This is a genomic window from Streptomyces sp. NPDC043867 (assembly GCF_056435845.1).
The window spans coordinates 124,749-169,510 of the sequence record NZ_JBWKDS010000016.1; the positions used below are offsets into that span (position 1 = coordinate 124,749).

Sequence of the window (44,762 nt, forward strand, 5' to 3'; positions counted from 1 at the left end):
GCACCGGGGCCGTCGCCAACTGCGCGGCATGCTCGAGGACTACGCGCGTGACCGCGGACTGGTCCCGGCCGGCGCCGGAGAGTCGAACGAAGCGAAAGGCTCGGGCTCATGAGCTGCGGAGAGCCGCACGAGACGGATTGCAGTGAGGTCCTCGACCATCTCTACGAGTTCCTCGACCACGAGATGCCGGACGCGGACTGCACCAAGTTCGAGGTGCACTTCGAGGAGTGCTCCCCGTGCCTCGAGAAGTACGGCCTCGAGAAGGCCGTGAAGAAGCTGGTCAAGCGGTGCTGCGGTCAGGACGACGTGCCGACCGACCTGCGGGCCAAGGTCATGGGCCGCATCGACCTGATCCGCTCCGGACAGACGGTGCCCGAGCACGACGTGACCGCGACACCCCAGGAGTCCTGACCCCGCTCGCGCCAAGTCCCCGCCGGGACGCGCCAGTCGGCCGGTTCATCACCCGAACGTGCTAATCCGCGGGTCCTCGACCCGCGGATTCGGCCATTGGTGCCCCCCTGCCGACCCCTCCGCTCTAGGCTCCGGAAGCCTGAACAGGGGAGGGGGCGTGAGGATGGGTTCGGTTCCGGCGCGGGCCCGGGTCTACGTGGCCTGCGTCGTCGTCGGCGCCCTGCTCTGCCTCGCTCCGCTGCCCGGCCCGCGCACCCCCTGGTGGGCGGTCGCCCTGCTCGCCACGCTGTACGCCGGATGCGAGCAGCTCACCCGCTGCCGCCTCGTCGGCCACCGTGCCCCACGCGGCATGGGCACCTTCTTCCCGGTCCTGCTGGCCGGGGCCTTCCTGCTGCCGCCCCCGGCCGCCGCACTCGTCGCGCTCCCGGGCGTGCTGCTCTCCCGCGTCGACCAGCGCCCGCGCGGGCTGCGCCGGATCTGGCGGGCCGCCGAGCTCGTCATCGGGATCTGGGCGGCGGCCCGGGTGCACCGGACACTCGGCGGACGGGACGCGGTCCTCACGTCCGACTTCCCGTACGCGCTCGTGCCCGCCGGCGCCGCGGTCCTCACGTTCTGCCTGGTCCTGGCCGTCCTGGACGGCGGGATCCTGGCCACCGCCGAGCGGATGCCGGCGCGCACCGCGTGGCGCGGCCTGTTCCTGCGCTCCCTCGCCCCGGTCGGCGTGCACGGACTCGCCGGACTGATGATGGCGGTGCTCTGGCGCAGCCCCTACGGTCCGCTCGCCGCGCTGCTCGTCCTGCTGCCCATGTACATCTCCTGCTGGGTGTTCGCCCAGTACCACCGCGAGCAGGCGGCCCACCAGGCCACCATCCGGGCACTCGTGCAGGCCGTCGACATCAAGGACGGCTACACGCGCGGGCACAGCGAACGGGTCGGACAGGCGTCCATGATGATCGCCCGCGAACTGGGCATGGACGACGAACGCGTCGAGGGCCTGCGCTTCGCGGGGATCCTGCACGACGTCGGCAAGCTCGGCGTGCCCACCCGGCTGCTGCGCAAGGACGGGCCGCTGACCCCGCAGGAGCGGCGGATCATCGAGCTGCACCCCGAGTACGGGCACGAGATGGTGCGCGGGATCGGCTTCCTCGGCGAGGCACGGTCGGCCATCCTGCACCACCACGAGCGGCTGGACGGGAGCGGATACCCGTACGGGCTGGCGGGCCGGCAGATCCCGGAGTTCGCGCGGGTGGTGGCCGTGGCCGACGCCTTCGACGCGATGACCTCGACGCGGTCCTACCGGCGGGCCAGGCCGGTGCCGGCCGCGCTGGAGGAGCTGGAGAACTGCGCCGGGGCGCAGTTCGACCCGCGGATGGTGACCGCGCTGGTGCGGGCGCTGCGCCGGCACGGCTGGCACCCGGTGGTCACGGCGGACGCCCCGGGCACGGACGTGCCGCCGCCCCGCGGCGGGCCCCGCCCGGCGGCGGCCGTGCCCACCGAGCCGGAGGGACGCCGGGACACGGCCGGCGGGAGGACCTCGTGAACGCCGCGGGGCAGGCCTCCCCGCGGGCGCTGCGGACCCCGCTCACCCTCACGTTCGTGCACGCCTGTGCCGCGCTGCTCGCCGTCGTCTGTCTCGGCGCGGCCCTCTGGCAGGGTCTCGAGGAGCGCGGGGCCGCGCTGGCCTTCGGACTGCTCGTCGCCGTCGGCGAGCTGGCCCGGTGGAGCGGCGCGGAGGAACGGGAGTCCGCACCCCTGGGAGCCGCCGGAGCCCTCGCCTACGCCCTGCTGGGTGAGAACGGCGCAGGCCCCACCCATCACGGCCCCGCGCAGATCGTCGCCGTCGTGGCGGCGGCCGCCCTCGTCGGCTGCGTACCGCACGTCGCGCGCGGCCGGGGCCCGACGCTCGACCACCTCACCCGGCGCGTACTGACCGTGGGGTTCGCCGCCGTCTGCTTCCAGCCCCTCTACGACGAGGGCAGGCCCGGGGAGTGGGACGGCCCCGCGTACGCCCTGCTGCTGGTCGCGCTGCTGGTGCTCACCGCCCTGTGCGACGCCGTACTGGCGGCGGCCATGGCGCACGCGCGCACCCGCTGGCCCTTCGGGCCCCTGCTGCGCGACGAGCTGCGGGCCATGTCCGGCATCGGGTCGGCCGTCTGCGCGACCGGAGCCGTGATGTCCCTCGCCGTCGCGGTCGCCGGTCTGTGGGCGCTGCCCGTCTTCTCGCTGCCGCTGCTGCTCACCCAGTTGTCCTTCCGCCGGTACGCGGCGGTGCGGACCACCTACCGGCAGACCATCGCCTCCCTCGCGCGTGCCACCGAGATCGCCGGGTACACGCCCGCCGGGCACGCGCACCGCGTGGCCGCGCTCAGCCGCGCCGTGGGCCGGGAGCTGGGCCTTTCGGAGCCGGACCTGACCGTGCTGGAGTACGCGGCCCTGATGCACGACATCGGACAGCTCAGCCTCGTCGACCCGGTGCCCGCCGGGGCGACGGCCGTGCTTCCCCGCGAGGAGCAGCGGCGGATCGCCCTCCTCGGCGGCGCCGTCGTCCGCCAGACCGGGGTGGACGCCGAGGTCGCGGTGGTCGTGGAACGGCAGGCCGACCCCTACCGGGAGCAGCCGGTCACCGCGCGGATCGTCCGGACCGTGAACGCGTACGAGGAGATGGCGCGGGAAGCGGGGCCGGGTGGACCCCTCTCCGCGCTGGAGAAGCTGCGTCTGGGCACCGCCCGGGACTACCAGCCGAAGGTCGTGGAGTCACTGGCCCGGGTACTGTCCCGGCCCGGTCTGACCTTGCCCCGGGCTGGGTAACCCATGGGTAATGAGCGGCCGTCGGACGGTACGTGGTTGGATGCGAGGAAGAGGGTGTTCGGGGGCACCGGCCCGCCTGTGGCCGCGCTGTCCCCGGGGGACTCTTCAAGGGACCGGCGGGCGGGAAACGCAAGGAACTGGCAGGCGGGAATCGTGAGGATCTTCGGCAAGGGACGACACCGGCCCTCCGCCTCATGGCGGCAGGCCACCGACCGCGCGTTCACGCTGATCGGCGACGGCCGGTACGAGGACGCGGGAGCGCTGCTGACGCGCGCCGCGGACCTGGAGCCCTGGCTGTCGGAGTCCTGGTTCAACCTGGCGCTGCTGCACAAGTTCCGCCACGACTGGGAGCAGGCGCGGGCGGCCGGACTGCGGGCCGTCGCGCTGCTCGACCGCGAGGCGGGCGCCCCGGACTGGTGGAACGTGGGCATCGCGGCGACCGCGCTGCAGGACTGGCCGCTGGCCCGGCGCGCCTGGCAGGCGTACGGCCTGCGGGTGCCCGGCGGTGCGGCCGTCGCCGGTGAACCCGTCGGCATGGACCTGGGCAGCGCCGCCGTGCGGCTGTCGCCCGAGGGCGAGGCCGAGGTGGTGTGGGGGCGCAGGCTGGACCCCGCGCGGATCGAGGTGCTGTCCATCCCGCTGCCGTCCTCCGGGCGGCGCTGGGGCGAGGTCGTGCTGCACGACGGGGTGCCCCACGGCGAGCGGACGACCGCCGCCGGGCACTCCTACCCCGTGTTCGACGAGATCGAGTTGTGGGCACCCTCGCCCGTGCCGACCTGGGTGGTCCTGCTGGAGGCCGCCACCGAGGACGACCGGGACGCGCTGGAGCGACTCGCCGCCGACGCCGGCTTCGCGGCCGAGGACTGGTCGTCGTCCGTGCGGCTGCTGTGCCGGATGTGCTCCGAGTCACGGATGCCCTCCGACGAGGGCGACGGGGAGCACCTGGACCCGCACGACCACAGCGAGCCGGGGCACCCGGGCCCCCTGGGGCACCGGACCGACGGACAGCTGTGGGTTCCCGAACGGGAGTGCGGGCTCGCGGCGCCCGCCTCCCTGGTCCGGGGGCTGCTCGACGGCTGGGTCGCGGACAGCCCGGACTCCCGGGACTGGCGGGACCTCGAAGAAGTCTGTTAGCGCGGAGGTCTGCGACGCGCCCCTTTAGGCTGTACCTCGCAGAATTTCTCTCCGGTTGCAGGAAAGGCATACGTCGGTCATGGCGCAGCAGGACACCGATCAGCAGCACGCGGGCGTGCTCCCCGTGGACGACGAGGGCTTCGTCATCGACACCGAGGACTGCGAGGAGCGCGAGGCGGCCTACCGCGAGCGCGGCACCTCGCGGCCGATCACGGTCGTCGGCAACCCGGTGCTGCACAAGGAGTGCAAGGACGTCACCGCGTTCGGGGACGAGCTGGACCGGCTGGTCGCCGACATGTTCGCCAGCCAGCGGACCGCCGAGGGCGTGGGTCTTGCCGCCAACCAGATCGGCGTGGACCTGAAGGTCTTCGTCTACGACTGCATGGACGACGAGGGCCGGCGGCACGTGGGAGTGGTCTGCAACCCCGTGCTCGTGGAGCTGCCCGCCGAGCTGCGCCGGCTGGACGACAGCAACGAGGGCTGCCTCTCGGTGCCCACCGCGTACGCGCCGCTGGCCCGGCCCGACTACGCCGAGGTGACCGGGCAGGACGAGAAGGGGAACCCGGTCCGGGTGCGCGGAACGGGCTACTTCGCCCGCTGCCTCCAGCACGAGACGGACCACCTCTACGGCTACCTGTACATCGACCGGCTGTCCAAGCGCGAGCGCAAGGACGCGCTGCGGCAGATGGCCGAGAACGAGCCCCGCTATCCCGTCGTCGCGAACGACTGAGACACCCCTGCGGTGGTCAGGGCCTCGCGGCCGGTGGCCGGGACGCCCCGGTGAACGACTGGGACTGAAAATGACAGACGGGGCTCACGGCTTCGCGTGAGCTCCGCCGGACGGCGCCTGGCCGGGTACCCCACCCGACCAGGCGCCGTTCATGTGTACGTCGCACGTTCGATCTCATGTACTCCGCCACCGATCCGAAACCAGTCACACAAGAGGAGATTCTCGGCACCTCGGGGTAGTGAGTGGGGCAAATCCGTTCCCAGAACGGTCAGTTGTGGTGCTGAATGGGAAGTGCGGGGATACGCAACGGCGCACGCCCGGCACAACGGGAGTGGTGGAGCGCCGACAGGCGGCTGAGAGGGGTTTGTTCGTGCATGCTTTCTCACACGGCACTTCATCGACACCGACAGCGGTCGCGGTTCCACCGGCGCTCTCTCTTCCGGTGATCGAGACCGCGTTTCCCCGTCAACTGCACCCCTATTGGCCTCGGTTGCAGGAGCGGACACGGGTCTGGCTCCTCGAAAAACGCCTCATGCCGGCGGACAAGGTCGCGGAATATGCCGACGGCCTGTGCTACACGGACCTCATGGCGGGGTTCTACATAGGAGCCTCCGACGAGGTGCTCCAGGCGATAGCGGACTACAGCGCGTGGTTCTTCGTCTGGGACGACCGTCACGACCGCGACATCGTCCACGGCCGCCCGGCCGCCTGGCGCACGCTCCGGTTCCAGCTGCACGCGGCGCTCGACTCCCCGAGGGACCACCTGCACCACCAGGACCCCCTGGTAGCGGCGTTCGCGGACAGCGTGGTCCGGCTGTACTCGTTCCTGGGCGGTGAGTGGAACGCCCGGTTCGCCGGGCACTTCCACGCGGTGATCGAGGCGTACGACCAGGAATTCCACAACCGTACGTCGGGCACGGTGCCGACCGTCGCGGAGTATCTCGAACTCCGGCGGCTCACGTTCGCTCACTGGATCTGGACGGATCTGCTGGAACCGAGCGCGGGACGCGAAATGCCCGTCGCCGTACGAGAACACCCGTCATATCGGCGGGCGGCACTGCTCACTCAGGAATTCGCGGCCTGGTACAACGACCTCTGTTCGCTTCCGAAAGAGATAGCGGGTGATGAAGTCCACAATCTCGGAATCAGTCTCATCCAGCACGAGGGACTGTCCCTCGAAGACGCTGTCGCAGAAGTGCGCCGAAGGGTGGAGGAATGCATCTCCGATTTCCTCGCCGTCGAAAAGGATGTGGAGCGGCTCGCCGACTCCCTCGCGGACGGGACCGTACAGGGCAAGGAACTGTGCGTCGCCGTGAAGACCTGTCTCGCCAATATGCGGAACTGGTTCAGTTCCGTGTACTGGTTCCACCACGAGTCGGGCCGGTACATGGTCGACAGCTGGGACGACCGCGCCACGCCCCCGTACGTCAACAACGAAGCGGCAGGTGAGAAATGACCGTCGAGTCCGTACCGCCCGCGGCACCCCCGGCGCCGGAGCTGTCCACCCCCCCGCCGGCCGGAGGTGGTGTTCCGGGTCTCGGCCACGGCTGGAAACTCGTCCGCGACCCACTGGGCTTCCTGGCCCAGCTGCGCGACCACGGTGACGTCGTCCGGCTCAGGCTGGGCCCCAAGACGGTGTACGCGGTCACCACGCCCGCCCTCACCGGGGCGCTGGCGCTGAGCCCCGACTACGAGATCGGCGGCCCGCTGTGGGAGTCCCTGGAGGGACTGCTCGGCAAGAACGGCGTCGCGACCGCCAACGGCCCGCTGCACCGGCGCCAGCGCCGGACGATCCAGCCCGCGTTCCGGGCCGACATCATCCACGAGTACGCGTCCGTGATGGAGGAGGAGGCGCGCGCGTTCGCGGACCGCTTCGCCTCCGGCGGGCCGGTGGACTGCACCTCGGAGTCGTTCCGGGTGGCCGTGCGCATGGCCGCCCGCTGTCTGCTGCGCGGCCGGTTCATGGACGAGCGCGCCGAGCGGCTGAGCATCGCGCTCACGACCGTGTTCCGCGGTATGTACCAACGCATGGTCATCCCGGCGGGACCGCTCTATCGGCTACCCCTTCCGGCCAATCGAAAATTCGACCGAGCGTTGGCCGATTTGCACCTTCTCGTCGACGAGATCATCGACGAGCGCCGCGCATCTGGTCAAAAGCCGGACGATTTGCTGACGGCATTGCTGGAGGCGAAGGACGACAACGGGGATCCCATCGACGAGCAGGAGGTGCACGACCAAGTCGTCGCGATACTCACCCCCGGAAGTGAAACCATCGCTTCCACGATCATGTGGCTGCTTCAGGTACTCACGGCGCACCCGGAACAGGCGGCCAAAGTGAGTGAAGAGGTCGAATCCGTCGCGGGGGACCGGCCCGTCGGATTCGGTGACGTCCGAAAGCTGACGCACACCAACAATGTCGTCGTCGAGACGATGCGACTGCACCCCGCCGTATGGATATTGACGCGGCGCGCCGTGACCGAAACCGAGCTCGGCGGCTACCGCATTCCGGCCGGTGCCGACATCGTGTACAGCCCGTACGCGATCCAGCGCGACCCGCGCTCGTACGCGCAGCACCTGGATTTCGACCCAGGCCGCTGGCTCCCGGAACGCTCCAGGGACCTGCCGAAGTACGCCATGCGCCCGTTCAGCGTGGGCAACCGGAAGTGCCCGAGCGACCACTTCTCGATGGCGCAGCTCACGCTCATCACGGCGACCGTGGCGTCCCGGTGGCGCTTTCGGCAGGACGCCGAGTCCAAGGACGCGACCCGCGTCGGCATCACGCTGCGCCCGCACGGCCTGGTGCTGAGGGCCGACCCGCGCTGAGCCGAGGCTTCGGGTGCGCCCTCGGGGGAGGGCGCACCCCTCGCGCTCAGGCGGCCCGCGGCCCCCGGAACGCACGGCGGTAGGCGCCGGGTGTCGTCCCGAGGCTCCGCAGGAACTGGTGGCGCAGCGCGGCCGCGTTGCCGAAGCCGGTCCGGCCGGCGATCGCGTCCATCGTCTCGTCGGTGACTTCGAGCAACTCCTGCGCCAGCAGCACGCGTTGGCGCAGCAACCAGCGGTACGGCGTGGTGCCGGTCTCCTGCTGGAAGCGGCGCGCGAAGGTGCGCGGGGACATGTGGGCGCGGGCCGCGAGCTGTTCCACCGTCACCTCCTCCTCGAGGTGGCGCTCCATCCACACGAGGACCTCGCCGACGGTGTCGCACTGCGAGCGGGGCAGCGGCCGCTCGATGTACTGGGCCTGCCCGCCGTCCCGGTGCGGGGGCACGACCATGCGGCGGGCGATGGCGTTGGCGACCTCGGGGCCGTGTTCCTGGCGCACCAGGTGCAGGCAGGCGTCGATGCCGGCGGCGGTGCCCGCCGAGGTGATCACCGCCCCCGCGTCGACGTACAGCACGTCCGGCTCCACGATCGCCCGCGGGTACTGGCGGGCGAGAGCGTCCGCGTGGTGCCAGTGCACGGTGCAGCGCCGGCCGTCCAGCAGTCCGGCCGCGCCGAGCACGAAGACGCCGGAGCACACGCTGAGCACCCGGGCACCCCGGGCGACGGCCCGGCGCAGCGCGTCGAGCAGCTCCTCGGGATACCCGCGGTCGGCATACGAGTCGCCGGCCGGCACCACGACGAGATCGGCCGCCTCCAGCCGCTCCAGGCCGTGCTCGGTCCGCAGGGAGAACCCCGCGTGCGTGCCCAGTGTGGACCCCTCCGCCGAGGCGACCGCGAAGTCGTACACCGGCAGTCCGTCGTCGCTGCGGTCGAGTCCGAACACCTCGCAGACCACGCCGAGTTCGAAGGGATGCACACCGTCCAGCAGGACCACCGCCACGTTTTTCAGCATGCCGCCCAGTGTGCACCCGATGTGGCAGGAATTCGAGGGTTCACGGCAGTCCTGCCACTGACCCGGGCCGGCGATGGGCGCGACAGTAGTGTTCATGGAGACATTCGTGAACACCACCGTCGCCCTGCTGACCGTCCTCGGGATCTTCCTCGTCGTGGCCCTGCCCTCACTGATCGGGCTGCGCCGGGAGTGGCGCGTCGACCGGGAACTGAGGGCCGCCGAAAACGCCGCCGCCGGGACTCAGAAGTCCTCGTCGAAGCCGACCGAGCCCTCCACCGCCACCTGGTACGCCGAGGGACGGCGCTCGAAGAAGTTGGTCAGCTCCTGAACACCCTGGAGCTCCATGAAGGAGAACGGGTTCTCCGAGCCGTACACCGGGGCGAAGCCGAGACGCGCCAGGCGCTGGTCGGCGACGCACTCCAGGTACTGCCGCATCGAGTCCGTGTTCATCCCCGGGAGGCCGTCACCGCACAGGTCGCGCGCGAACTGCAGCTCGGCCTCGACGGCCTCCCGCAGCATGTCGGTGACCTGCTCCTCGAGCCGGTCGTCGAAGAGCTCCGGCTCCTCCTTGCGGACCGTGTCGACCACCTCGAAGGCGAAGGACATGTGCATCGTCTCGTCGCGGAACACCCAGTTGGTGCCGGTCGCAAGACCGTGCAGGAGACCCCGGCTGCGGAACCAGTAGACGTACGCGAAGGCGCCGTAGAAGAAGAGCCCCTCGATGCACGCGGCGAAGCAGATCAGGTTCAGCAGGAAGCGCCGCCGGTCGGCCTTCGACTCCAGCCGGTCCAGCTTCTCGACCGAGTCCATCCACTTGAAGCAGAACCCGGCCTTCTCGCGGATGGACGGGATGCTCTCGACGGCGTCGAAGGCCGCCGCGCGGTCCTCCGGGTCCGGCAGATACGTGTCGAGCAGCGTCAGGTAGAACTGCACGTGCACGGCCTCCTCGAACAGCTGGCGCGAGAGATACAGCCGCGCCTCCGGGGAGTTGATGTGCTTGTACAGCGTCAGCACCAGGTTGTTCGCGACGATCGAGTCACCCGTCGCGAAGAACGCGACGAGGCGGCCGATCATGTGCTGCTCGCCCTGGGACAGCTTCGCCAGGTCGGCGACGTCCGAGTGGAGGTCGACCTCCTCGACGGTCCAGGTGTTCTTGATCGCGTCCCGGTAGCGCTCGTAGAAGTCCGGGTAGCGCATCGGGCGGAGCGTCAGCTCGAAGCCCGGGTCGAGCAGGTTCTTGGTCTCGCTGGACATCACTGGCAGGCCTCGCAGGACTCGGGGTTCTCAAGGGAGCAGGCGACGGCGTCCTCGTCGGGTACCGCCTGTACGGCGACGGCGTCCTCGTCGGGGACCGCCTGCACGGGGACGGGGGTCTGCGCCCGGGCGGCGCGGGCGATGCGGGTCGCCGGACGTGAGCGCAGGTAGTACGTCGTCTTCAGGCCCGACTTCCAGGCGTACGCGTACATCGAGGAGAGCTTGCCGATGGTCGGCGTCTCCAGGAACAGGTTCAGCGACTGGGCCTGGTCCAGGTACGGGGTCCGGGCGGCGGCCATGTCGATCAGCGCGCGCTGCGGGATCTCCCAGGCCGTGCGGTACAGGTCGCGCACCTCCTGCGGCACCCGGGTGAAGCCCCGCACGGAGCCGTTCGCCTCGCGCAGCGCCTCCCGGGTCTGCGCGTCCCACACGCCGAGCCGCTTCAGCTCCTCCACCAGGTAGGAGTTGACCTGGAGGAACTCGCCGGACAGCGTCTCGCGCTTGAACAGGTTGGAGACCTGCGGCTCGATGCACTCGTAGACACCCGCGATGGAAGCGATCGTCGCGGTCGGCGCGATGGCGAGCAGCAGCGAGTTGCGCAAGCCGACGGCCGCGATCCGCTCCCGCAGGGCCGCCCAGCGCTCCGGCCAGACCGGCTCCACGGCGTAGTGGTCGGGGTGCAGGACACCGCGGGCGGTGCGGGTCTTCTCCCAGGCGGGGAGCGGGCCGTTGCGCTCGGCGAGGTCCGCGGACGCCTCGTAGGCGGCCAGCATGACGCGTTCGGCGATCCGGGTGGAGAGCTGCTTGGCCGCGGCGGAGTCGAAGGGCAGCCGCAGTTTGAAGAAGACGTCCTGAAGGCCCATCGCGCCGAGGCCCACCGGGCGCCACCGGGCGTTGGAGCGGCCTGCCTGCTCGGTCGGGTAGAAGTTGATGTCGACGACCCGGTCGAGGAAGGTCACCGCCGTGCGGACGGTCTCGTCCAGCCGCTCCCAGTCGATGTCCCCGTCGACGACGAAGGCGCCGAGGTTGACCGAGCCGAGGTTGCAGACCGCGGTCTCCCCGTCGTTCGTGACCTCCAGGATCTCGGTGCACAGGTTCGAGGAGTGGACGGTGTGGCCCGGCTCCGCCGTCTGGTTGGCGGTGCGGTTGGCGGCGTCCTTGAACGTCATCCAGCCGTTGCCGGTCTGCGCCAGGGTGCGCATCATCCGGCCGTACAGGTCGCGGGCGGGGATCGTCTTCCTGGCCAGCCCCGCCTCCTCGGCCCTGCGGTACGCGGCGTCGAACTCCTCGCCCCACAGGTCGACCAGCTCGGGCACGTCGGACGGCGAGAACAGCGACCAGACGCCGTTCGCGTCGACCCGGCGCATGAACTCGTCGGGGATCCAGTGCGCGAGGTTGAGATTGTGCGTACGGCGGGCGTCCTCACCGGTGTTGTCGCGCAGCTCCAGGAACTCCTCGATGTCGGAGTGCCAGGTCTCCAGGTAGACCGCGGCCGCGCCCTTGCGCCGGCCGCCCTGGTTCACCGCGGCGACCGAGGCGTCCAGCGTCTTGAGGAACGGCACGATGCCGTTGGAGTGCCCGTTGGTGCCGCGGATCAGCGAACCGCGGGAGCGGATGCGGGAGTAGGACAGGCCGATGCCGCCGGCGTGCTTCGAGAGGCGGGCCACCTGGTGGTAGCGGTCGTAGAGGGAGTCCAGCTCGTCCAGCGGGGAGTCGAGGAGGTAGCAGGACGACATCTGCGGGTGCCGGGTGCCGGAGTTGAACAGCGTGGGGGAGGAGGGCAGGTAGTCGAGCCGGCTCATCAGACCGTAGAGCGCGGCCACTTCGTCGACGGCGCGGGAGGTGTCGTCCTCGGCGAGACCGGAGGCGACGCGCAGCATGAAGAACTGCGGGGTCTCGATCACGCGCCGGGTGATCGGGTGCCGGAGCAGGTAGCGGCTGTGCAGGGTGCGCAGGCCGAAGTAGCCGAAGCGGTCGTCGCCCGCGACGTCGACGAGCGTGTCGAGGCGTGCCGCGTGCAGGCGGACGAACTCGGCGGTGCGGTCCGCGATCAGTCCCTCCCGGTGCCCGACGGCGACCGAACCGGAGAAGGACGTGACGCCCTGCGACGCGGCCTCGGCGGCGATGCTGAACGTCAGCAGCCGCGCGGCCAGGCGTGAGTAGACCGGGTCCTCGGAGATGAGTCCCGCCGCGGCCTCGGTGGCCAGTTCGCGCAGCTCCGCCTCGTCCGCCCGCGCGGACCGGCCGCGCAGTGCGGCGGCGGCGACCCGGCCGGGGTCGGCGTCGGGGAGGTCGGCGGTGAGGTCGGTCAGGGTCCGCAGCAGCGCGGCACCGGGACCGTCCGGCTGGGCCGATGTCGCGGGCGGTGTCGCCGGATCGGCTGGCGCGATGGTCACGTGGGGCTCTCCCTCGCTCGGCACGGGGCCTTCGGGAGGGCAGCGGGGCACACGTCGTCCCGCACGGGTACGCGTGCGTCCACCGGCCCATTCCACGAGGCCCGGACGTCTGGGCACCCGGACCGGACGGACCGGGCGCACTGCCGGCAGGTCCTCGGACTGACCGTGTGCGCGAACGCGCACAAGTACACCGTTGCGGGACAGTTCCGGATTCGCACCGGATTCCCCTGCGGCGACAGCGAGCATGAGCATACATCTTGTGCCGGGCCGCCGAGGCGCCCCCACATGTTGTGTCGTGTCGGCTCCGGAGGGTGGCAGTCGGCGGGGAGGCCGCCGTCGGCACCGCCGCTGTCAGAGCGTCAGCTCGTACGTCAGCAGCAGGATGTCGTCGAGGTCCGGGACCGGGTTCCAGTCGCGTGCGGGGGCCCGGGTGAAACCGAGCCGCTCGTAGACGCGATGGGCGGCGCGCATGGTGCGCTGGGTGGAGAGCACGACGCGGAAACACCCCTCCGTGGTCCGTGCGCGGTCGATGCACGCCCGCACCAGGGCCTCGCCGGCGCCTCTTCCACGCGCCTCACGGGCGACCGCGAGCATGCGGATCTCGGCCTCGCCGGGGCCCGCGAGCTCGGCCAGGGCGCTGCCCGCCGACGGCACATGGGTCACGCCGCCGAGCACCGTGCCCTGCCGGTCGACGGCGACGAGGACCTCGGCCGCGGCGGCGCGCCGCGCGACGTCCCGCAGGTGCACCAGGTAGCCGTCGCTCTCCCCGAAGTCGAGCAGGCCGTCCCCGAGATACGCCTGCGCGGTGATCTCCCCGAGCGTCTCGTACTCCTCGGGCCTGGCCCGTCTGATGAGGATGTCCATGCGGCCGAGTCTGCCGGAAACGGACGACGACGGGCCGCCGGTTCTCCCCGGCGGCCCGTCGTCCGACGCGCGGGACTCAGTGGGCGGCGCCCGCCGTGGCCGTCGGGAGTTCCGTCCGGACACCCGGGTCCCCGGCGTCCGCCGTGTAGTCCGCGGGCGAGGTCTCGTCCACACCGTCGGGGGCCTTCGCCGCGCGCAGGACGAAGGTCAGCACCACCGTCACCACGACGTTCAGCACGAAGGCCGTCAGACCGATGTAGCCGATCTCCCCGATGCCGGGGATCTCCTTGGAGCTGCCGCCGAAGTGCTTCTGCGTCGGGGAGGCGACCCCGTACGCGGCGAGGGTGCCGTAGGTCATGCCGACCGCCCAGCCCGCGAGGAGCGCCCAGCGGTGGAACCAGCGGGTGAACAGGCCGCCGACGAGCGCCGGGAAGGTCTGCAGGATCCAGATGCCGCCCAGCAGCTGGAAGTTGATCGCGACGGTCTTGTCCATGGTGAGGACGAAGGCCAGCGCACCCACCTTCACCAGCAGCGAGACCAGCTTGGAGACCTGGGTCTCCTGCTTCGGTGTGGCGTCCGGCTTGATGAAGTCCTTGTAGATGTTGCGGGTGAAGAGGTTCGCCGCGGCGATCGACATGATCGCCGCCGGCACCAGCGCACCGATGCCGATGGCCGCGAAGGCCACACCCGCGAACCAGTCGGGGAACATCGTCTCGAAGAGCTGCGGGATCGCCAGCTGCCCGTTCTCCACCTTCACCCCGGCCGCGATCGCCATGAACCCGAGCAGGGCGAGCAGGCCGAGCATCAGCGAGTACAGCGGCAGGATCGTGGTGTTGCGCCGGATCACCTCACGGCTGCGGCTGGACAGCGTCGCGGTGATCGAGTGCGGGTACATGAACAGCGCCAGCGCCGAACCGAGGGCGAGCGTGGCGTACGTCCACTGCCCGGCCTCGGCGGGCACGATGCCGCCCGCGCCCGCGGCCGTGTACTTGTCGCCCGCCGCCTTGAAGATCTCGTCGAACCCGCCGAGCTTGATGGGGATGTAGATGATGGCCACCGCGATCACGATGTAGATCAGGGTGTCCTTCACGAACGCGATCAGGGCAGGCGCCCGCAGGCCCGACGAGTACGTGTACGCGGCCAGCACGCCGAACGCGATGAGCAGCGGCAGGTCCTTCACGAACCAGTTGGTGTTCTCACCGCCGCCGACGCCCATCACGTCCAGCACCGCCTGGATGCCCACGAGTTGCAGCGCGATGTAGGGCATCGTGGCGAGGATGCCGGTCACGGCCACCGCCAGCGACAGCCCCTTGCAGCCGAAGCGCCCGCGCACGAAGTCCGATGTCGTCACATAGCCGTGCTTGTGCGAGACCGACCACAGCCGCGGCAGGAACGTGAAGATCAGCGGGTAGACGAGGATGGTGTACGGCACGGCGAAGAAGCCGGCCGCGCCCGCGGCGTAGATCGCCGCGGGTACGGCGACGAAGGTGTACGCCGTGTAGAGGTCGCCGCCGAGCAGGAACCAGGTGACCCAGGTGCCGAACGACCGTCCGCCCAGGCCCCATTCGTCGAGGCTGTGCTCGACCTCGGCCTTGCGCCAGCGTGCGGCGAGGAAGCCCATGACCGTGACGGCCACGAAGAAGAAGATGAAGACGCCGAGGGCGACTCCGTTCACGCCGTCCTTCACTTCGACGCACCCCCGCCCCTGGGCGTACGGCCGCGCTGGTCACGCTGCCAGAGCTGGTACGCGGTCATCGTGAGCAGCGTGGAGATGAGCACCCACAGCATCTGGTACCAGTAGAAGAAGGGGATCCCGATGAACGTCGGGTCGGTCTTCGCGTACGAGCCGACCCAGAGCATCGCCACGAAGGGTGCGACGAGACAGAGGGCGATCACCACACGGACCGGTGTCACCACCGGTGGCTTCACTTCGGGCACATCTGACATTCGGCGGCTCCGTCCCCTCGCTGATCACCTGTGCAACGCGCAGGCAATCTAGGCGACGGTGTCACGCACACGGAACCCCCCGTCCGCATATCGGTCCCCACCGGCGGGTTCCCGGTGGGCAAACGCCCGGAGGGGGCCTTTTTGCGCACCTGTGAAGGCGCCCGCGTCGAGCCCGCGGTCAGTCCACCGGGCGCTTGAGGCGGGCCACGAACTTGTACCGGTCGCCCCGGTACACCGAGCGGACCCACTCCACCGGTTGGCCGGTCCTGTCCAGCGAGTGGCGGGAGAGCATCAGCATGGGCAGCCCGACGTCGGTGCCGAGCAGCCCGGCCTCGCGCGGGGTGGCCAGCGAGGTCTCGATGGTCTCCTCGGCCTCGGCCAGGTGGACGTCGTACACCTCGGCGAGCGCGGTGTAGAGAGAGGTGTACTTGGCGAGCGAACGCCGCAGGGCGGGGAAGCGCTTGGCGGACAGGTGGGTCGTCTCGATCGCCATCGGCTCGCCGCTCGCCAGCCGCAGCCGCTCGATGCGCAGCACGCGCCCGCCCGCGTTGATGTCGAGCAGCCCCGCGAGCGTCTCGTCCGCCGTGATGTAGCCGATGTCCAGGAGCTGCGAGGTGGGTTCGAGGCCCTGGGCCCGCATGTCCTCGGTGTACGAGGTGAGTTGGAGCGCCTGCGAGACCTTCGGCTTCGCGACGAAGGTGCCCTTGCCCTGGATGCGTTCCAGCCGGCCCTCGACGACGAGTTCCTGCAGCGCCTGGCGCACGGTCGTGCGGGAGGTGTCGAACTCGGCGGCGAGGGTGCGCTCCGGCGGCACCGGCGTGCCGGGCGGCAGTGTCTCCGTCATATCGAGCAGGTGCTTCTTCAGACGGTAGTACTTGGGCACGCGCGCGGTACGGATGGGCGCCCCACCCTCGTTCTCCGCACTGCTGACGTCGGTGCTCATGCTCTGCCTTCCCGGCTCCGGATGCCGAAGCGACCGACCCTGTCCGGTCGGTCACGGCTCACATCGTGGCACGGCTCGGTGTGCGAGAGGCCCCCGCACGCTGCGTGATCCCCTCTATATACCGTCGGGGTTCGTGTTGGTCTAGTCCATCGCGCCGGGGCGGTGCTCGTGGCGCCACGCGGGACGCCCGGTTCGTGTGGCCGCAACCCCCCTGTCCGATCTGCCACTTGAGCAATGAAAGGTCCCTGCATATGTCGGTCCCGTAACGGAGGCCGAGCGGGACTTCCTCACCCTTGACACCCCTCTAGGTCTAGGCCAAGCTCCCGGTACTGGTCTACACCATTGGTCCAGGTCCCGGCCCCACGGGCAGTACTCGTCACAGGTCACCGCGGTGGGCAGGGGGGTTATGACATCCCTGAGGAGGGTGGCGTGAAGCGCAAGCTGATAGCCGCGATCGGTATCGCGGGCATGATGGTCTCCATCGCGGCGTGCGGGGACAGTGACAAGGACTCCGGGGGCGGCAAGGGCGGCGCGGAGGCCAAGGAGCTCACCGTCTGGCTGACGGTGGACGCGCAGAACAACTGGCCCGAGCTGGTCAAGGCCGCCGACGCCGCGGTCAAGAAGAAGCACCCCGGCGTCAAGATCAACCACGAGTACTACGGCTGGCCCGACAAGAACGCCAAGCTCGACGCCGTCCTCGCCACGGACAAGGCCCCCGACGTGGTCGAGATGGGCAACACCGAGATGCTCGGCTACATGGTCAAGGGCGCCTTCGCTCCCGTCGACGCGTCGAAGTTCGACAACTCGGACGCCTGGCTGGACGGCCTCAAGGCCTCCGTCACCTACGACGGCAAGACCTACGGCGTGCCGTACTACGCCGGTGGCCGCGTCGGCAACTGGCGCAAGGACATCGCCGCCGCGTCCGGCGTCAAGTCCACGCCGAAGACGTACAAGGAACTCACCGCCGACCTGGACAAGATCCAGAAGAAGCAGGGCGACAAGTTCAGCGCCTGGTACCAGCCCACCCGCGACTGGTACGCCGCCATGTCCTTCGTCTACGACGCCGGCGGCTCCATCGCCGTCGAGTCCGGCGGCGAGTGGAAGGCCAACCTCTCCTCTCCCGAGTCGGTCAAGGGCCTCAAGGCCTTCAAGTCGGTCGTCGACAGGTACATGCACGGCGACAAGACCAAGGACGAGTCGGACCGCTACATCGTCTACGGCCAGGGCAAGTCCGGCATGATCTTCGGTGCCGCCTGGGAGGGCGCGACCTCCGAGGACCCGAAGAACGACAAGTCCGGCAAGCTCAAGGGCAACCTCGAGAACTTCGTGGTCCCCGGCCCGTCCGGCAAGAACCTCCCCGTCTTCCTCGGCGGTTCCGACCTCGCCGTCCCGGTGAAGTCCGGCGCCCAGGAACTCGCCGCCGAGTGGATCAACGCCCTCACCGGCGCCGAGGGCCAGAAGGGTCTGATCGGCAAGGGCAACCTGCCGAACAACAAGACCGACCTCGCGACGCTGAAGAGCGACCCGAAGACCGCGGTCCCGGCCACCGCGGCCGAGAGCAACTGGTTCGTCCCGATGGCACCCGGCTGGGGCCAGGTCGAGAAGGCCCAGGTCCTGCAGACCATGCTGCAGAACATCGGCACCGGCAAGAAGTCGGTCGAGGCCGCCGCGAAGGAAGCGGACGCCAAGATCGACAAGGTCATCAACACCAAGTGACCCGAGGCGGGGCCCCGTTGCCGACGGGGCCCCGCCTGCCGTACGACCCTGCCGGGAGGCGGGGCCCGCTCCCCGTACGAACCGTGGGCCGGTGAGGGACGGGGCGCGCCTCCCGTACGACCTGTACCGGCCCGGCCGGCGGCGGGGACACCTCCCGCGGACCGGGCCGGGAGCCGGGGGGTCCGCCCCCCGTACGACCTGTACGACCCGGTCGGGGACGGGGCCCGCCGCCCGTACGACCCGAGGGACCGCTGAGGAGCGCGCGGATGAGTGCCGCTGATACGACCACTGCCAAAGTGCCGCCGACGCGGCAGTCGCCACCACCACCCGCCCCGCCGGTGGAGAGACCACGCCGGAAGCGGACCTCCGACGGGGCGGCCGTCCCCTGGGCCCTGCTCGCCCCCTGCCTGCTGGTCCTCGTCCTGGTGCTCGGCTACCCCCTCGTCCGCCTGGTCACCCTGTCCTTCCAGGAGTTCGGGCAGTCCCAGCTGTGGGGCTTCAAGCCGGCCGAGTCGGTCGGCTTCGACAACTTCGCCAAGGTGCTCGGGGACGAGGAGTTCTGGGCGGTCGTCGTCCGCACGATCGTCTTCGCCGGCGGGGCCGTCGTCTTCACGATGGTCATCGGCATGCTGATCGCGCTGCTCCTGCAGCGGGTCTCCGGCTGGGTGAAGACGCTCATCAACATCGCGCTGGTGGCCAGCTGGGGCATGCCCATCATCGTGGCCACCACCGTCTTCAAGTGGCTCTTCGACTCCGACTACGGCGTCTTCAACGCGGTGCTCAGCAAGCTCCCCGGCGTCGACATGATCGGCCACAACTGGTTCGCCAGCGGCCCCCAGGGCCTGGCCGTGATCATGCTGCTGGTGGTGTGGGGGGCGGTGCCGTTCGTCGTCATCACGCTCAGCGCGGGCCTCACCCAGGTGCCCAAGGAACTGGAGGAGGCGGCGCGGCTCGACGGAGCGGGCGCGTGGGGCGTCTTCCGGTACGTCACGCTGCCGATCCTCAAGCCGATCATCGTGATGCTCACGACGCTTTCCGTCATCTGGGACATGGGCGTCTTCCCGCAGGTCTTCGTGATGCGCGGCGGTCACCCCGAGGCCGAGTTCCAACTGCTCACCACGTACTCGTACGACCGCGCCTTCGTGGTCAACGACTACGCGCAGGGGTCGGCGATCGCCCTGCTCACCGTGCTCCTGCTGCTCGGTGTCGTCGCCGTCTACATGCGCCAGATGCTCAAGATCGGAGAGGTCGAGTGACCACGACCACGGCTCCCGGCACCTCCCGGCCGCGCAAGCCGGCCACGGCCCCCGCCGCCGCCCGGCCGCGCAGGTCGAAGCTCGGCTGGAACCTGCTCGGCCTGTTCGTCTTCGTCACCGCGGGCTTCCCCGTCTACTGGATGCTCAACACGGCGTTCAAGCCCGCGAAGGACGCCATCGACCCGGACCCGAGCCTGCTGCCCACGGCACTCACGCTCGACAACTTCAGCCGGGCACTCGACATCGCCGACTTCTGGGGGCCGGTGGCCCGCAGCCTGATCGTCTCGCTGGCGGTGGTGCTGATCGGCATCGTGGTCGGCATGCTGGCCGCGCTCGCCATCTCCCGGTTCGCCTTCCGCGGCCGCAAGATCGTGATCGTCGGCATCCTGGCGGTCCAGATGGTCCCGCTGGTCGCCATGATCATCCCGGTCTTCCTGCTGCTGAACGACCTCGGACAGTACGACAAGCTCACCGGTCTGATCATCACCTACCTGACGTTCATCCTCCCCTTCACGGTGTGGACGCTGCGCGGCTTCATCGTCAACATCCCGAGGGAGCTGGAGGAGGCCGCGATGGTCGACGGCTGCTCCCGCACCGGCGCCTTCGTCCGCGTCGTCTTCCCGTTGCTGGCCCCCGGCATGGTCGCCACCTCGGTCTACGGCTTCATCCAGGCGTGGAACGAATACCTCTACGCCCTGATGCTCATGAGTCAGAAGAACCAGACCGCCACGGTCTGGCTCGGCAACTTCACCACCAAGCACGGCACCGAGTACGCCCCGATGATGGCCGGTTCCACGATGATGGCCGTGCCGATCGTCGTCCTCTTCCTCATCGTCCAGCGCAAAATGGCCGCGGGGCTGACCGCGGGCGCCGTGAAGGGATAACGCCACCCGATGACGACACTCGCCAGTGGTACCGACACGCTCACGCGCGACGCACTCGCCGTGCTGCAGCCCGGGTTCACCGGGACCAGCGCGCCCGACTGGCTGCTGCGCAGACTCGGCGAAGGCCTCACGTCGGTCGGCCTGTTCGGCCGCAACATCACCTCGCCCCGCCAACTCACCTCCCTCACCGCCCAGTTGCGCGCCGAGTGCGACGACGTGCTGGTCGCGATCGACGAGGAAGGCGGTGACGTCACCCGGCTCGAGGTGCGCACCGGATCCTCCTACCCCGGCAACCACGCCCTCGGCGCGGTGGACGACGTCGAGCTGACGAGGAAGGTGGCCCTCGCGCTCGGCCGCCGCCTGGCCGCCTGCGGGGTCAACCTCAACTGGGCCCCGTCCGCCGACGTGAACTCAAATCCCGACAACCCGGTCATCGGCGTACGGTCCTTCGGCGCCGACACCGACCTGGTCGCCCGGCACACCGCCGCGTACGTCACCGGTCTGCAGGCCGCGGGCGTCGCGGCCTGCACCAAGCACTTCCCGGGGCACGGCGACACCGCCGTCGACTCGCACCACGCGCTGCCGCGCATCGACGCCGAACTGCCGGTGCTCCAGGCCCGCGAACTCGTCCCGTTCCGCGCCGCGATCGCCGCGGGCAGCCGGGCCGTCATGAGCGCCCACATCCTGGTCCCGGCGCTGGATCCCCACCGCCCCGCCACGCTCTCCCGCCGCATCCTCACCGGGCTGCTCCGTGAGGAACTCGGTTACGAGGGGCTGATCGTCACCGACGGCATGGAGATGCAGGCCATCGCCGCGACCTACGGCATCGAACGGGGCAGCGTCCTCGCGATCGCCGCCGGCGCCGACGCGATCTGCGTGGGCGGCGGCCTCGCGGACGACGAGACGGTACGCCGCCTGCGCGACGCCCTGGTCACCGCGGTCCGCGCGGGCGAACTCCCCGAGGAACGCCTCGCGGACGCGGCGGCCCGGGTCCGTGCACTCGCGCGGTGGACGGCCACGGCAGCGAGCACGGACTCCGCGACGGGCGTGGACTTCACGCCGGGCGGGAACTCCGTGTCGGGCGTGGACTTCGTGTCGCGCGTGGACTCCGGGTCGGTCGGAGAGGCCGGCGGGTCCGGCACCGGACGCCCGGGGGGTCCGTCCGGCGCCGAGGTCGTCGCCGAGGTCGGGCTCGTCGCCGCCCGGCGCGCGCTCACGGTGACGCACTCCGGCACGTACGCCCCGCTCACCGAGGCGCCCTACGTCGCCGCACTGGCCCCGGTCGCGAACATCGCCGTCGGCGACGAGACCCCGTGGGGCGTCGCGGCCGAACTCGCACAGCTGCTGCCCGGCACGGAGACGGGCAGCTTCTCCGGCGAGGACGCGGGTGCCGCCGCCCTCACCGCGGCGGGCGCGCGCCGCGTCGTCGCCGTCGTGCGCGACGAGCACCGCCACCCCTGGATGACCACGGCGCTCGACGCCCTCCTGGCCGCCCGCCCCGACACGATCGTCGTCGAGATGGGCGTCCCCCAGGCGGCTCCCCGGGGCGCGCTGCACATCGCGACGCACGGAGCGGCGAGAGTGTGCGGCCGTGCCGCGGCGGAGGTCATCGCCGGGGCGTGAGCCCGATGCGCACACGCTCATACGAAACCGGGACGGAAGGCGTCGGGATCCCTTGGGAAGGGGGGACCGGCGCCTTTGCCGCGGTGGGGGAGGGGAGCGGGCGGAGTGGGGCCGTCGGGACCGGATGCATGCGGGTGAACCCCTGGGCCCGGGCGGCCATCGTCGCCCGCGACAGCCTGGCGACGCCCGGCAGGTCGAGGCCGGTGAGCCGGTGAGCCGGTGAGCCGGTGAGCCGGTGGGTGTGCCGCCCGGGCGGGGCGACCGCAGGCCCGCGGGGGAGCGCGCGGGACCGGCCGACCGCTCAGACTTGCGGGACGGTCCGGAGACTCGCGTGGGCCGTGCGAGGCAACGGCGCTCGGGTCGGCCGTACCCCGCCGGAGGTGCTCGGGTGGGCCCTACCCAGCCGAAGGCTCGGGTCGGCCGTATCCGCCGGAGGGCGCGCCGGTGGGCCGTACCCGCCGGGGGAGCTGGGGTCGGCCGTACCCATTGCGGGTGCTCGGGTCGGCTGGACGTGGTCAGGTCGGCTCAGGCCGCGTCGCACGGCGGTCCCGGCCCGCTCGGGTTCCCGTGACCTGCCGAGGATGTTCGGGGCGGCCCGGCCGGCGGCCCGGCTCGGGTCGGTCTGCATGGTCGGGGTCGCTGGGACGCACGTACGGGAAGGGTGGCGGGGCGGCTCACGTCAGCCCGCCCGCCCCGCCTGCTGGGCCGACGTACGGCCAGGACGGCCCGGGGGCTGGGCGCCGTCGTCCTGGTCGACTGCCTGCGTCGGGTGGGCCGCTGGGCCGGGTGGGCCGGAGGGTCAGATCCCCTGCCAGGACGGCTTGTTCGCGAAGGTGTGGCGGAAGTAGTCCGCGAGCTTCAGCTTGGAGGCCGCCGCGTCGTCCACGACAACCGTGGCGTGCGGGTGCAGCTGGAGCGCCGACGCCGGACACACCGCGGCGACCGGTCCCTCCACCGTCGCCGCGACCGCGTCGGCCTTGCCCTCGCCCGTCGCGAGCAGCACCAGGTGCCGCGCCTCCAGGATCGTGCCGATGCCCTGGGTGATGACGTGGTGCGGGACCTGCTCGATGTCGCCCTCGAAGAAGCGGGCGTTGTCGACCCGGGTCTGCTCGGTCAGCGTCTTGATCCGGGTCCGCGAGGCAAGCGAGGAGCACGGCTCGTTGAACCCGATGTGCCCGTCCGTCCCGATCCCGAGCAGCTGGAGATCGACGCCGCCGGCCGCGGCCAGCGCCCTGTCGTACGCACCGCACGCGGCCTGGACGTCCTCGGCGGTGCCGTCCGGCCCCATGAACGCGTCCATGCCCAGACCGAGGGGCTCCAGGACCTCGCGCCGCAGCACCGACCGGTAGGACTCGGGGTGCTCGGCCGGCAGCCCCACGTACTCGTCGAGCTGGGCGATCCGCGCCCGCGAAGCGTCAACGGCACCTGAACCCGCCTTGGCCGCGAGCGCTTCGTAGATGGGCAGCGGAGTGGAACCGGTGGCCACGCCGAGCAGGGCGTCGGGCTTGCGCCGGAGCAGCTCCGCCATGGCCTCGGCGATGAGCTCGCCGCCCGCCTTGGCGTCCGGGACGATGACAACTTCCACGCTGGGCCTGCCGATCTGGAGAGGGGACTCAACTGGAACCCGAAGGGGGACACATGTGGTATAGACCAATCTAGCAGAGCCCCCGTGCCGGAGTCGCGCCGAACGCGCCACCGTTCGCCGCCGACCGCACCCACGGCGCCGCGGGGAACACCGCCCGCACACCGGAGCTGCAACCACCCTCCGGCGTCACCCCCTGCGCCCCGAAACGAAGCCCCTTCCGGCGCCCCGCTACGCCCCGAGCCGAGGTCCCTGCCGGCGCCGTCCTGCTCCCCGCGCCGAGGGACTCTTCCGAGTGCCGTGCTTGCTGTGCGCCCGGAGCCGGGGTCCCCACCCCGGCCCCACGCCCCGTGCCCGCGGTCGCAATCGGCCCCACGCCCCCGCCTCACACCCCGACCCCTCACCCCTTCCCCGACCCCGAATTCCACTCGTCGCCGCCGACCCCGCCCCGGCCGCGGTCAGCCACCCCTAAGTCAGCGAACCCCCCGTCGCGTCCATCCAGTGCCCCGTCACCCATCGCCCCTCGTCCGAGGCGAGGAACGCCACCACGTCGGCCACGTCCCCCGGCGAGCCCACCCGGCCCAGCGCGGATATCGACGCGGCCTGCGCCCACGCCTCGTCGCTCGACCGGAGCCAGTCGGAGGTGTGGTCCGTGTCGATGATTCCCGGGGCGACGGTGTTCACCGTGATGCCGCGGGGGCCGAGCAGCTTGGACAGGTCGCGCGTGAAGACGTCCAGGGCGGCCTTCGTCATCGCGTACGCCATCTTGTCCGGCATCATCGCGGTGCGCGCGAGGCCCGAGGAGATGTTGACGACCCGCCCGCCGTCCCGCAGCCGGGACGCCCCCAGCCGGGTGACGAAGTGGGGCGCCTTCACGTTGACCGCGAAGACCCGGTCGAACTCCGCCTCCTCGATCAGGTCGAACGGACTCGACGTGCCGATCCCGGCGTTGTTCACCAGGATGTCCAGTCCTTCCGCCTGCCGGTCGAAGGCCGCCCAGAGCGCCTCCGCGTCCCCCGGCACGCCCAGCTCCGCCCGCAGGGCGAACGCCGATCCGCCCGCCGCCTGAATCGCGGCCACCGTCTCCTTCGCCGCCGCCGCGTTGCTGCCGTAGTGCACGGCCACCCGCGCGCCGTCCCGGCCGAGCCGCTCGGCGATGCCCCGCCCGATGCCCCTGCTGCCACCCGTGACGAGAGCAGTCCTGCCCGTGAGCACGCCCATGCCGACACCCCTTCCCCATTTGTATAGCGGTCGCTACACAAAAAACCGTACACCAGCCCGGCGTCATTTCTCTAGCACCCGCTATAAAATCCACTCCATGGTGAGCAGGCAGCAGACCGGACCGCTGGTCGGGCCCGAGGGCGGGACGGCGGCCGACGCCCAGGTCGAGGACAAGACCCCGGCCCAGGGGGCGACCCCGGCCCAAAAGGCCACCCCGCCCGAAAAGGCGACCCCGGCCGAGCGGAAGGCCCCCGTCCCGCCCCCGGGCAAGCAGCGGGGCCGTCCCCGTTCCTTCGACCGCGAGACCGCGCTGGAAAAGGCGATCCTCGCCTTCTGGGAGCACGGCTACGAGGGCACCTCCGTCTCCGACCTCACCCGCGTGATGGGCATCGGAGCCCCGAGCCTCTACGCGGCGTTCGGCGACAAGAGGTCACTGTTCGAGGAGGTCGTGCGCGCGTACGGGACCAGGTACGGATCGTTCGCCGAGCGCGCCCTCGCCGAGGAGGCCACCGCCCGCGGCGCCGTCGGGCGGACGCTGCGCGAGGCCGCCGTGGAGTACACCGATCCGGACCACCCGCACGGCTGCCTGGTGATCCACGCGGCGGCCAACTGCACGTCGCCCGAGGTGGAGAGGTCGCTGCGGGACCGGCGCAACGCCAACCTCGCTGCCATCGAGAGCCGGATCAGGGCCGGGATTGCGGCCGGCGAACTCCCCGCGGACACCGACGCCGCCGCCCTGGCCCGGTACGCCGGAGCGATGATCCAGGGCATGTCCCAGCAGGCCCGGGACGGCGCGACCCGGGAGGAACTCGAAGCGCTCGCCGATCTCGCCATGGCAATCTGGCCGAGCTCATGAGATCCGCTCCCCCGACTGAACCCCGGCGGGCTACTCTGCGTGTAGGTCATCGGAGGATGTCGGAAAAAGAGACAGCGACGAACATCCGCCGACGCGTGGACAGTGACACATGGACGCAGGAGCATGGTCTAGTCCACAATGCGTGGTAAAGCGTCCGTCATCGACGTGACAGCATGTGAATGCGAAGCCTCCGTCTTCCCCGCACAGGAAGGCGGACCGAGGAACCGGTGCTCTCTGCCCTGACTGCTCCGGCTCCTCTCCTTCGGCCGATCGGGACCGCACACCCCGTGGCCGTTGTTGCTCCGGGCTGCGGTGCCGGGAGGGTTGAGGGTCCCTCCCAGGCGCCGCGGCCCGCGGGTGTTTCCGGGGCCGGGACGCCCGAGGATCCGCACCTCCGCCCGGCGTGACCGGTCCTCTGAGCCCTGGGTGTCCGACCCCGTGAGGCCTGCGTGACCCATCCGCACGGCAGGCGTGACCGGGCCCGTACGGAGATCCGTTTTCGAGGCCTGTCGTATACGCCGGGTACGCTCGCACACGTGCCCTCCATGAACGACCTCGTACGCCAGCACACGGCCCTCGGCGACTCCGACCTCGAGTGGCTGCATCTGCTGGTCTCGGAGTGGCAGTTGCTCTCCGACCTCTCCTTCGCCGACCTCGTCCTGTGGGTCCCCACCCGGGACGGCACGCGGTACGTCTCCGTCGCCCAGATGCGGCCCAACACCGGCCCGACGTCGTACCAGGACGACATGGTCGGCCATCTCGTGCCGCGTGGCCGCCGCCCGATGCTGGACGCCGCGCTCGACGAGGGGCGGATCGTGCGCGAGGGCGACCCCGAGTGGCGCGAGGAGGTCCCGGTACGGGTGGAGTCCATCCCCGTCCGCAGGGAGGGCCGGGTACTGGGAGTGATCGCCCGCAACACCAACCTCCTCACGGTGCGCACGCCGAGCCGGCTCGAGCTCACGTATCTCCAGAGCGCCTCCGACCTCGCCCAGATGATCGCCGCCGGCTCGTTCCCGTTCCCGAACCAGCAGGTCGACATGGATGCCTCGCCCCGGGTGGGCGACGGGCTGATCCGGCTGGACGCCGAAGGCATCGTCCAGTACGCGTCCCCGAACGCCCTGTCCGCCTACCACCGGCTCGGTCTGGCCTCCGACCTGGTGGGTCACAACCTCGGGGTGACCACCGCCGAACTCGCCCCCTCCCGCGGCCCGGTGGACGAGGCGCTGGCGAAGGTCGCGAGCGGCTGGGCGCCGCGCGAGTTCGAGATCGAGAGCAGCGACGGTGTGATCCAGCTGCGCGCGATCCCGCTTAAACCGAAGGGCACCCGCGTCGGTTCACTGGTCCTGTTGCGTGACGTCACCGAACTGCGCCGCCGCGAGCGCGAGTTGATCACCAAGGACGCCACCATCCGGGAGATCCACCACCGGGTGAAGAACAACCTCCAGACGGTGGCGGCACTTCTGCGGCTCCAGGCCCGCCGCATCGGTTCCGAGGAGGGCCGCGAGGCGCTCGAAGAAGCCGTCCGCCGGGTCGGTTCCATTGCGATCGTGCACGAGACGCTCTCGCAGAACCTGGACGAGCGGGTCGAGTTCGACGAGATCGCCGACCGGGTGCTGGCGATGGTCGCGGAGATCTCGCCCGGCAAGGTCGTCGGCCGGCGCACCGGCCGCTTCGGGATCCTGGACGCCGAGGTCGCGACGCCGCTGTCCATGGTGCTCACCGAGATCCTCCAGAACGCCCTGGAGCACGGCTTCCGCGAGGGCGACCGGGGCACGGTCGAGGTCTCGGCGATCCGTGGCGGCACCAGCAAGGAACCCCGCCTCCTGGTCACCGTCCAGGACGACGGGGTCGGCCTGCCGGACGGCTTCGACCCGCACAGCTCGGGCAACCTGGGACTGCAGATCGTACGGACGCTGGTGGAGGGCGAGTTGGGCGGCACGTTCGACATGGTCCCGGCCCCGGAGCGCGGGACCCAGGTGATCCTGGACGTGCCGGTGCAGGCCACCAAATAACCCGGCACAGTCTCTTCACTCGTCGCTTACGCGAAGAGCACACGCGTACGGGGTGATCCGGCGCGGCCGGGGGAGAAGTTGCCCCGGCCGCCGGGGGCCGAACAGCAGTGAGCCCCGGACCGGGAAACCGGTCCGGGGCTAAAGCTCGTTGCTATGCGCATCGGGGGTACTGCGCGCTGCGGCTCGGGGGCGGGAGATGCGTACTTGCTGTACGCGCCGCCAAGCTCAGGCTGTCGCGGGGTGGGGAATCAGGCGGAGGCCTGACGAGCCCGGTTGCGGGCGGCGCGGCGCTTCATTGCGCGACGCTCGTCCTCGCTGAGACCACCCCAGACGCCGGAGTCCTGGCCGGACTCGAGCGCCCACTGCAGACACTGCTCCATTACCGGGCAGCGACGGCAGACGGCCTTGGCTTCCTCGATCTGCAGCAGCGCAGGACCGGTGTTGCCGATGGGGAAGAAGAGCTCGGGGTCTTCCTCGCGGCAAACGGCGTTGTGACGCCAGTCCATGGCTGCTACCTCTCCTTGGTATTACATGCAGGTTGCTTGTGAATGTGAACGCTTTCACGAATCCCTCAACAAGTGAAGGGCCGAGCGTCAGACGGACTGACGTGGTCCTGTGGATTGAGGAGGGGTTCGGACTCTCTGTGGGGGCCGGTGTTGCGGGCCGCCCCGAGCGCCACGTAGAGACTCGCAAACCTCAGCGGCGGATACAACCCCTTCCGGAAAGTTTTTTTTGATTCCTCGGTGTCGACTAGGTCACAGCCGTACTTCCATGGGGTGGACCCTGGTCTAAACGTTCGAGTGAAAGGACTTTGGGCCCTTCCACTCACACAATCACACGCAGTGCACGGCGTACGCCTGTGAACGTCACGCTCGTGCGCAGCCCTAGGTGGTCGCCGTCCATCTGCAGGGGGAGCGGCACCTTCGAATGCAAGGTGAAGTCAGTCAGGTCATGCAGGGAGACGGCGTGCTTGCCCTGGGGGCCCCGCTCGGGGGACGAACGGAGCAACTGGGTGGCATACCGGGCAACCGAGGCCGTGGACATGCGGCTGAGCCCGAGTACGTCGAGCCCGGTATCGAACGAGGCCTTAGGTGATGCGTACACCGGACGATTGCCGAGAAACGTCCAGGGTGCGGTATTGCAGATGATGGACAGGACGAGATCGGTGATCGGGTCCTGCCCGGGGCGCTCCAGTGTGATGGTCCCGTGTCTGCGGTGCGGTTCGTCCAGAAACTGCCGTGCCACCTGGCGCAGATACAGCGCGTGAGTGGAGCGCCGACCGCGCTCGCGCTGTTGTTCGACCCGCCCGACCACGCCCGCGTCGAAGCCGAGCCCCGCGCAGAACGTGAACCAGCGGGACGGTGCCGCCTCGTCCTCGGTGCCCGGCGTGCCGGCGGCCAGGCCCAGTCCGACCGTGCGCTCCCGGCGCTCGCGCAGGGCGTCCAGCAGGGCGCCGGTCGCCTCGACCGCGTGGTTCGGCAGGCCGAGGGCGCGGGCGAAGACGTTGGTGGAGCCGCCCGGCACCACCGCGAGACGGGGGAGGCGGTCCGGGTCGGGGCCGTGGTGGAGCAGGCCGTTCACGACCTCGTTGACTGTGCCGTCGCCGCCGAGGGCCACGACCAGATCGATGTCCTTGCTCTCCGCGGCCTGCCGGCCGAGGTCCCGGGCGTGCCCGCGGTACTCGGTGGTGACCGCCTCCAGCTTCACCTCGCTGGCCAGCGCGTGGATCAGTACGTCACGCGTGCGCGCGCTGGTGGTGGTTGCCGCCGGATTGACCACGAGAAGTGCACGCATGCGATGCAGCGTACCTACTGGGTGGTACTCGCCCCAGACCGAGGTGGGGATCCGGTGAGAGTTCGGGGTGCCGGCGCGCACATGGGGCGGGCCCGGGCGGGCGTGCGCCGGGGGGTCGGAGCCGGTACCCGGACTCCTCGGCGGCGGATGCCGCCGGGCTACCCTTTCGAGGTGACTCCTGAGCAGAAACCCGCCTCCGACGTCGCCACCGCCGAACCTCGTCCCGGGCGGGTGACCGCCGCCGCGGCACTGGCCGCGCTGGAAGGTCTCGCGCTGGTCGCGGGGGGCGTCTACATCCTCGTCCTCGGTTTCACGGGTGACGCGGACGACCGCCGACAGGCCGTCACCGGAGGCGTCACGCTGATCGTCCTGGCGCTGCTGCCGCTGCTGGCAGCGCGCGGGCTGCTGCTGTGCCGTAGCTGGAGCCGGGGTCCGGCGGTGATCACGCAGGTCCTGGCGCTGCCGGTGGCCTACAACCTGCTCCAGGCCGACAGTGTCGCCATCCCCGCCGGGATCGCCCTTGCGGTCGTCGCGGTCACGGCGCTGGTGCTGCTCGTGAACTCCTCGACCACGCGAGCCCTCGGGATCCGTGGACCGGGCCACGGGCCGGACGGGAAGTGAGCGGCTCGGCCGCCCACCACACCTGACGCTCCTCGGAACGCTTCTTCCCGGACTGCTCCCCGGCGGGCTACTCCTCGACGAGGAGCTTCTCCCGGAGCTGGGCCAGGGTGCGGGCCAGCAGGCGCGAGACGTGCATCTGGGAGATGCCCACCTCCTGCGCGATCTGCGACTGGGTCATGTTCCCGAAGAAGCGGAGGAGCAGGATCCGCTTTTCCCGGGGCGGGAGGTCCTCGAGCAGCGGCTTCAGGGACTCGCGGTACTCGACCCCTTCGAGGGCCTCGTCCTCGGCGCCGAGGGTGTCCGCCACGGCCGGGGACTCGTCGTCCGTGTCCGGGACGTCCAGGGACAGCGTGGAGTACGCGTTGGCGGACTCCAGGCCCTCCAGGACCTCCTCCTCCGAGATGGCCAGCCTCTCGGCGAGCTCGTGGACCGTGGGGGAGCGGCCGTGCTGCTGCGACAGCTCGGCGGTCGCCGTGGTCAGCGCGAGGCGCAGCTCCTGCAGACGCCGCGGCACCCGCACCGCCCAGCCCTTGTCGCGGAAGTGCCGCTTGATCTCCCCGACGACGGTCGGCGTCGCGTACGTGGAGAACTCGACGCCGCGCTCCGGGTCGAAGCGGTCGACCGACTTGATGAGACCGATGGTGGCGACCTGGGTCAGGTCGTCCAGCGGCTCGCCGCGGTTGCGGAAGCGGCGCGCGAGGTGCTCGACGAGCGGCAGGTGCATGCGGACCAGCTGGTTGCGCAGCTCCGCGTACTCGGCACTGCTGTCGCTCAGCTTGCGCAGCTCGATGAACATCAGCCGCGCCCCGCTGCGGTCCTGGGGATCGTGCTGCGTGTGCTGGGCGCTCGGCCCGTGCTGCGCGCCCTGCACGCTCTGCTCCGCGTTTCGCTCGTGCTCGCTCATAGTCCCGCCCGTCACCATTCCCCGAGCTCTCGGCTCTTCCCCCACGGCCTCGGACGCGTCCGGGACGGACGGACCCCCGTGCCGGGAAGCCGGGACCGCCGCCGGGGCGGTCTCGTCCTCCGGATGCGGCCGGGCCTGCTCGGGGATGCCGTCGACGCCGTCCGCCAGGGGCCTCGGCCCGCCGGGGCCGCGGGTGCCCTCGGGGGGAAGTTCCCGTGTGCCGCGCTTCTCGTCCCGCACCGGCCCGTCCCCGTTCCTCACGCCGGCCCGGGTCCCGCGCCGCGCTTCTTGTAGAGACTGATCGAAACGGTCTTGTCCTCGGCGACGGAGGAGTCCACCTGGCCCGCGAGGGCCGAGAGGACGGTCCAGGCGAACGTGTCCCGCGAGGGGGCGTGACCGTCCGTGGTCGGAGCCGAGACGGTGACCTCCAGCGAGTCGTCGACGAGGCGGAAGACACAGCTCAGCACCGAGCCGGGGACGGCCTGCTGCAGCAGAATCGCGCAGGCCTCGTCGACCGCGATGCGGAGGTCCTCGATCTCGTCGAGGGTGAAGTCCAAACGCGCCGCGAGTCCGGCCGTGGCCGTACGCAGCACCGACAGGTAGGCACCCGCAGCCGGCAGCCGGACTTCTACGAAGTCCTGGGTCGCGGGCTCGCCTGCGATCTGGGACACCCTCACCTCCAAGGTGGTACAAGCTTTTTCAGGGGCCGAGGGTGACCCCCCGGGGTAACGCGATGACCGATACGTGGTTCAGCGGTGACGCTATCGCGCTCCCAAGTCCCCTGTCCCGGGGACCCCGCCCCCGTGCTGTCACTCATAGTAAGCACATGAGTACGGACAGTGGCTAGGGGTCTGCGGCTCCAAATAGGAAGAGCGCGCGCCGGGTTGACGTACCCAGGCGTCAGACCGTCGAACCGTCCGGGTCCAGGGTCACACGAGTACGTGATCGACGAAGCACCAACGCCAGTCCTCGCCGGCCTCGAGCGTACGCATCAGCGGGTGGCCGCTCTCCTTGAAGTGCTCCGTGGCGTGCCGCAGCGGTGAGGAGTCGCAGCAGCCCACGTGGCCGCAGATCAGACACTGGCGCAACTGCACGGGGTGGGTACCGGCGGCCAGGCACTCGGTACAGGTCTCGCTGAGGGGCGCGGGCTCGGGGTGCGGCAGCGCGTCGGCGTGCGTGCACTGTTTCATGATTGCCAGGTTACGACGGGTGTGCGGAAAGCCGCGCGGAATCCGAGGGCGGGCTGAGGACGATGGACGTTTTGCCACTGCTGTTGCTGGTGGCGTGCAGTGCTGCGGTGGCCGGGGCGGCCCGCCGCACCCCGATCCCCGCACCGCTGCTGCTGGTCGCGGCCGGCCTGCTGATCTCGTACGTGCCCGGGGTGCCCGACTACACGCTGGAACCCGACGTCGTGCTGCCGCTGCTGCTGCCCCCGCTGCTGTACACGGCGGCCGCGGACAGTTCTTACCTCGACCTGCGGGCCCAGATGCGGCCCGTGGCGCTGCTGTCGGTCGGCTACGTCCTCTTCGCGACCGTCGTCGTCGGGTACGCCGCGTATCTGATCGTGCCGGGCCTGCCGCTGACCGCGGCGCTGGTCCTCGGCGCGGTGGTGGCGCCGCCGGACGCCGTCGCCGCCACGGCCGTGGCCCGCCGGGTCGGGCTGCCGTCGCGGGTCACCACCATCCTCCAGGGCGAGTCCCTGGTGAACGACGCCACCGCGATCACCGCCTACAAGGTGGCGCTCGCGGCCGCGGTCGGCGAAGGCGCGACCTGGGCGGGCGGCCTGCGCGAGTTCCTGGTGGCCGCGGTCGGCGGCGTCGTGGTCGGGATCGTCCTGATGGTGCCGCTGCACTGGCTGCGCACGCACCTGAGGGAGGCGCTGCTCCAGAACACGCTCTCCCTGCTGATCCCCTTCGTCGCGTACGGCGTCGCCGAGCAGGTGCACGCCTCCGGGGTGCTCGCCGTGGTCGTCGTCGCGCTCTACCTCGGCCACCGCTCCTGGGAGGTCGACTTCGCCACCCGGCTCCAGGAGGAGGCCGTGTGGAAGATGGTCGCCTTCGTCCTGGAGTCGGCGGTGTTCGCCCTGATCGGCCTTCAGCTGCCCGTCGTGCTGAAGGGTCTCGGGGCGTACGAGGGGGGCCGCGCCGCCTGGTACGCGGTGCTCCTCTTCGTGGTGGTCGTCGCCACCCGGTTCGTCTGGGTCTACCCCGCGACCTTCCTGCCGTGGGTGGTCTCCGCGCGCGTCCGGGGGCGCGAGGAGAACCCCACCTGGAAGGGGCCGTTCGTGATCGCCTGGGCCGGGATGCGGGGTGTGGTCTCGCTCGCCATCGCCTTCTCGATCCCGCTCACCATGCACGGCGGCGAGGACTTCCCCGAGCGGAACCTCATCCTGTTCCTCACCTTCACGACGGTGATCGGGACGCTGGTCGTGCAGGGGCTCACCCTGCCGCCGCTGATCCGGGTGCTGAAGCTGCCGGGCCGCGACCAGCAGGCCGAGACGCTCGCGGAGGCCAATGCCCAGGCGCAGGCGTCCCGGGCCGCCGAGAAGCGGCTCGACGATCTCCTGACCGACGAGCGCAACACTCTTCCGGGGCCGCTCGCCGACCGGCTGCGCACCGTCCTGGAGCGGCGCCGCAACGCCGTGTGGGAGCGGCTCGGGGCGGTCAATCCGGTGACCGGGGAGACCCACGACGACACCTACCGCCGTCTGTCGCGGGAGATGATCAGCGCCGAACGGGAGGTCTTCGTGAAGCTGCGGGACCTGCGCTACATCGACGACGAGATGCTGCGGACGCTGCTGCGGCGGCTGGACCTGGAGGAGGCGGCGGCCTACCGGGAGACGGAGTGAGGGGTGCCCGGTTCCTCAGCCGGGCGGGGCGCCCGTGATCACGGCGGCCACCGTCGACCCGCGCGGGAAGGCGCCCTCGTCCGCCAGGGCGACGAGTCCGTACAGCATCTTGGCGACGTAGAGGCGCTCCACGGGCAGCGCGTGGCGCTGCTCGAAGTCCTCGGCGAAGCCGTCGAGTCCGGGGGTGGTGCGGGCGTAGCCCCCGCAGTGGAAGCGCTCGTCGAGGGACCAGTCGCCGCGGGGGCCGCCGAACGCCTGCCGCTGGAGAGCCCGTACGTCCTCCCCCAGGAAACCGCCCCTGAGGACCGGGATGCCCAGGGCGCGCCCGCCCGGCGGCAGCCCCGCGGCCAGGCCGGCCAGGGTGCCGCCGGTGCCGCAGGCGACAGCGACGGCGTCCGCGTGGCCCGCGAGTTCCTCCCCGAGGTCCCGGCAGCCGCGCACCGCGAGGGAGTTGCTGCCGCCCTCGGGCACGACGAACGCGTCCTCGGCGCCGGTCGCGCGCAGTATCCCGGCCAGCGTCCCGGGCTCGGTCTTGCGGCGATAGGTCGATCTGTCGACAAAGTGCAGTCGCATGCCGTCGGCGGCGCACCGGGCGAGCGACGGGTTGAGGGGGCGGTCCGCCAGTTCCTGGCCGCGGACCACGCCGAGGGTGGGCAGGCCCAGGAGACGGCCCGCCGCGGCCGTCGCGCGCAGGTGGTTCGAGTACGCCCCGCCGAAGGTGAGCACGGTGCGGCCCGCGGCCGCCGACAGGTTGGGAGCGAGCTTGCGCCACTTGTTGCCGACCAGCTCCGGGTGGATCAGATCGTCCCGCTTGAGCAGCAGCCGGACGCCGTGCCGCGCGAAACGCCCGTCCGCCACCTCCTGCAACGGCGACGGCAGCCGCGGTCGCAGCCCGGCGGGGCCGGACGCTTCGGGGCTGCCGGGGCTGCCGGGGCGGTCGGAGCTGGTCACCCCGCCATTGTCGGACATGTGTCCGACGCAGGCCCAACGGGCCTGCGTGAACGGCGCGCGGCGGCTGCGGGCCGATCCGTCCCGGGGCGCCCGGGGCCCCCGCGCCGGCCCTCGTGGCGGTGCTCGGTGCCTGCGGCCCGGTATGTGTGCCGGGGCGCGGCGGCTACGAGCGGGCCCCTCTGCCGACGCCCAGGGCCCGGTGGTCGGTCCCTCTGCCGACGCCCGGGGCCCGGTGGCCGGCCCTTCTGCCGGCGCCCGGGGCCCGGTGGCCGCTCCCTCTGCCGGCGGCCGGGGCTTGCCGGTCGGTCCCGCTGTCGGCGGCCGGCGCCGGTGTCACTTCAGTCGGTCGCGGACGCGCTCACGCAGGGATGCCATCGTGAACCCGCGCGGATCCACCTTTCCCGGCTGCCACTCCAGGTGGCCGACGACGGAACGCTCCGTCCAGCCGTGGTGACGGCAGATGGCGGCCGACACCCGCTCGACGGCGTCCAGTTGCTCCGGTGGCCAGGGGTCCTCGCCGTCTCCCCGGTTCTCGCACTCGAAGCCGTAGAAGTGGCGGTTGCCGTCGGTGTTCGCCTCGTTGTCCGGGGGGAGGGCCTTCTCGGCGATCACGGCGCGCAGGACGTCGTCGTCGCCCAGGCCCGCGTGATTGGCGCGCCCGTATCCGACGAGGTGGACGACACCGTCCTTCGTGATGACCCCGTGGCACAGGGGTCCCGGCAGGTCCGGGTGGCCGACGCGGCAGATCTCGACCGTGCGCGCGCTGCCCGACGTCACGGTGTGATGGATCATCACGCCGTGGACGGGCCCCCACGGGCCCTTGTGGTTGCGGTTGTGATGCTTCCAGTCGCCGACCTCGACGACGGTGACGCCTTCTTCTTCGAGTCGGTCCAGGAATCTCCCGGCAGACATGGGTGGGGCCACGGTGCCCCCTTCACTGCGCGACGACCGCCCGTCGCGACCGCCTCATACGGGTGCTTTTACCCATATTGAGGTGGCCGGACCAGTCGTTCGTACAGCGTGCGAGCTGAACCGGTCAGCGGTGCACGGGCGTGATGACCAGGTGCGATCACCCTTGTCCGCCGCCGATCGCCCGCCGATCAACTACGCAGGAAAGAGTCCCCATTTGTCGCGATGTGGCTCTCCAGAGCCTGGAGCGCCTGCTGCGTCGCCGCGGGGGAACCGCTGCCGCGCCGCTCCGCGTAGTACGCGGCGCCGAGCCTCTTGAGCAGATCGCCGCCGGCGCGCTGCGCCTGCACGTCGTCGAGCTTCTGCTTGCCCTGCGTGAGGCCGCGCTGTGCCTGCTCTTTCGCGCGGTCCAGAAAGCCTGCCATTGCCTCTCCCGTCCTTGCCGTTCGTCGAGGTTCCGGTCGAGAGGTCAAACGGTTGGCCGGATCATGAAGTTCCCCGCGGCACGTGCCGCGCTGTATGCCCACTTGCACCAAGGTCCATTCCCGCTCATTCGTGTAATAGCACGAACACGTTCCGTGATGGAAGGATTGTCCTCGTAGATCGGTGCACGAGCGGGAGGGCAATTTTCATGTCGGTAGGCGAAGAGGTCCGCGCAGGTCAGGACAAGCCGCAGCAGAGCCTCGGCACAACGGCCGCGCGGAACCTGGCCACCACGACCAAGTCCGTGCCGCAGATGCAGGAGATCAGCTCGCGTTGGCTGCTGCGCATGCTGCCCTGGGTGAACGTGCAGGGCGGTACGTACCGGGTGAACCGGCGGCTGAGCTACTCGGTGGGCGACGGCCGCGTGACCTTCGTGAAGACCGGTGACCAGGTGAGGGTCATCCCCGCGGAGCTCGGCGAGCTGCCGATCCTGCGGACGTTCGGGGACCTCGAGGTGCTCGGCGAACTCGCCGGCCGTTGCCAGCAGCGGGAGTTCGCGCCCGGGGCGGTGCTCGCCGAGTTCGGCAGCCCGGCCGACGGGGTGTTCCTCCTCGCGCACGGCAGGGTGGAGAAGGTCGGCACCGGGCCCTACGGGGACGACACCGTCCTCGGGACCCTCGCCGACGGCGCCCACTTCGGCGAGCAGGCGCTGATCGACCAGGAGGCCATCTGGGAGTACACGGCCCGCGCGGTCACCGCGTGCACCGTGCTCTTCCTGCCCCGCCAGGACTTCGACCACGTGGCGCAGCGCTCCGAGTCGCTGAGCGGCCACCTCGAGGACCTGCGCTCCATCCCCGAGCAGCGGACCAACAAGTACGGCGAGAAGGAGATCGACCTGGCGTCCGGCCACACCGGCGAGCCGGAGATCCCCGGCACCTTCGTGGACTACGAGGCCGTCCCCCGCGAGTACGAACTGAGCATCGCCCAGACCGTGCTGCGCCTGCACTCGCGCGTCGCCGACCTCTACAACCAGCCGATGAACCAGACGGAACAGCAACTGAGGCTGACCGTCGAGGCGTTGAAGGAGCGCCAGGAGCACGAGCTCATCAACAACCGCGAGTTCGGGCTCCTCAACAACTGCGAGTACGACCAGCGGATCCAGCCGCACGACGGCGTCCCCGGCCCCGACGACCTCGACGAACTGCTCAGCCGCCGGCGCGGCACCAAGCTGCTGCTCGCCCATCCGCGCGCGATCTCCGCGATCGGCCGCGAGCTCAACAGGCGGGGACTCGTCCCGGAGACCATCGACATGGCGGGCAACCGCATCCCGACCTGGCGCGGAGTCCCGATCTTCCCGTGCAACAAGATCCCGGTCACCGACGCCCGTACGACCTCGATCATCGCCATGCGTACCGGCGAGGCCGAGCAGGGTGTCATCGGACTCCAGCAGTCCGGCATCCCGGACGAGATCGAACCGAGCCTGTCGGTGCGCTTCATGGGCATCAACGAACAGGCGATCATCTCCTACCTGGTGACCGCCTACTACTCGGCGGCTGTCCTCGTGCCCGACGCCCTCGGCATCCTGGAGAACGTCGAGATCGGCCGCTGGCAGTGACCGCCGTGCGCCCTGGACGCCGTGTCCGCGCCCCGCAGGGCGGGTGCGAGTGCAAAGTGGTCATCGTCCGCCGGCTCTCCGAGGCCATCCCCCGGGTCAGTTCATGACGGAGACGCAGCGGAGTCCCACCGAGACACTCGAAAGGCGCGGCCCCATCGACAGGCAAGGGCGGTCCGCCGTTCCGCCCGTCGAGAGACAGGACCCGCCGGGCCCGCTCGACGGGCAGGAGGCGGCCGGGATCCTGGAGCGCACCAGGACGTTGGTGGACCCCGAGCTGCGCAACGCCGTCGAGTCGCTGCCCGGCGCGATGCGCAGGACCGCGCTCTACCACTTCGGCTGGGAGCACGCGGACGGCACCCCGGCGGCGGGCAACGCGGGCAAGGCCATCAGGCCGGCACTCGTGCTGACCGCGGCCCGGGCGCTCGGCGGCCAGGACGCGGCGGCCGTTCGGGCGGCCGCCGCCGTGGAGCTGATCCACAACTTCTCGCTGCTGCACGACGACGTCATGGACCGGGACACCACCCGCAGGCACCGGCCCACCGCGTGGACGGTGTTCGGCGACGCCGACGCGATCCTCGCGGGGGACGCCCTCCAGGCGCTGGCTCTGCGGCTGCTCGCCGAGGATCCGCACCCCGCGTCCTCGGCGGCCGCCGTCCGGCTCGCGGACTGCGTGATCGAACTGTGCGAAGGGCAGCACACCGACACGGCCATGGAGAGACGCGGCCCCGGCGAAGTCACCCTCGGCGAATGCCTCGCCATGGCCGAGGCCAAGACGGGCGCGCTGCTCGGCTGCGCGTGTGCGCTCGGCGGGCTGTACGCGGGCGCGGACGAGGAGGACGTCGAGGCACTGGACGCCTTCGGCCGGGAGGCCGGGCTCGCGTTCCAGCTGATCGACGACGTGATCGGGATCTGGGGGGACCCGAGCCGCACCGGCAAGCCGGCCGGGGCGGACCTCGTCGCCCGCAAGAAGTCGCTGCCGGTGGTCGCCGCGCTCACGTCCGGCGCCCCGGCCGCGGCCGAGCTGGCCGCGCTGTACGCGGCCCCCTACCGGGAAGGGGATCTGGAGCGCACGGTCCTGGCCGTCGAGCGGGCGGGCGGCCGTGACTGGGCGCAGGCGCAGGCGGCCGACCGGATGGCCCGTGCGATGCACGAGCTGTCCCGGGCGGTCCCGGAGCCGGAGGCGGCCGGAGGCCTGCTCGCGCTGGCCGAGTTCGTGACCCGGCGGACCACCTGAGGGTCCTCGCCCGCCGGCCGGGCGCTCTCGGGGCCGTCGTCCACCGGCGGCGAGGCCGACGCCGGTGACCCGGCGGACCACCTGAGGGCCCCGCGCTCTGCTCGGGCGGCGCCCTCCGGTGACCGTCGTCCGTCGGCGGTGAAGGCCGACGTCCCGGTTGCGGGCTGAGATACGCGTTACTCGGCGTGCAGCCCGACGCCCATAGCCGAGTGAAGTCCCAGGGCCTCCTGGCCTGTACGGCACCTGACCCCCGTACGGGCCAGGGCCCGCGCCCGGTCGGGACGGGCCCCGCACCTCCCGTGACCTGCGGGGCCCGCGCCCGCCTGCGAACCCGCGGGGGCCTAGTCTGAACAGACTTAATGCCGACGGCTGTTGAGGCAAAGGGGCGGGACATGGGCGTGGTCATCAGGACGGCGGACGAGGGGGACCGTGAGCTGCTCGTGCGGCTGCTCGACGACGCGTTCCGGGACGACCCGGTGAGCGCCTGGATCTTCCCCGACGAGGCGTACCGCCGCAGCACGCACCCCGGACTCATGGCGGCCTTCCTCGACATCGTGCTCGCCGACGGCCGGGTGGACGTCACCGAGGACGGGACGGCGTGCGCGCTGTGGCTGTCGGTGCCCGCCGGTGCGGAGCACGCGGACGAGGACGACGGTGCCGCTCAGCTGCGCGAGGCGGTCGACCCGGCCAACGAACGGGTCGAACTCGTCGGCCGGCTGACGAGCGAGGCGCATCCGGCCGACCGCGCCCACGCCTACCTGTGGATGATCGCGGTGGCACCCGGCCGACAGGGCGAGGGCCTCGGCTCCGCCCTCATGCAGCCGGTGCTCGACCGCTGCGACCGGGAGGGCCTGCCCGCCTATCTGGAGGCGAGCAGCGCCCGCAGCCGCACCCTGTACGAGCGTCTGGGCTTCGTCTTCACCGGCCGTGCGGTCGAGCTGCCGGGCGGCCCCGTGATGTGGCCGATGTGGCGCGAGCCGCAGACCTGACCGGTCGCGCCCCGCGGTGCGCGGACGAGCTCGTCGTCGAGACCTACCCGGTGGTGCTCGGCTCGGGCACGCCGATGTTCCGCTGCGGGTTCGGCATCACCGGGTTCACGCTCGAAGAGGTGTGCACGCCCGGGAACGGGGTGCTGGTGCGGACTTGGCGCAGGAAGCGCCGACCCGCCTTTCGTCCTACGCTGAAGTCATGGGCACCGATGAGCAGGTCTGTGCCCGTCTGCGGGCAGCCGGTCGCCACGGTCGTGCGGCGCCACAAGACCCTGGGCGCCTGGGTCCCCGCCTGGGTGGCGGGGCCGTGCCGGAATCCGGAGTGCGAGGCGTACGCGGACGAGTCCGACGAATCCGGCCGGGCAGCGCCCGGCGCGCCCGGCCTGAGGACACCCGAACAGACCGCGCGCGGCAGGGCCGCAAGACCGGGTCCGGCCCCGGCACCCCCGGCGGGAGCGGCCCCCGGCCGGGCCGCCGGCAGTGGGGAAGCGGAGGGAGCAGACCCGTGAAGTACCTGGTGATGGTGCAGGGCACGCAGGCGGACTACGACGCGATGGGAGGCCGGGCCTCGGACCGGTCCCCGGCCTGGAGCGAGCGGGAACTGCGGGCCATGTACGCCTACATGGGCGCGATCGGCGACGACCTCTCCAAGTCCGGTGAACTCGTCGACGCCCAGGGTCTGGTCGAACCGGCCCGGACCCGGCTGGTCACCGCCGGCCGGGACGGCGAGCCGGTGATCACCGACGGGCCGTACGGCGCGACCGACGCGGTGCCGGCCGGCTACTGGCTCGTGGAGTGCGAGAGCCTCGACCGCGTCACCGAGATCGCCGCGCGCGTGGCCCGCTGCCCGGGACCGGAAGGGCTCACCGAGTACCCGGTCGTCATCCGGCCCGTCGACGACGGCCCCGAGGCCGCGTGAGCCGACGGCCGTCCAGGACGTCGCCGGTCGCGAGTCCGAGGACCACTGCCGCCATGAAATTCCTCGGCCCACCGTCTGCGAGAAGACAGGGCGCGTGGAGTCCACGCAGCGCAGGACGGCCGGCCGGGAAAACCGATCGACACACGAACCCACGAGGCACTGTGATGGCTCCGACTGCCCGCCGCATGGAGCGGGCCCGCCTCAGGAGCTGTTCTTGGCGACAGGAAGAACCGCGGACTCCCGCCCCGCGATCGATGCCGCACTGGCCAGGCGTCTGGTCGATACGCAGTTCCCGCAGTGGGCCGGGCTGCCTCTCGAGCGGCTCGTCCCGGCCGGTTCGGACCATGTGATCTACCGGCTGGGTGAGGACCTGTCCGTCCGGCTGCCCGGCCATGCGGGGGCCATCGGGCAGGCCGTGAAGGAGTCCGAGTGGCTTCCCAGGCTTGCCCCGCACCTGCCCTTGGCCGTCCCGGTGCCGGTGGGGGTGGGTGAGCCCGACTTCGACTATCCGTGGCCGTGGGCTGTGTCCCGCTGGCTGGACGGGGAGGTGGCGACCGTCGAGGCCCTGGGCGACTCGTCCCGGGCGGCTGTCCGACTGGCTGAGTTCCTCACCGCTCTCCAGGCGTTCGCGCCCGAAGACTTCCCGGGCGAGGACGCTCGCGAGGACCTCACCGGCGAGCCGCTGGCCGACCGGGACCGCGCGACGCGGGCCGCTATCGCGCAGGTCGACGGTGCGTTCGACGCGGAGGCCATGACCGAGCTGTGGGATGCGGCGCTGAGCGCCCCCAGTTGGGATCGCCCTCCGGTCTGGTTCCACGGCGACTTCCACACCGGCAACCTGCTGACCGTCGGCGGCGGCCTCAGCGCGGTCATCGACTTCGGCGGGCTCGGCATCGGTGACCCGGCCTGCGACCTGACCATCGCCTTCACCCTGATGTCTGCCGGGAGCCGGGCTGCCTTCCGCGCCACGCTGGGCGTCGACGACGCCACATGGATCAGGGGCCGCGGCTGGGCCCTGGCCACCGGCCTGAACGCCTACACCGCCTACGCCGCCGTCGATCCCCGGGTCGCCGCGCAGACCACCCGTCAGATCACCGAGGCTCTGACCGGCTGATCAACCGGTGCGCGGGCCAGGGGAAATGAGCAGGCCGCCCATCTCGAAGCCGGTCTCAAAGCGGGTCTCGAAGCCGGTCTCGAAGCCGGTCTCGAAGCCGGTCTCGAAGCCGAGCACGACGCAGAGCACGTCCAGGCCCTCCGCATCGAGGGAGGCCGGCCGGCCGGATCACGGGCGGGGCGGACGTCTTTCCCGCTTTCCCGCCGGATCACGGGCCGTGTTCAGCGAGGCCGTAGCGTTGCGGCATGTCCGAACCCCTGCTGCACATCACCGAGCGCTCCCTCTGGGACGCGGCCCGCGCCGCGGGCACGTACGAGATCTCCACCCGTGGCCGCACCCTCCAGGAGGAGGGCTTCATCCACTGCTCGCTGCGGCACCAGCTCCCCGCGGTGGCCGGCCTCCTGTACGGCTCGTACACCGGGCCCGACGACCTGGTGGTCCTGGTGATCGACACCGGGCGGCTCGGTGCCGAGGTGCGGCACGAGGCTCCGGAACCCGGCGGCGAGGAGTTCCCGCACGTCTACGGGCCGATCCCGGTGGACGCGGTCGTGGACGTCGAGGCCTGGGACCCGGACGCGGCGCGTCCCGCCGGGCCGCCGGCGGCGGTGGACGTGGCCGCGCTGAGCGCCCTCGCCGAGGGCCATCACGCGCGCCTCGTACGGCCGTTGGGGGTGCGTGAGGCAGCCGGGCACCTCGTGAAGGTGTACGCCGTCGAAGCGCCCGGGCGCGTGGTCGGCGACGACACGGAGACGGCCGCGCTGCGGATCGCGGCCGGCCACCTGACGCTCGGCGGGACCCGCGGCTCGCTCGGCCTGGCCGTCCTGCTGGTGCACGCCGGGGGAGACGGCGACTACGTCCTCGTCCACACCTGGATCGAGGGCTACATGTCCGACCTCGCCGTCTTCACCGGCCCGGCGGGCGAGCCGGACCTCCTGCGGCCCGGCCGGCAGGGCCTCGCCCCGTGCGTGTGGGAAGCGGCCGTGCTGGCGCACGAGCGGCGCGCGTTCGCCGAGCACGTCCTGGACGGCGCCGGGCCGGCCGGCGAGCGGCTCGCCGCGTGGAGCGCCGACCTGCTGGCGGGAGCGGTGCGATGACCGACGGGCCCCGGGTGCGGCCGGCCGTACGTGAGGATCTGGAGGAGGTGGCCCGGCTGGCCGCCGAGCACGCCGCCTACGAGAAGGCCGCGTTGCCGGCCTCCGGCCTGGCGGGACGGCTCGAAGGGCTGCTCTTCGGACCCGGGGCGCGGCTGCGCTGCCTGGTGGCCGAGTCGGGCGACGGCGAGCTCGTCGGCTACGCCACCTGCGCGCCCGAGCTGTCCACCTGGGACGGCGCGGAGTACCTGCACATGGACTGCCTGTACCTGCGCGAGGGTCAACGGGGCCTCGGCCTCGGCCCGTTGCTGATGGAGGCGGTGCTCGCCGAGGCGCGGGCGCTCGGTCTCGGCGAGGTCCAGTGGCAGACCCCCGTCTGGAACGAGGGAGCGATCCGCTTCTACGACCGCCTCGGCGCCCGCGGCCAGGGGAAGCGGCGCTACTCCCTGCCGGCCGGCTGACCCCGGCGCCCGCCCGTCTCCGGGTCGCGGCCCGTCAGGCAGTAGGTGCCGCCCGCCGGGTCCCGCATCACCGTCCAGCCCGCCCCGCGGCCGACGGCCGTGGCACCGAGTCGCTCGTGCCGGGCCCGTACCGCCTCGACGTCCGAGCAGGCGATGTCGAGGTGGGCGGAGGTGGGGCGCTCGGAGCCGAGGCGCTGGAGGAGGATGCGGACGGGCAGCGCCGCGGGCGGCTCCACGATGTGGAACTCCGGGAGCGTGCTCGGGCGGGACTCCCATCCGGTGAGGGCGCTCCAGAAGGCGATCTCGGCGGCGTACACGGACGGCGCGAGGTCCAGGCACACCTGGTCGAGCCGGCTGGTCGCGCCGGGCGGCCCCTCGACCACGGGCGGCCGCGTCGACTCCCCGGACCAGGGCACCGCGCAGAACAACTGCCCGCCGGGGGAACGCAGGACGGTCCAGTCCCCGTGCTCGGCGACCACTGTGGCGCCCAGGCCCCGCGCCGCCGCCACCAGTGCCGGCACGTCCTCCACGGACAGGTCGAGATGCGCGCCGCCGTCGCCCGCGTCCACGCCCTGCGCCTTCACACAGGCGTCGGCCCCGTCCGGCAGCAGGGTCAGGAACTCGCCCCGCGGCTCGGACGGGCGCGTGCCGGTGACCGCGGACCAGAAGTCGCGGGCCCGCCCGGACCGCGCCGCGGGCCGGTCGACGAAGGCATAGGTCCACCGGATCGGTTCGGTCATGGTGCGCTCCCTCATCGGACGGCTCGTACGCTCGTACGGTGCGTACCGTCTCCCGGGGCAAACCGGCCGCGCAACGGCGTTTCGGTGAAGCGGGCCCGGCTCAGCTCCTCGACGTGCCCGGCTCGGCGCTTGCGGGGCCCGCCTCAGCTCTTCCGGGCCTGCTCAGCCTTCCGGGGCTCGTTGAAGCGCAGAAGGTTGCCCGCCGGGTCGCGGAAGGCGCAGTCCCGCACACCGTAGGGCTGGTCCATCGGCTCCTGGATCACGTCGGCGCCCGAGGCGCGGACACGCTCGAAGAGGGCGTCGCAGTCGCCGGTGCGGAAGATGACCCCGCGCAGCACGCCCTTGGCCAGCAGCTCGGCCATCGCCAGCTTGTCGGCGGGCGAGGTGCTCGGGTCCGCCGCCGGCGGCTCCAGGACGATCTCCACGTCCGGCTGGAGCGGGGAGCCGACGGTGACCCAGCGCATGCCCTCGAACCCGACGTCGTTGCGGACCTCCAGCCCGAGGACGTCACGGTAGAACGCGAGCGCCTTGTCGTGGTCGTCGACGGCGATGAAGCACTGTGACAGTTTCAGATCCATGACGTCACGCTAGGCCGTGTCCGCAAAGTCCCGCCTGTTCCGCGACGCCTGGCACGCACTCTCGCCGCACCGGGCGAAGCCCCAAGTACGTCCAGTACGAGG

Annotated in this window: 44 protein-coding genes, 1 pseudogene and 1 riboswitch (1 of these 46 only partly in view); of the genes and pseudogenes, 25 read left to right on the forward strand and 20 right to left on the reverse strand. The window is 71.3% G+C overall.

All coding sequences use genetic code 11. The features are described from left to right. The 8 genes from sigR to AC069T_RS18235 all read left to right on the forward strand — a co-directional run. Positions 1-112, forward strand: the end of a protein-coding gene (gene sigR / locus AC069T_RS18200; RefSeq protein ID WP_476752349.1) for an RNA polymerase sigma factor SigR. It extends 581 nt beyond the left edge of the window; the window shows 112 of its 693 coding nt (coding positions 582-693); its start codon lies beyond the left edge, outside the window; the stop codon is at positions 110-112. Next, positions 109-411 (forward strand): mycothiol system anti-sigma-R factor, encoded by a 303-nt coding sequence (gene rsrA, locus AC069T_RS18205; RefSeq protein ID WP_478783700.1) that lies wholly within the window; start codon positions 109-111, stop codon positions 409-411. The genes sigR and rsrA overlap by 4 nt, the downstream gene beginning before the upstream one ends. A gap of 163 nt (positions 412-574) precedes the next feature. After that, positions 575-1,951 (forward strand): HD-GYP domain-containing protein, encoded by a 1,377-nt coding sequence (locus tag AC069T_RS18210; protein ID WP_478783701.1) that lies wholly within the window; start codon positions 575-577, stop codon positions 1,949-1,951. Next, the gene (locus AC069T_RS18215) at positions 1,948-3,219 is read left to right on the forward strand and encodes an HD-GYP domain-containing protein (protein WP_478783702.1); all 1,272 of its coding nucleotides are present in this window, start codon (positions 1,948-1,950) and stop codon (positions 3,217-3,219) included. The genes AC069T_RS18210 and AC069T_RS18215 overlap by 4 nt, the downstream gene beginning before the upstream one ends. Before the next feature lie 153 nt (positions 3,220-3,372). Beyond that, complete coding sequence (locus AC069T_RS18220; RefSeq protein ID WP_358850137.1) at positions 3,373-4,353, forward strand: tetratricopeptide repeat protein; 981 nt, start codon at positions 3,373-3,375, stop codon at positions 4,351-4,353. A 79-nt stretch (positions 4,354-4,432) separates the two neighbouring features. After that, on the forward strand, positions 4,433-5,083 hold the full coding sequence (def, locus tag AC069T_RS18225) for a peptide deformylase (RefSeq protein WP_478783703.1): 651 nt from the start codon (positions 4,433-4,435) through the stop codon (positions 5,081-5,083). A gap of 370 nt (positions 5,084-5,453) precedes the next feature. Beyond that, positions 5,454-6,539: an epi-isozizaene synthase gene (cyc1, locus tag AC069T_RS18230; RefSeq protein ID WP_478783738.1), complete on the forward strand. Its 1,086-nt coding sequence runs from the start codon at positions 5,454-5,456 to the stop codon at positions 6,537-6,539. Then, positions 6,536-7,906, forward strand: a complete 1,371-nt coding sequence (locus AC069T_RS18235; protein ID WP_478783704.1) for a bifunctional albaflavenone monooxygenase/terpene synthase — start codon at positions 6,536-6,538, stop codon at positions 7,904-7,906. The genes cyc1 and AC069T_RS18235 overlap by 4 nt, the downstream gene beginning before the upstream one ends. A 46-nt stretch (positions 7,907-7,952) precedes the next feature. Here AC069T_RS18235 and AC069T_RS18240 read toward each other — a convergent pair whose 3' ends face one another. Then, entirely contained in the window at positions 7,953-8,915 is a 963-nt protein-coding gene (locus AC069T_RS18240; RefSeq protein WP_478783705.1) for a GlxA family transcriptional regulator, read from the reverse strand. Between the two features lie 94 nt (positions 8,916-9,009). Here AC069T_RS18240 and AC069T_RS18245 point away from each other — a divergent pair, with 94 nt between their 5' ends. Further along, on the forward strand, positions 9,010-9,243 hold the full coding sequence (locus tag AC069T_RS18245; protein ID WP_478783706.1) for a hypothetical protein: 234 nt from the start codon (positions 9,010-9,012) through the stop codon (positions 9,241-9,243). Here AC069T_RS18245 and AC069T_RS18250 read toward each other — a convergent pair. The 6 genes from AC069T_RS18250 to AC069T_RS18275 form a co-directional block, all read right to left on the reverse strand. Then, entirely contained in the window at positions 9,156-10,169 is a 1,014-nt protein-coding gene (locus AC069T_RS18250) for a ribonucleotide-diphosphate reductase subunit beta (RefSeq protein ID WP_358850132.1), read from the reverse strand. The two genes, AC069T_RS18245 and AC069T_RS18250, sit on opposite strands and share 88 nt — an antisense overlap. Beyond that, positions 10,169-12,565, reverse strand: a complete 2,397-nt coding sequence (locus tag AC069T_RS18255; protein WP_478783707.1) for a ribonucleoside-diphosphate reductase subunit alpha — start codon at positions 12,563-12,565, stop codon at positions 10,169-10,171. The genes AC069T_RS18250 and AC069T_RS18255 overlap by 1 nt, the downstream gene beginning before the upstream one ends. Positions 12,566-12,693: 128 nt before the next feature. After that, a riboswitch (cobalamin riboswitch) is annotated at positions 12,694-12,852 on the reverse strand. A gap of 64 nt (positions 12,853-12,916) precedes the next feature. Beyond that, a complete protein-coding gene (locus AC069T_RS18260; RefSeq protein WP_478783708.1) occupies positions 12,917-13,429 on the reverse strand; it encodes a GNAT family N-acetyltransferase in 513 nt (170 codons plus the stop codon). Between the two features lie 76 nt (positions 13,430-13,505). After that, positions 13,506-15,116 carry a monocarboxylate uptake permease MctP gene (gene mctP, locus AC069T_RS18265; RefSeq protein ID WP_478783709.1) on the reverse strand — a complete coding sequence of 537 codons (1,611 nt, stop codon included), beginning with the start codon at positions 15,114-15,116 and terminating at the stop codon, positions 13,506-13,508. After that, on the reverse strand, positions 15,113-15,376 hold the full coding sequence (locus AC069T_RS18270) for a DUF3311 domain-containing protein (protein ID WP_478783710.1): 264 nt from the start codon (positions 15,374-15,376) through the stop codon (positions 15,113-15,115). Before AC069T_RS18270 ends, mctP begins: the two co-directional genes overlap by 4 nt. 178 nt (positions 15,377-15,554) lie before the next feature. Next, on the reverse strand, positions 15,555-16,319 hold the full coding sequence (locus tag AC069T_RS18275) for a GntR family transcriptional regulator (protein ID WP_358852700.1): 765 nt from the start codon (positions 16,317-16,319) through the stop codon (positions 15,555-15,557). A gap of 429 nt (positions 16,320-16,748) precedes the next feature. Between AC069T_RS18275 and AC069T_RS18280 the strand changes: the two genes are divergently transcribed. From AC069T_RS18280 to AC069T_RS18295, 4 genes are all read left to right on the forward strand, one after another. After that, a complete protein-coding gene (locus AC069T_RS18280; protein WP_478783711.1) occupies positions 16,749-18,035 on the forward strand; it encodes an extracellular solute-binding protein in 1,287 nt (428 codons plus the stop codon). Between the two features lie 266 nt (positions 18,036-18,301). Next, on the forward strand, positions 18,302-19,291 hold the full coding sequence (locus AC069T_RS18285; protein WP_478783712.1) for a carbohydrate ABC transporter permease: 990 nt from the start codon (positions 18,302-18,304) through the stop codon (positions 19,289-19,291). A gap of 92 nt (positions 19,292-19,383) precedes the next feature. After that, entirely contained in the window at positions 19,384-20,175 is a 792-nt protein-coding gene (locus AC069T_RS18290; protein ID WP_358852763.1) for a carbohydrate ABC transporter permease, read from the forward strand. Positions 20,176-20,184: 9 nt separating this feature from the next. Beyond that, entirely contained in the window at positions 20,185-21,798 is a 1,614-nt protein-coding gene (locus tag AC069T_RS18295) for a glycoside hydrolase family 3 protein (protein WP_478783713.1), read from the forward strand. 799 nt (positions 21,799-22,597) lie between these two features. Here AC069T_RS18295 and nagB read toward each other — a convergent pair. Then, a complete protein-coding gene (gene nagB, locus AC069T_RS18300) occupies positions 22,598-23,383 on the reverse strand; it encodes a glucosamine-6-phosphate deaminase (RefSeq protein ID WP_478783714.1) in 786 nt (261 codons plus the stop codon). Between the two features lie 465 nt (positions 23,384-23,848). Beyond that, complete coding sequence (locus AC069T_RS18305; protein ID WP_478783715.1) at positions 23,849-24,601, reverse strand: SDR family oxidoreductase; 753 nt, start codon at positions 24,599-24,601, stop codon at positions 23,849-23,851. A gap of 97 nt (positions 24,602-24,698) precedes the next feature. On the opposite strand from AC069T_RS18305, the gene AC069T_RS18310 reads away from it, so the two are divergent. Beyond that, a complete protein-coding gene (locus AC069T_RS18310) occupies positions 24,699-25,457 on the forward strand; it encodes a TetR/AcrR family transcriptional regulator (RefSeq protein ID WP_478783716.1) in 759 nt (252 codons plus the stop codon). Positions 25,458-26,002: 545 nt separating this feature from the next. Next, positions 26,003-27,469 (forward strand): sensor histidine kinase, encoded by a 1,467-nt coding sequence (locus AC069T_RS18315; protein WP_478783739.1) that lies wholly within the window; start codon positions 26,003-26,005, stop codon positions 27,467-27,469. Between the two features lie 248 nt (positions 27,470-27,717). On the opposite strand, the gene AC069T_RS18320 is transcribed toward AC069T_RS18315, so the two are convergent. Continuing rightward, on the reverse strand, positions 27,718-27,975 hold the full coding sequence (locus tag AC069T_RS18320; RefSeq protein ID WP_016639615.1) for a WhiB family transcriptional regulator: 258 nt from the start codon (positions 27,973-27,975) through the stop codon (positions 27,718-27,720). 319 nt (positions 27,976-28,294) lie between these two features. Further along, positions 28,295-29,263: a diacylglycerol/lipid kinase family protein gene (locus tag AC069T_RS18325; RefSeq protein WP_478783717.1), complete on the reverse strand. Its 969-nt coding sequence runs from the start codon at positions 29,261-29,263 to the stop codon at positions 28,295-28,297. A gap of 171 nt (positions 29,264-29,434) precedes the next feature. On the opposite strand from AC069T_RS18325, the gene AC069T_RS18330 reads away from it, so the two are divergent. Then, positions 29,435-29,884, forward strand: a complete 450-nt coding sequence (locus AC069T_RS18330) for a hypothetical protein (RefSeq protein ID WP_478783718.1) — start codon at positions 29,435-29,437, stop codon at positions 29,882-29,884. A gap of 67 nt (positions 29,885-29,951) precedes the next feature. Here the strand turns inward: AC069T_RS18330 and AC069T_RS18335 are convergent, their stop codons facing one another. From AC069T_RS18335 to AC069T_RS18345, 3 genes are all read right to left on the reverse strand, one after another. After that, on the reverse strand, positions 29,952-31,049 hold the full coding sequence (locus AC069T_RS18335; protein WP_358852709.1) for an RNA polymerase sigma factor SigF: 1,098 nt from the start codon (positions 31,047-31,049) through the stop codon (positions 29,952-29,954). Further along, the gene (locus tag AC069T_RS18340; protein WP_121405906.1) at positions 31,046-31,459 is read right to left on the reverse strand and encodes an ATP-binding protein; all 414 of its coding nucleotides are present in this window, start codon (positions 31,457-31,459) and stop codon (positions 31,046-31,048) included. Before AC069T_RS18340 ends, AC069T_RS18335 begins: the two co-directional genes overlap by 4 nt. A gap of 258 nt (positions 31,460-31,717) precedes the next feature. After that, on the reverse strand, positions 31,718-31,978 hold the full coding sequence (locus tag AC069T_RS18345; RefSeq protein ID WP_478783719.1) for a UBP-type zinc finger domain-containing protein: 261 nt from the start codon (positions 31,976-31,978) through the stop codon (positions 31,718-31,720). 62 nt (positions 31,979-32,040) lie between these two features. Here AC069T_RS18345 and AC069T_RS18350 point away from each other — a divergent pair, with 62 nt between their 5' ends. Then, complete coding sequence (locus AC069T_RS18350) at positions 32,041-33,636, forward strand: Na+/H+ antiporter (RefSeq protein WP_478783720.1); 1,596 nt, start codon at positions 32,041-32,043, stop codon at positions 33,634-33,636. Positions 33,637-33,651: 15 nt separating this feature from the next. Here the strand turns inward: AC069T_RS18350 and AC069T_RS18355 are convergent, their stop codons facing one another. The 3 genes from AC069T_RS18355 to AC069T_RS18365 all read right to left on the reverse strand — a co-directional run bounded on the left by AC069T_RS18355 (position 33,652) and on the right by AC069T_RS18365 (position 35,921). Then, the gene (locus AC069T_RS18355) at positions 33,652-34,587 is read right to left on the reverse strand and encodes a 1-aminocyclopropane-1-carboxylate deaminase/D-cysteine desulfhydrase (protein WP_478783721.1); all 936 of its coding nucleotides are present in this window, start codon (positions 34,585-34,587) and stop codon (positions 33,652-33,654) included. Positions 34,588-34,920: 333 nt separating this feature from the next. Further along, positions 34,921-35,511 carry an N-acetylmuramoyl-L-alanine amidase gene (locus tag AC069T_RS18360; protein WP_478783722.1) on the reverse strand — a complete coding sequence of 197 codons (591 nt, stop codon included), beginning with the start codon at positions 35,509-35,511 and terminating at the stop codon, positions 34,921-34,923. A gap of 176 nt (positions 35,512-35,687) precedes the next feature. Then, complete coding sequence (locus AC069T_RS18365) at positions 35,688-35,921, reverse strand: hypothetical protein (RefSeq protein ID WP_478783723.1); 234 nt, start codon at positions 35,919-35,921, stop codon at positions 35,688-35,690. A 206-nt stretch (positions 35,922-36,127) separates the two neighbouring features. On the opposite strand from AC069T_RS18365, the gene AC069T_RS18370 reads away from it, so the two are divergent. The 6 genes from AC069T_RS18370 (at position 36,128) to AC069T_RS18395 (ending at position 41,790) form a co-directional block, all read left to right on the forward strand. Then, positions 36,128-37,534: a family 2B encapsulin nanocompartment shell protein gene (locus AC069T_RS18370; protein WP_478783724.1), complete on the forward strand. Its 1,407-nt coding sequence runs from the start codon at positions 36,128-36,130 to the stop codon at positions 37,532-37,534. Positions 37,535-37,637: 103 nt separating this feature from the next. Continuing rightward, positions 37,638-38,768 (forward strand): family 2 encapsulin nanocompartment cargo protein polyprenyl transferase, encoded by a 1,131-nt coding sequence (locus AC069T_RS18375; RefSeq protein ID WP_478783725.1) that lies wholly within the window; start codon positions 37,638-37,640, stop codon positions 38,766-38,768. Between the two features lie 392 nt (positions 38,769-39,160). Further along, complete coding sequence (locus AC069T_RS18380; RefSeq protein ID WP_478783726.1) at positions 39,161-39,757, forward strand: GNAT family N-acetyltransferase; 597 nt, start codon at positions 39,161-39,163, stop codon at positions 39,755-39,757. Then, positions 39,736-40,266 carry a hypothetical protein gene (locus AC069T_RS18385; RefSeq protein ID WP_478783727.1) on the forward strand — a complete coding sequence of 177 codons (531 nt, stop codon included), beginning with the start codon at positions 39,736-39,738 and terminating at the stop codon, positions 40,264-40,266. The genes AC069T_RS18380 and AC069T_RS18385 overlap by 22 nt, the downstream gene beginning before the upstream one ends. Beyond that, positions 40,263-40,676, forward strand: a complete 414-nt coding sequence (locus tag AC069T_RS18390; protein WP_478783728.1) for a YciI family protein — start codon at positions 40,263-40,265, stop codon at positions 40,674-40,676. The genes AC069T_RS18385 and AC069T_RS18390 overlap by 4 nt, the downstream gene beginning before the upstream one ends. 214 nt (positions 40,677-40,890) lie before the next feature. Further along, positions 40,891-41,790: an aminoglycoside phosphotransferase family protein gene (locus AC069T_RS18395; protein WP_478783729.1), complete on the forward strand. Its 900-nt coding sequence runs from the start codon at positions 40,891-40,893 to the stop codon at positions 41,788-41,790. On the opposite strand, the gene AC069T_RS18400 is transcribed toward AC069T_RS18395, so the two are convergent. Continuing rightward, entirely contained in the window at positions 41,791-41,919 is a 129-nt protein-coding gene (locus AC069T_RS18400) for a hypothetical protein (protein WP_478783730.1), read from the reverse strand. 116 nt (positions 41,920-42,035) lie between these two features. On the opposite strand from AC069T_RS18400, the pseudogene AC069T_RS18405 reads away from it, so the two are divergent. Together AC069T_RS18405 and AC069T_RS18410 are read left to right on the forward strand one after the other, a co-directional pair. Next, a pseudogene (locus AC069T_RS18405) lies at positions 42,036-42,356 on the forward strand (DUF952 domain-containing protein); the annotation flags it as partial. Between the two features lie 524 nt (positions 42,357-42,880). Further along, on the forward strand, positions 42,881-43,342 hold the full coding sequence (locus AC069T_RS18410) for an N-acetyltransferase family protein (RefSeq protein WP_478783731.1): 462 nt from the start codon (positions 42,881-42,883) through the stop codon (positions 43,340-43,342). On the opposite strand, the gene AC069T_RS18415 is transcribed toward AC069T_RS18410, so the two are convergent. Both AC069T_RS18415 and AC069T_RS18420 read right to left on the reverse strand, forming a co-directional pair. Further along, positions 43,321-44,082, reverse strand: a complete 762-nt coding sequence (locus AC069T_RS18415) for a VOC family protein (RefSeq protein WP_478783732.1) — start codon at positions 44,080-44,082, stop codon at positions 43,321-43,323. The two genes, AC069T_RS18410 and AC069T_RS18415, sit on opposite strands and share 22 nt — an antisense overlap. Positions 44,083-44,225: 143 nt before the next feature. Beyond that, a complete protein-coding gene (locus tag AC069T_RS18420) occupies positions 44,226-44,660 on the reverse strand; it encodes a VOC family protein (RefSeq protein WP_478783733.1) in 435 nt (144 codons plus the stop codon). Between the last annotated feature and the right edge of the window lie 102 nt (positions 44,661-44,762).

Excerpts from the sequence above, each read along its gene's own strand:
- AC069T_RS18420 (WP_478783733.1), bottom strand. The coding sequence starts at position 44,660 with ATGGATCTGAAACTGTCACAGTGCTTCATCGCCGTCGACGACCACGAC.
- AC069T_RS18345 (WP_478783719.1), bottom strand. The coding sequence starts at position 31,978 with ATGAAACAGTGCACGCACGCCGACGCGCTGCCGCACCCCGAGCCCGCG.
- AC069T_RS18380 (WP_478783726.1), top strand. The coding sequence starts at position 39,161 with ATGGGCGTGGTCATCAGGACGGCGGACGAGGGGGACCGTGAGCTGCTC.
- AC069T_RS18210 (WP_478783701.1), top strand. The coding sequence starts at position 575 with ATGGGTTCGGTTCCGGCGCGGGCCCGGGTCTACGTGGCCTGCGTCGTC.
- AC069T_RS18415 (WP_478783732.1), bottom strand. The coding sequence starts at position 44,082 with ATGACCGAACCGATCCGGTGGACCTATGCCTTCGTCGACCGGCCCGCG.
- AC069T_RS18315 (WP_478783739.1), top strand. The coding sequence starts at position 26,003 with ATGAACGACCTCGTACGCCAGCACACGGCCCTCGGCGACTCCGACCTC.
- AC069T_RS18310 (WP_478783716.1), top strand. The coding sequence starts at position 24,699 with ATGGTGAGCAGGCAGCAGACCGGACCGCTGGTCGGGCCCGAGGGCGGG.
- AC069T_RS18295 (WP_478783713.1), top strand. The coding sequence starts at position 20,185 with ATGACGACACTCGCCAGTGGTACCGACACGCTCACGCGCGACGCACTC.
- AC069T_RS18350 (WP_478783720.1), top strand. The coding sequence starts at position 32,041 with ATGGACGTTTTGCCACTGCTGTTGCTGGTGGCGTGCAGTGCTGCGGTG.
- def (WP_478783703.1), top strand. The coding sequence starts at position 4,433 with ATGGCGCAGCAGGACACCGATCAGCAGCACGCGGGCGTGCTCCCCGTG.
- AC069T_RS18320 (WP_016639615.1), bottom strand. The coding sequence starts at position 27,975 with ATGGACTGGCGTCACAACGCCGTTTGCCGCGAGGAAGACCCCGAGCTC.
- AC069T_RS18365 (WP_478783723.1), bottom strand. The coding sequence starts at position 35,921 with ATGGCAGGCTTTCTGGACCGCGCGAAAGAGCAGGCACAGCGCGGCCTC.
- AC069T_RS18260 (WP_478783708.1), bottom strand. The coding sequence starts at position 13,429 with ATGGACATCCTCATCAGACGGGCCAGGCCCGAGGAGTACGAGACGCTC.
- AC069T_RS18375 (WP_478783725.1), top strand. The coding sequence starts at position 37,638 with ATGACGGAGACGCAGCGGAGTCCCACCGAGACACTCGAAAGGCGCGGC.
- rsrA (WP_478783700.1), top strand. The coding sequence starts at position 109 with ATGAGCTGCGGAGAGCCGCACGAGACGGATTGCAGTGAGGTCCTCGAC.
- AC069T_RS18235 (WP_478783704.1), top strand. The coding sequence starts at position 6,536 with ATGACCGTCGAGTCCGTACCGCCCGCGGCACCCCCGGCGCCGGAGCTG.
- AC069T_RS18325 (WP_478783717.1), bottom strand. The coding sequence starts at position 29,263 with ATGCGTGCACTTCTCGTGGTCAATCCGGCGGCAACCACCACCAGCGCG.
- AC069T_RS18270 (WP_478783710.1), bottom strand. The coding sequence starts at position 15,376 with ATGTCAGATGTGCCCGAAGTGAAGCCACCGGTGGTGACACCGGTCCGT.
- AC069T_RS18285 (WP_478783712.1), top strand. The coding sequence starts at position 18,302 with ATGAGTGCCGCTGATACGACCACTGCCAAAGTGCCGCCGACGCGGCAG.
- AC069T_RS18305 (WP_478783715.1), bottom strand. The coding sequence starts at position 24,601 with ATGGGCGTGCTCACGGGCAGGACTGCTCTCGTCACGGGTGGCAGCAGG.
- AC069T_RS18370 (WP_478783724.1), top strand. The coding sequence starts at position 36,128 with ATGTCGGTAGGCGAAGAGGTCCGCGCAGGTCAGGACAAGCCGCAGCAG.
- AC069T_RS18410 (WP_478783731.1), top strand. The coding sequence starts at position 42,881 with ATGACCGACGGGCCCCGGGTGCGGCCGGCCGTACGTGAGGATCTGGAG.
- AC069T_RS18240 (WP_478783705.1), bottom strand. The coding sequence starts at position 8,915 with ATGCTGAAAAACGTGGCGGTGGTCCTGCTGGACGGTGTGCATCCCTTC.
- AC069T_RS18250 (WP_358850132.1), bottom strand. The coding sequence starts at position 10,169 with ATGTCCAGCGAGACCAAGAACCTGCTCGACCCGGGCTTCGAGCTGACG.
- AC069T_RS18245 (WP_478783706.1), top strand. The coding sequence starts at position 9,010 with ATGGAGACATTCGTGAACACCACCGTCGCCCTGCTGACCGTCCTCGGG.
- AC069T_RS18275 (WP_358852700.1), bottom strand. The coding sequence starts at position 16,319 with ATGAGCACCGACGTCAGCAGTGCGGAGAACGAGGGTGGGGCGCCCATC.